Raw genomic sequence first — 57,671 nt, 5'->3', positions numbered from 1 at the left:
CTTTGCCGCCAACAGCTTCTAACACTTGGTCGATCGTTTTTTGTTCCTTCATTTTTCCCACTCCTTTGATCGTCGGTCCACTTGTGGAACCGGTTCTACATTTGTAGATTAACAGAAACCGTTTGCAATTGCAAGCAAAGAAAATAAAAAACAGAACGCCGCAACTGGACGTTCTGTTTTCTCGAAAAATATTTGCTTTATCGCTCCTGCTTGTCAAGCTTGGCAGTCGACTGTTTGACCACTAATCGATTCGGTAATTCGATCACTTCAGGAACCTCTTCCCCTTGTGTCAGTTTTTGGATCGTTAAGACGGCATCGATGCCTAATTGGACATAGGGATATTGGGTCGTTGTGATGGTCGGATAGACATAATCCGTCGAATCATAGCCGCCAAATCCGTTCAAGGAAAAGTCTTGCGGCACTTGGTACCCTAGTTCATGGGCGGCTTTCAATACAGCAACAGCGATATTGTCCGTAGCACAGGCGATGTACGTTGCCGGTTGATCTTTCAAGAACACAAGGGCTTTTTGGTACGTTTCTCTTCTAGAAAAAGACGTTTCGATAAAGTCCACCTTGACGTTGGGGGTTTGTGCCAAGACATCAAGAAATCCTTTTTTTCGCAAGACACCTACCGCATAATCATTCTCGCTGACCCCAACAAATAAATAACGTCGGTGGCCAGCGCTGACTGCATATTCTGCCATGTTTTTGCCCGCTTGATAATCTTCATGGACGATGGAATGAATGCCAGCTAACTGTTGACCTAACAATAAAACCGGCATAGGAACCTCTGCCAGCACCGCTTGCAGCTGCGGCGTGATTTTACGCGCAAAAAGGATCATCCCTGCTACTTTTTGTTTGACCAGCATTTCGATATTTTCTAGTTCCCGCTCATCGCTCTGATCAGAGTTGGTGATCAGCATTTGATAGCCGTTTTCCCGTGCTGTCGTATCAATCCCTTTCAACACATCATTTGTCGATGGCGAATTCAATCGAGGAATGATCACGCCCAACAATTTCGTGTCTTGGGCTTTCAGCGAGCGAGCAAATGTATTAGGACGATAGCCAGTTTCAGCAATGATCTGATCAATTTTTTGGCGCTTTTCTTCACTGATATAGCCATTGTTCAGATAGCGGGAAACCGTACTTTTCGCTACTCCCGCCTTTTCAGCAATGTCCTTGATCGTTGTCATGATTTCCCACCTTTGCGTTTTCTTTTATTATATCAATAACTGAAAGAAAAGCGCAGGTTTTGCGTGAAAATTGTTGGGTTGGGCGATTTTGGAAGGAAGTTTCACTTCAAAGTAATCTTACAATCAATGAATGGTAGAGAAACTAAAACCTCCCTTTACAAGATATGGTGAAGATCGATCAGATCATTGAGTATTTTTTTAAGCAATACAACGCCCTGATCCGTCGGCATATAAACCACGGATAGTAAATCCTTATTCAATTCTGAACATTTTTATAGCAAGCGACATATAATAAAAAACCAGTTAAGCGTGGCTTAGCTGGTTTTTTATTATTTGAAATCCTATACTAAGTTTACATTAAAACGTCTCTCACACATTCAAAATCCACATAAACCCAAGAAAGACAAAGAACAAGCCGTACATGATTGGTGAGACTTCTTTGCCGCGTTTGGCTGCTAACATGGTGATTGGGTAAAAGATGAAGCCCAACGCGATCCCATCGGAGATGCTGTAGGTCAACGGCATGCCTAATAGAATCAAGAAGGCTGGGATTGCGATTTCCATTTCGTGCCATTTGATTTCTCGCAGCGATTGCGCCATCAATACACCTACGACGATCAGTGCTGGTGCGGTCACTTGAGAAGTGACAACGGATAGCAATGGTGAAAAGAACAAGCCGAACAAGAAGAAAATTCCAGTCGTCACGGCAGTCAAGCCAGAACGACCGCCCACGGCGATCCCAGCGGAAGATTCCACGTATGCGCCTACTGGTGAGGTACCTAATAAAGAACCAGCGAGCATGGCGGTGGAATCAGAAGCAAGTGCTTTGCCGACCCGTGGCATTTTGTTGTCTTTCATGAAGCCCGCTTGGTTGGCAAGTCCCACCAAGGTGCCTGCGGTATCAAAGAAAGTGACGAGTAAGAAAGTCAGTACTACGACCCACATTTGCAGAGAATTGATGTCTCCTACATGGTTGAGCGCCACTAAGAATGTGGAAGAAATACTTGGTGCAGCAGAAACGATACTGGATGGTGCTTGGATCAAGCCAGTCAAAAGACCTAAAACAGTTGTTGCGGCCATCCCGATAAAAATTCCGCCAGGAACTCGGCGAACCATCAAGACGGCAGTGATCACTAAACCAAAAATCGTCAGCCACGTCGTACCAACACTCAATGAACCTAGCGCCACAAGGGTCGAATCGTCAGAAACGATGATCCCGCCTTCGCTCAATCCCAAAAAGGCGATGAACAGACCGATCCCGCCAGAGATGGCATATTTTAAATCAGCAGGGATCGCATCAATGATCAGCTCCCGTAATTTGAAGATCGTGATCACGATAAAAATCAGTGATGCCACAAACACACCGGCTAATGCTGTTTGCCATGGAACCCCCATTCCAATACAGACTGAATAAGAAAAGAAAGCGTTGATCCCTAATGCGGGTGCTGTAGCGATCGGGTATTTTGCTAGAACTCCCATCAAGATACAGCCCAATGCACTGGCTAACGCCGTTGCTGTAAAGACGGCACCTTCGTCCATCCCAGATGCCCCAAGGACCGTTGGATTGACGAATAAAATATAGGCCATTGAGATAAAGGTGGTAAATCCAGCTAAGATTTCTCGCTTGACCGTTGTTTGTAGGGCATCCAGCCCAAAAAAGGAATTGATTTGATTCTTCATTTTTACTCCTCCAGCAATCAAGCAAAGGTATCACGATTGCTTGATTTTTTATAATGAAAACGACGAAATCAATCATAAACCAACTTTATCTGCAAGTAAATATTATCCGGTTAAAAAAACCAATAAAACGCTTTTTCCAACATCTTACCTTTAGTTGTTTCTAATCCACGTGTAACGACTTCTCATTCACCAATTGCTCCAGCTGTTCCTTGGTGGTGCGCTTGATGGAAAGCTTTGGCAGCTCGGTCAACGCAAAGTAATCGCTGTTGGAGGTTTCACTGTTTTTGATGAAGTCCCCTGCCAGAACCTCACATTCAAAGACCAACTTATAGTATTGAAACACTTGCGGAATGTCTTGTCTTAGATTCGTATCAAAAATTGCACGTAGCTCTTTGACCTCTACTAGCAAGCCGGTTTCTTCCAGCACTTCTTTTTTGATGTTTTCCCGTGGTGTCAAGCCAATTTCTGCATAGCCTCCTGGCAGTGACCATTCTTTCGTCAGGCTGTCTTCCACCAGCAAGATTTTTTCGTCTTTTTGGATCAATGCTCGTACATCGACTTTGGGCGTAGGATAGCCCTCATTTTTTTCTGTTAAAAGGGTCAACGCAGCTGCGTCTTGATCCACGACGGTACTCATCAAATGCAATGCCAACTCTTTGATTTCTTGATAACGTTCCTTATCGTACACATCTTTGCCATAGTACAAACCTGCTTCAGCGATCGATAACAGGCGTTTGTATTGCGCAAAATAATCTTTCATCCATTCCCCGCCTTTTCCATTTCTCTGTTATGCTTCTTATTCTAGAGGAAATCGGCGGTTTTGCAAAAGATTGGCAACCCAATCCTTGAATTCTCATGGCTGCCAACGCCTATAAACGCAGATTTTTGTAAAATCAGTCGATTTAAGGGACAATGAAAAGAGTAGAATGATTTTTCTCAGAAAGGATGATGAAGGTGAACTTAACACCTGATTTAGTTTCCAAAGAACAATTGATTGGAAAAATTCAAAAAGATATGGACCAAACGATGCTCGTCTATGCACTTTTAGTTTGTGCAACGCTGATTGCTTCGATTGGTTTGAACTACAACTCTACGACAACGATTATCGGGGCGATGTTGATTTCACCACTTTTAAATGGGATCAACGGGATCGGCTTTGGTTTAGGTCTTTCTCATTTACGTTTGGTTAAAAAAGGACTGCTGGTCTTTAGCATCCAAGTCATCATCGTACTTATCATCTCATTTGCCTTTTTCTTACTCACCCCAGTCAAAGATACAACACCTGAAATCATCACCCAAACGTCTGCGACGATTTGGGATATTTGCGTCGCATTGATCGGTGGTTCAGCACTGGCATTTGCCAAAGTCAGAGGCCGCGACAACGATGTCATTATCGGGGTCTCCATCGGGACGTCCCTGATTTTGCCGCTTTGTGTAACGGGTTATGGGCTGTCGATCAAAGACTATTCGATTTCATGGGAATCCGCTCAACTCTTCTTCACTAATTCCTTTTTGATTTGTTTTTCCTTGTTCATTACCATCTGGCTGTTGCAGTATGGGGATTTTCGTCACCAAAAATTGTGGAAGTTTGCCGTGGTTGCCTTACCGATCACGGTCATTGGTAGTTTCTTCGTTTATACGACGATCCAAACGACCATCGTGGAATACCATGCCAAGCGTTTTGTAGAAGCCAAACTGGGGGAACATTATTTGCTGGAGCAAACACTTAATGAGCAGAAACAATCCCTTGAATTAAAACTCGTCGGTGAGCCACTCTCGAAACAAGCGGTCGCGCAACTTGAAGCAAGTCTTGAAAACTATGCTTTGCCCGACTACCAGCTCAAGGTCAATGTCTATTCTGCCAATAAAGAGGGGCAATTTGATGCCAAAGTATTAGCCGAAATCCTACAAGTCCAAAACCAAGGAACTTCGAAATTTTTGGGCTTAGACTAAACATTCAATAAACTGGCACCATGATAATTTTCCGATTCCATCAAAAAAAGCAAGAGCAGCTGCTCTTGCTTATCGATGATGGTGCATACTATTGTGTTTGATCCGTCGTGTCTTCTGGCTTATTTCCCAGCGCTTGCTCCATTTGCTTTACTGCCCAATCCATTAGAAAGATCAACAGCATTGCCAGCACGCTGCCAATCAATGCCCCTGAAAAACGCAATGGGATCAATTTCAGTGGCGTAAAACTAGTACCGATCGTCATTAACAGCAGGACTTGTGGGTTGGTAAAAAAATTAGCAACGGTATAATTGACTGGCATAAAAAACTCCGTCAATATGTTTAGAATGATCAAGACAACTGCGATCGCTTCAAGGGGCATATGCAAGGACATCAATAAGAAACCCAGCAGCAGCCCTACGATTCCTCCCAGTACCCTGCCGATCGTGCGATTTTTGATTTTTTCCATATGTTCCCCTGCCAAGACGGCAGCAGCGGAAATCAAGATCCAATAGCCGTTGCTGTCCCGCAACAGATAGGCAATGTAGGTGGCAATAAACAAGATCAAAGAAAAGTGCAACGCTTTGATGACCATTTCTGGTTGCTGAGATAATGCCAGCGAATATTTCTCGTGCAAGCTCAGTTGTTGAAAGGCCGTTTTTTCTTCTTTCAACGGTAGCTGTTCAGCTAACGAAATCACCAGTCCAGCAAGCAGCGAACCTGCGATGCCATAAAGCAAATAGGAACTGTGGTGCAAGATCTCTCCAAGGTGCGCGGCGTGAAAATTAAAGCCGGTGGCATAAAGCATCAACACGAAGAAATAATCCGGCTTGGGGATCCGCATCACTTTTGACAACAAAAACGCAGTAAACGATAACGCACCGATAATAAAAGGCGCGCTCCAAGGAATCAGTGCTGTCCCAGCGCCTAAAATAAAGGCCAGCAGTATCGCCGCGCCGTGGGTCAAAATGGCGCGCAGATTATAAAAAAGGGACCGATGTTGAAAAGCTAAGTATGAAAAAGCCCCCATCGCCCCCACAGAACTTATCAAAGGGTCCTGAACGAGGATCCCTATAAACAAAGGAACCGCCATCGCAAACCCTGATCCTAACGGACGCAAGACTTTTCGTTTGTCTTTCATGCAATTCCTCCTATCACAAAATATGTACGATGATACAGCCGTTTTATAAGCAACGTCCTAAACTAGTATACGAAGCAAACGATGAATATGCAAATTTTTTTCAGAAACTTTGTGAAATCCTCGCAACGATGTCCTTGATCAACTCAATCGCTCATAGAAAACCGTTCATTCATGAAAAAGCAGCAAAAAGAGAAGCATTCGCTTGGCAACTGATTGCAAGCGAATGCTTCTAGCGATTCCTTCTCTCCCTTTAGACAACCCTTATTTCACTGAAGCGCTGGTGACCGCATCTGCTGCAGGTGCGTCATGAGTACTGGCACTAGTGACCGCATCGGTCGGTTCTTGGTGCACAGAAGCACTGGAAATGGCGTCTTCATTGCCGACAAGTTTTTGACCGGTTTGTTGCAAATACCATTCGATGATTGGCTTGAAATCAAGGATGTATTCGTTGATCCCCGCATATTCGCCGTTTTCATCGTGCATCGCTTGATAATTGTGGACGATGTATTTTTCTGGCACCTGTTTCGGTACATGGACCCGAACCGCGTCGGTCGCTCCACTGCGCAGCTGTTGGATCACCCACTCAACATTTTTGAAGGATTTTTCAGGATGGCATTTTGCTAATGGATTGCCGACTTGTCCTGGCACACGTGCTGCCAGCATATTTTGGGCTTCTTCCCGCAGATTGTAATACAAGAATTGGTTGTTGCTATCGGCAAATGTCAATTCCATCGGCATCGAATCTAAGAAGTAATTGATCTGATCGACTGTCAGCAAGCCGCGATTTAGTTTGACGTAGGTATTGCCAGAAACAGCACCGACTGCTTCAGCGGCTTTTTCCAGCCATTGATCATCATACATATCCACCCCTTCCACGGTGGTTGCGATTTTCCCTGTGGCGTAGAGGTCTTCGGGCGGCAATTGTTTGAGACCCGCTAAGGCAGAAACGACTTTGATAAATTGCAAGAAGCTGTTGATCGTCGCATCTAAAAAAGCAACCGTTCGGGCATCGATCAAATCACCCGCTTCATCGAAAGCTTCTTTGGCTTTGCCCAACAAAAACTCATTTCCTGGCATCACTAAAGCATTGACTCCCGGTGCGTCCAAAATCTGGCGCAGATGCAGCTGGGCCCTTGATGTTCCTTGATCATAGTAAGAGGCACCCACGATCATTACTGGTTTGTTTTCCAGAGGATGGATCTTGAATGAAAGCCATTCTAGCAAGCTTTTCAGTCCTGCCGTCACGGTATGGTTGTGCTCTGGTGTAGCAATGATCACACCGTCTGCCATCAGCAATTGCCGATTCAAACGCTGGATGGCTGGGTTTTGGGTTTGATCTTCCTCTTGATTAAATAGAGGAAAGTCTTTGATCTCTACAAGTTCTAACGTGAATTCCTTTTTGTATTGCTTTTTGATAAAGTTCAGCAGCTGACGATTGGTGGAGACTTCAGCGGCTGATCCGACGATTCCGATCAATTTCATTGTCTTTACGCTCCTATCTTTTGCGATTAGATGGTTTCCCATGAAAATTCAGCAGCTTCTTTTTGATTGGCGGCATGGGCGTGCTGCAACTGGCTGGTAATTTTTACAAATAAAAGAAAATCGTTGAACAGTCCTTGCAGTTTTTGGGTCTGCTCTTCATCGATCAAGTTGCCTTGGTCGTCAAACGCTTGCAGCGAATGACCTAAGAGAAATTCAGAGCTAGGCATGATCCGTGCTTTTAACTCTGGAGAATCCAGAATCTGTCTTAGATGAGCTTGGGCACGAGAAGAACCTAACGTCCCATAAGAAGCACCAGTGATCATCACTGGCTTGTCAACAAAAGGGAAAATTCCATAGGACAACCAGTTCAGGGCATTGATCAACGCTGCGGGTACGGCATGATCGTATTCTGGTGTACTGATGATCACACCGTCTGCTACCGCGATTTTTTCGGCAAGCTGGGTTACTTGTACGGGCAACTCCTTTGATTCTGGTTTGTTGAACAATGGGAGATCTTTGATCTCGACTAGTTCGATTTCTGCCTCATTGGCAAACATTTTTTTCATAAACTGCAACAACGTGCGATTGGTGGAACGAGTGGCATTGGTTCCCACGAATCCGATAAATTTCATCCTGTCTCTTCCTTTCTGGTTGGGCTATCTTAAAAGTCTTGCCTGAATGCCTTTAGAGGCGATGACTTCATTTTCTTTGGTTACGATGATTCCTTCGATTTCTGGCTGCTGCTGAATCTCTTGTAAAACAACTGGAATGGGCTTGCCAAACAATCGCGAAGTCCAGATTTCCCCCAGTAACGATGTCGCTGCAACGATCGTGATGCTCAAATACCCACATTCGATGGGAAAGCCACTCTGAGGATCAATCAAATGATGATACGTTCCTTCAGCGGTGGTCAATACCCGCTCATAGATTCCCGAAGTGACGACGGTTTGGTCCTTGATTGGCAGAATGCCCAAGGTGTCTGCCCGACCGCCTTTGGGATCTCGGATCCCGATCCGCCAATGCCCGTCCGAATGATTTGGTGCAGCGCCGAAACAGACAATATTTCCGCCTAAGTTGATCAATCCATACGCTGCTCCACGGGCTTGGCAAAGGGTGCGTAACTTATCAGCGATGTAGCCTTTTGCTAATGCTCCGAGGTCGATCCTCATTCCAGCTTTTTTCAAAAAAACCTTGCCTGCTGCCAATTGGATCTGTTGCGGGTCTGTTAGCGCAAGCAATTCTTTGACCTGCGTCTTTGATACGATGCGGGCATCTTCAAACCCGATGCGCCATGCTTGGACCAGTGGACCGATGGCAATATTCAGCTGACTGTGGGGAGCACAACTATGATGTTTGCCGATTTCGATCAGCTGGTACAATTCTGGATCAAGCACAAGCCCCTTTTGTCCTGCCAACTGATTCAGCTGATTCAATTCCGATCGCGGATCATTGGCACTAAAGCGATGGTCGTATCCTTTCAGCTGGGTCTCTAGCTCGTCCAGTACACTTTCTGGTTTTGTATGAGCGACTTTTAACTCAATGGACGTGCCCATCCGCTGAATCGTGCGAGTGGCTTCTCTCACTGCTGCCTTCATAAAATCCCTTCTCCTCAAAACGATGCATCTCAAATTATGTTAGCTTTTTCACAATTAAAGAATACTCCCGATATATTTTTTTGTCAACACGATTATATATTTTTTTATATAAAAGGAATTCAAAAAAGCAGTCCCTTCGTCGAAAGGACTGCTAGTTATCAAGCATTTGAGCAACAAAAATTTTTTGTCGAAAATATATTTTTAATCAATCGTTTCTTCGACCGCTTTTAAATGCGCCAGTAATTTTACATTTTTATTGATTTTGGCATACGCTCGTGCATCGTGTAACATTTCCAAAATTGTTTCTTTCGGCTGTTGTTCGCGAATAGCATTTTCGGTCAGTTGGGCTGCCGCGCGAGCCAAGTAGTAAGTCAAATGATTGTCGGAACAAATCGCCAACACATAATTCAACAAGGTATCACTAGTTTCCAAATCATCGACTTTGGCATAAAAGACGCCGCAATGAAAGACGATGTTCAACACCCGCCACGTGTCTTCGATCGTTTTGATCGGATAGGTATAAATTTTCTCAAAGACCTTCGTCACATAAAACTCAGCCTTTGCCCATTCCTCTTCTCTGGCATACACCAAACCGATCCCAGTATACGCTAAGAGATCAAACAATTCCTCCGCCGTTTCATTCATCAATAACTGATCGAATTGAAACAAGACATCGGTAATCGCAGCTTCATTAAAAATCATTTCAAAGCCTTTTAAATAATCATATTGCGCTTTTAATGCTGGTTCATCGATCAACTTCACTTCGATTTGACTTAACAATGCAGCCAACTGTTCATACTCGCTCGTGATCAAGTAGAATTCGGCTTTTGCCAATTCTTCTTTGATTTTGGTCGTTGTGACATTCATGGAAGAAAACAAGTCGACCAATGGCAAGCCGATCCGATTACACAATTTGATCAAAATTTTGAGGGACGGTGCCTGACCGTTGTTTTCAAATTTACTCAAAGTGGCTTGCGTACAAATTCCTTCCGAAAGTTCTTGCTGCGTGAAGCCCGCCTGCTTCCTCACCTCAATAAATCGTTCAACATTCATCGCCTTGCTCCCTCCCCTTGTCGATAAGACACTTGTTTTTTTCAGTAAGCTGTCCTCAACAGCTGGGTCAGCTTGTCACAGATGCTGCGTTTTTCTTGGAAAAATCACCTTTTGCGATGGCTTTGTCCGTACAATAGTGGCCTTTGCCATGGGTCTGACGGACCTCTGCCAATTTTTCTTGGATCATCTCGAGGATCACCATGAGGTTGTCTTCATTGGCAACAAAGTCCAATTGATCCCCATCGATTTGCATTTTCGGACAAACGTCAAAGTTTTCATACCATTCATCATATCGCTGATTCAATTCTTTGTAATAGTCGTACAATGTCGGATCGTTGGCAATTTGTTCATAGGAACGGCCACGTTTATTGATCCGTTCGATCATTGTATCCAAGGAAACTTTGATATGAACCATTAAATCTGGATGTTTCAACGGCGCCGATTCTTCCAATTCCCGCAGCATCGTATTCAACAGATTATCGTATTGTTCGACTTCCATCGGTGCGATGCGACCTAGATCGGCATTTAGATGAAACATCAAACTGTCCTCATAGATGGAGCGGTCAATGACATTGTCATCATTCGACAACGCTTCCCGCATCCCTAAAAAACTTTTGTTTAAGAAAAAAATCTGCAATAAAAAGGCGTATCGTTCTGGATTGGAATAAAACAATGGCAGGACATCGTTGTCCTCCACGTTTTCATAGAAAGGCTTCGACGCCATTTCCTTCGATAAAAAATCAGTCAAACTGCTTTTTCCTGCCCCGATCGTTCCTGCGATTAATAACACATTCATCATCCTTTATTAAATATAGTCACCGACAAATGCTCGGTGCGCCATCGCTTCAAAATCATACGCTATTCGTGCCGCCAAATCAGTCAAATACGCTTGTACCGACTCCGTCAACATCAGATTGACCGCCGAGCTTTTTTCCTGAAAAGCGATCACTGGTTTATTTCGTACGTGTGCTGCGCCGATTTTAAAGGCTGTTCCTGGATCAGGGATTCCACCATGGTAATCCACAACGACAACGACGACGTCGGCTCGTGTCAATTCCGGCATGTCTTTTTCAAAAATTTCTCTCGCCCATTCCGGTGTATTGGGTTCAGATGAACCTTCTTGATACAGGCGCGGCGAATAGATCGCCAAGTGTTGCGAGTTTTCAGCTAAACTGCGTTCTACCTGTTTGAGTCGTGCGACTTGTTCGTTTGAAAAAAATGGTCCAGCTAAATAGACCTGCTTCATCCTGCTAAGCACTCCTTTCCTGACCCCTTCGCCGCCAATCGTTGGATCAACGACTCAACGTCAGATAGGAAAAAGAGCGTTTCCGGCAGTTCAGCCCAAACTTCAAACATTGTTAGCAGCGGCTTCAGTCCATCCTTCAAGCCTTCGTTCATTAACACACCGATCGGCTTGACTGGCAATTTCCCAAGAGTCATAAAAGAGCATACTGATGACAACTCCTCTAGTGTACCAAATCCACCAGGTAATACAAGGTAGGCATCGCTCATTTCCAATAACTGTTGCGTTTGTTCCTCCCTCGTATCCGTATAGAACTCGGTGTATGTGCTTGATCCAGTGATGATTGGCGGCAAATCTTCTGCAAAGGAACCTGATGGATAGATCCCCGTCACTGCGCCTTCTTTTTCAAAGACCCCTTTCACGATCTCCCTCATCAAGCCAGCCAAAGGGCCACAATAAACCAACTCGATGTGATTTTTTGCTAAGGCATTGCCGATGGCACGAGCGGTCTTTGCCAACTTTTCCTCATTTTCTAAACGGGTATCGCAACATACAGTTACTCTCAAAAACAACAGCTCCTTCTTCACTACACCTGCTATTTTACACAATCTCTTAAAAAAGTAAATACTACATATTGTGCTTCATTTAGATAAAAATCGTTCTATTCACTATATATTGTATATAGTCATTTACATCTTTTCGCTTTCCCTTAAACCTTACAAACCTTGAAAATAGCAGCCAAGAACAAACAGAACCAGCTTTCATCGATTGCCTCAGCCCTCTTTCATCCCACATAAAAAAACACGATGCAGCTAGGCTCGTGTTTTTTTATCCATCACTTTTTTCTCTTGTCCAAACAAAATTCAGCAAAAAACTGTATAAAAAAATTATTTTTCGTCGGTGGCTGCTTTCAGCTTTTGCAGATCCTCTTGCTCGACAAAAAAAGTCACTTCTCCTGTTTCTAAATCGACAGATGCTTTGACTTCAACCCCTCGTGGGAAAAACTTGCTGGCATCGGTCTCGATTTTCAAACGCATCGTTCCGTCTTTCAATCCAGCACCATAGGTCATCGTACGAAAGTTCTTTTTCATTCCTGCTCGCTCCTTTTTTAATAGCTCATCGACGCTGCACCCATAAAGGGTACTCAGTTTCAATAAATTCAAACTGTCTGGTACCGTCTTGCCGGTTTCCCAATTTGAGATCGATGTGCGGGTCACTAAAATTTTTGTTGCTACTTCTTCTTGGCTCATTTGCTGTGTGACTCGATGGTTCTTTAATGCTTCCCCAATCGTCATCTTGGCCTCCTTCTTCTACCTTAACGCAGACCTGCTGTGGTTTCTGCTCAAATCCATTGATATTACGGCATTGTCAAACAGTTTTGACAGGATTTTCTTAAACGAACTCTCCGTGATAGTGGTTTTCTTTCTATCATAGATGAAAAAAGAATAAATGACTAGAAAATGATTTTTTTATTTCGACTATATTACGATAAAAAAAGTAGCACGAATAAATCGTACTACTTGAGAAAACATGACCTGTTACTAACGGTGGATCGTCACTTCTTTTTTGACTTCTACGGTGATGCGGCCATTTTTGATGACCATCAAACGTTCAGGAATATCGATCAGCACATCGGCTTTTCTTTGGGTATCTAAAAGAATCAAATCTGCGCGGTTGCCAACAGCGATTCCATAGTCTTTGATATTTAATGCTTTAGCGGTATTGGTCGTGATCATTGGCAAGACCGTCGGCAGGTCATCGGCGCCGCCTAAATGCGCCACTGGCACAGCCAACATAGCAATTTGAATCAAATCACCGTTGCCATATGGTGTAAAGGCGTTACGGATATTGTTGCTGCCTAAACAGATATTCACACCAGCATCACGTAATTTACGAATCGGCGTCACGGCACGGCGAACGTTGTAGGCATCGTTTCTGGCACCTAAGTGCAAGTCGGTCGCAGGCAACGGCATCACATTGATTTGGGCTGTGACCATCAAATCGATGACTTCTGCCAGCTGATCAGGTTCCATGGCATGCAGTGCAGTCAAATGTCCTACTGATACCCGACCTTGATAGCCTTCTGCGATGGTTTTTTCACACAGATAGACGATCGATGTATCGTCTGCTTCGTCGGCAAAATCTTGATGCAAGTCAATGTCTTTGTCAAATCGCTTGGCGATCTCAAAGATCAAGTCGATGTGCTCATTGGCTGGCGCATCATTGTAAGGAATGCCGCCAACGACATCGGCGCCTTTCTCCATCGCTTCGATCATCATTTTATCCGTCCCGGGTGCTTTAAAAATCCCTTCCTGCGGAAAGGCAACGACCTGGATATCGATCAAGTCGCGGTATTCTTCTTTTAAGCGCATGATGGTGTCAAACCCTGTGAAGCCTTGTGCTGGATCAAATTCGGCATGGGTGCGCACAGCAGTCGTGCCGTGTACGATCAGCATTTCTAATGCGCGTTTCGCCCGATCATAAATGTCTTCTTCGGTAAAGGTCGGTTTCAGCTTTGCCGTAACTTGGATCGCTTCTTGCAACGTACCTGAATTATTGGGTTCACGATCGGCGATCAACGCTTTGTCTAAGTGGATATGGCTTTCGATCAATCCAGGGATCACCACTTTGCCTTTCGCCTCAATCGTTGTTGCTGCTGATTCTTCAATGTTGGGTGCAACTGCGGTGATTTTTCCTTCTGAAATTGCAATGTCTACTAATTCTGCATCGTCTTCAAGACGTGCTTGCTTGATCAATAAATCCATGTTTTCCTCCTATCCATCAGCCAAACACTAAGCCGATGACTAATAATAATACGGCTGCTAAACTCAACCACTTCACGTTTCCTTTGACTACATCCAGAATCGGAATTTGGAAACCAGAAGATAAAGCTTGCATCGTAATGTTGACAAAACTCATTTGACTGCCGAGGCCAACCCCCATCGTTACAAAGCCAAGAGCTAAGACTGGGAAGCCTAATGAAACGGCAACTGGTAGCACGAGTGTTAAAACGGAGCCGACATAGGCACCTGCGGGAATCCCAATCAAGACACCCGTCAAGATCGCCACGGGAACGACGATCGCTGCGGGGGCATTTTGTGCTGCACCGGCAATTACAGCAAACGTCCCGGTTTCAGCGATCACGTTGATGAAGGCTAAAAAGATCCCCACTTGGAACAAGCGGGTCAAAATATACGTCGATCCGTCCACCATCGCTTCCACCGATTGATTCATCGAAAAGTCGGTACAAACAAAAATCAACGCCAACGTGACCACCATATAAACTAGCGGCGTAAAGAGGACAAAGCCGATCAGGTCATTGATCAACGGACCAAAGATGACCGCAAAAAGCAAGAAGATTGCAGGCAGTGTCGTTTTGAACAATTCACCATTGCTTTTGTTTTCATACTCTTGATTGGCTGATTCTTTGAAGCCCAGATGACGACGCTTGGTCCCAAAGAATGCCAATAAAATCGCCAAACCAACGAATAACAACCAAAATGGGCGCATTTGATCGACGTAAGAAGCGACACTAAAGCCGCCTAGTTCAGACACGATACTAGATTCCAAAGAGGCAGGAGAAGTCGTAAAGGAGACAGCTGCCGCTAACGACATCGCTGCGATCAATTCGGGTACCACCCCAACTGCCGCAAATGCTAACGGTGCGATCACCATCGCACTCCCGCCGCCGATTCCGGACATATAAGTCGCTGCTGCCAATAAGATAACAATAAAACCAGCCACATATTCCACTTTTCCTTTGGTCCCTCTTTTGGCTAAGGTTAAGGCTGCCGTATAACTACCGGCTTTGAAGACCGCCATCGCTACAGCGGAATTGATGATTGGCACCGTAATACTCAACATCGTCGGAATAGCTTCCAACAGTTGCGAATTGGCTTCAGCTAAACTGATCCCGCCAATAATCATCGCCAAGATCCCAGCAATCAAGCCAGCAATGATCATATCTACTTTTTTAAAGAGCAAAACCAGCACTAACACTAACGGAATCAGTACTAGAAATGCTTTGACTCCTGTTGGTGCGACGATCTCATTGATCGCTTCTGCCGCAAACACTGTTCTTTCTGAAAAGATAAAAAGAATGAGAGCCATAAACAGTGAGACGAACGTTCCCTTTTTTTTCATCACATTTCTCCTAACTTATATGAACCTTCATATAATAAATGTTGTGTTGCTATGTGGTGTTGCCGATTGATTTTTCCGCTGATTTTTCTCTGGTGTTTCCCACCTTCTTTCCTCGAAGAAAGGAATCAAGCAAAAGACACCTGCTTTTTCGACCTTTTTCGCCACTTTTTCTTTCTCTATTATAATTCTTGTTGTTAACGCTTTCTTTGGACATTATTCTAAAATAAATCTACGTTTTTTATCCAATTAGCTAAAAGCGCAGAAAAAAGCGCGGCCTGTGGAGAAAAGAGCCTTCATTTGATCCTCTGGCCTTTTCTCGGAGCCCCGCTTTTTTGATGTATCTTCTGCCTATGATCGTTTTTCACCTCGGTTTGTCCAGCGTTTCAGCCGATAAAAAAGCATCAGTTGTTTGCGCGCCCGCTTGATCCGCTGGTAGCGCTTTGGCTGCTTCTTGTAAAATGCTTGATGGTAGTTTTCCGCTGGCCAAAACTGCGTGGTCTTGCGGATTTCAGTCACGATGGGTTGCTGATAATAACCAGATTGTGCTAGTTCCTTTTTGGCTCGTTGCGCAAGCACTTCCTGCTCAGCAGTCGTATAGAAAATGATTGGGCGATAAAAATTGCCGCGATCTTGAAATTGTCCGAAAGCATCTGTCGGGTCTGTCACTTGCCAATATAACTGCAACAAGTCCTGATAGGTGATGATTTTGGGATCAAAAATGATCTCTACTGCTTCGACATGCCCTGTTGTTCCACTTAGTACTTGATCATACGTCGGATTCGGGACGGTTCCCCCGGTATACCCCGACAAGACGGAAAGAATGCCCGGCTGGTCTTCAAAAGGCTCGACCATACACCAAAAGCAGCCTCCAGCAAAAATAGCCACTTCTTGTGCTTTTCCACCTGTTTCGGTCGGCTCCACAGAAACTTCTGCTGGTTGGGCTTTGCTTGTTTCTTCATTCCTTGCCTTTTTCGGTGCTGACTGGCTGATTGTTTGATAAAACTCTGCGACATTCGGGGTCAGATTGTTTCTCAGTGCCAAAGGACGCAACGACGCTTCTAGTTTTTCCAAAACCCGTCTGGTCTGTTGGTCTTCAAGACTATTTGACGATTCCTTTTCGTGTTTGCCCGCTTTTTGTTTGGTCGCCAGCTGGGTTTCCAGTGTATTTTTTGCTTGCACCAGTTGTTCTCGTTCCCACTGTCTCGTGCCAGGATGCAAGATCAAATTATAGATTTCTGACAGCCACGCCATCGTTGTTTGCTTCATCACCATTGCCCCTTTGCCTCATGAAGGAGCGACTCTCGCTCCTTGTTTGGTTGCACTGTACCATAGTTTCGCCGATTCGCCCAATTTGATGCCCAGCAGCGTACCGACTTCAAACGTCGCCAAGCACAAAGTATTAAAATTGCTAATGCAGACACAAAAGCTCCCCCAGTTGCCTTGTTTATAAAAGTATCGTCCAGGCTCTTGAGAATGGAGCTGATGTCTTAAAGATTGCACGGGCGTATAATCTTACGGATATACTGTTTATAGAATAAAAGAAAACAGCATGGTCGACATCGATAAGATGATCATGCTGTTTTTATTTACTTACTTTTTGAAATACTGTTCTGACTTTCATCAATAACTCATCAACCAAGTGCTCATGCGCTTTTTCCAAAAAAACACATACTCTGGCTTCATAATCTATTGTCGTTAATTGATCTAACAATACTTTTCCTGTTGTCTTCATGCCATAATCTGGATTAATACTTACATATAACGGATAGTTTCTACTTGTACTGGAAATCGGAGCAACGGTGACAACGTTACTATAATCTGCAATCATGTCATGACTTAAAACAATATAGGGTCTTTTTCCTGTTTGTTCATGTCCAGAACGAGGAGCTGTATCCAATAACAAAATATCACCTTGTCTAGGTTTTCTTACCATTTTTCATTCCCTACTGCTTCACCTAAATGTTGAATTTCCACGTGATTTCTCTCAGCAGTGTAATTTTCAAATAACTCTTCAATCGTTAACTCGTTTTCTGAATTTGCCGCTTCGATGATTAGCCGTCTATGCCCGTTTACTTCTTCTTGTATTATCTTCACTTTGTCATCTGTATGAATGCCAAGATACTCCATAATGTGCTTGGGCAATCTAAGACCGTTACTATTGCCCCATTTTTTTATAGGTAACATTTCCATGCGCGACACCTCTTTCTGTATATACATAGTATAACATATATCACGACTAAGTATATACATAATTATCCTTTTGGTCGATTCACCTAAATTCCATTAAAAAGAATTGTTCTTACAAGTTTACACTGCTGTGCTAAGTTAGTATCTTTCTGACCTAACTAATGGAGCTACTAAAGGAATTGTGAAATGAAGAATTAAAAAATTTTATGTTTCTGACCCTATTTTAAGTTATCGCCCATTAATCTATGGATCCGGGCGTTCGTCCATATTTTTTCTTAAAACTTTGGATAAAATGACTCGTATCAGAAAATCCAATTTGTTGAGAAATTTCAGTAACTGTTAGATTCTTATTTTCCAATAAACTCTGACTTCGTTGTAATCGATAATCAATCAAGAATTTATAAGGGGTCATGGATGTGTACTTTTTAAACAATCTGTTCGCCTCTGAATTACTAATGTGACTACTTGAGGAAATATCAGCTAAAGCTATATTTTCGGCATAGTTTCCGTATATAAATTGGATCATTGTCATTATCTGATTTATTTTAGTATTTTTAATGGTAGTCGGTTGCTTTATCTGATCTAACTTCGAGTTGATTAGAATAAGCCAAGCTTTACAAAGATCTATCGATATCAAGTACTCTCGACCAAATCTTGGTTCCATGTAATACAAATCGATAATTTCTTTTAGGATAGATAAGATTTCTCTTGAAGAAATATCCAGGTTGTCCATCGCAATACAAGGATATTTTATACTATTTACATAGGGCTCCACATAGCTAAGGTCCATTCGGCTTCCAGGGAAGAAAGTGAGATTCTCCTTGATAAAATTTATGCTTATATAAGAGCTATTGGGTGTTAGTTGAGTCATTTGATGTAGAACATTAGAGTTGATAAAGATAAAATCACCTTTATTTAATATATAGTCGACTCCATTAATTTTTGCATTAACTACTCCCTTCTCAACAATGGTAAATTGTAATTCATCATGCCAATGGGCATCATCGAATCCTCTACCTGAAGGATTCACTCCATTTTGATTTATATGATAAATTTCAAAAGGAAAACTAGTATCTTGATAGTGATTCTGTTCAAATAATTTTTTCATCAACTTGTCCTTTGGTTATATTTTCATATGTAAGAACCTTTTTTTCATATTATTATATATCATTTGATGATATTATCATATAAAAATATTGGAGTTGAATAATTATGACAATCGAATTTATCCCCTATAATAAGCGTTTTTTAAGCGAAATGACACAAACCTGGAATGATATTTTGATAGATGGCGAAGCATTTCCAGGAGAAGATTTATTTAATACAGAAGATTTTGAATTAATGTTATTAGAACAATCTGCTGCATCCTGTCTTCTTTATAATGGAGTCTATGCAGGATTCTTCATAATTCATCCTAATAATATCGGACGTTGTGCACATACTGCAAATGCGAGCTATTGTATCGATAAAAGGATGAGAGGAAAGGGCTTATTCAAACACGTAGTAAAAAGATCCTTATGGGAAGCAAAACAACTAGGTTTTCAAGGAATGCAATTTAACGCCGTCGTCTCTAATAACAAGGCAGCGATCCATACCTACGAGAAAAATGGGTTTTCCATCATCGGTTCTATCCCTAAAGGATTCCGACTGAAGAATGGAATTTTTACTGACATGTATATTATGCATCGATCGCTATGATAAAAAAATACCAAGGCATTCTCTTCACTATCTTTACAATTCTAATAGTCAGTTCTACAGAGATTACACTAAAGTTACTAGGGGGAACGAGTAGCCACGGGGGGCAATTAAATTTTTGGCGTTTTTTGATTGGCGGTATTTTTCTATTTATTTTAGCTAAGAAAAAAAGTATAAAGGTAGCTTCTTTGCCACTCCTTGTTTTAAATGCGATTTTATTTATCGTATTCAGCATGAATTTCTATCAAATGGCTATCTTTCAATCAAGCGCATTCTTTGTAGCAGTTGTTTTTAGCACAAATCCATTGTTTACACAATTGATAAATACGTTATTAACTCGTCAGTTAAAAGTACCTTCACTTTCGATCATACTTTCAGTACTAGGAATCATAATCATCATTGTTTCAAATTACACAAAAAATGATCTAGGGGTTCTATTTGCTTTGATCTCTTCTATTTTATTTGGATTATATAGTACACTAAACGAAAGAATTATCAAAAAATATACTTTAAGTACAGTGACTTCTACATCATATACCTTTATTTTTGGCGCATTGGAATTGGCGCTATTAAATTTGATTTTTTCGAAATTTAATGATGATTCTCCATTAAAATCGATTTTCACATTTCATTACTTTACCGATTTTAGCCTACAAACATTACCAGGTCTATTCTATTTGAGCATTGTGGTAACCGCCTGCGGCTTTCTGTTTTACCTTATCTGTCAAATAAAATTCAAAAAATTATCACACACTGTTTTTTTCTCTAAGCCTGCGGTTTCTGCAATATTTGGTTTGCTAATCTTAAATGATCCTATTCCTTTTTCTAGTATTGTAGGTATCTCGTTGATATTTTTAGGTAGTATATTAACTTTTCAATAATTTACTAATGTACAATCCTCATGATATTATTTTTTTGTATTTTCGTTGGCTTAAATGTCACTCGATTCCCTCTTCTACTGATCGTTAAATGATTTATAAAGCAAAATAAATAATCGGAACCAAATAAGAAAAAGCCAAAAACGTTTTAAGTTTCTGAAACCTTAAAATAAAGTGACTCCATCAAATAATACCGATATGAATAGACAAGCACTTGTTGATTACTGAGTTCTTTTACGATCTTTTTGAAAAAAGCACAGATCGAAAGGGCGTACCATCAGTTAGGTACGCCCTTTTAAGAAATGTAGAAAGTATAAATGTTACGGAAAATACACTCAGTTATTTTTCAAAGACATTAAGTGATGTTGACGTTTCTTCCTTTTGCAACGTCATGATGACTGGACCTTCTTTGGTGATGGCGATCGAGTGTTCATATTGGGCACAATAACTGCCGTCAATGGTGGTTGCTGTCCAGCCGTTCGGGTCCATCTTCATGCGCCAAGTGCCGGTCGTGATCATCGGTTCGATGGTGATCGTCATGCCCTCTTTCAAACGAATTCCTTTGCCAGGCAAGCCGAAGTGAGGAAAGAATGGTTCTTCATGAATGGTTGGGCCAATGCCGTGAGCAATAAAGTCCCGCACGACACCATACCCTTTTTCTTCAGCGAAGCTTTGGATCGCATAACCAATATCGCCGACCCGGTTGCCGACTTGTGCTTGCTCGATGCCTTTCATTAAGGCTTCTTTCGTTACTTCCATCAGCGCTTGATGTTCTGGCGAAATCTCTCCTACAGCATACGTCCAACAGCTGTCAGAGATTGCTCCTTTGTAATCGACACAAAAATCAACTTTGACGACATCGCCTGATTTTAAAACATATTCTGAAGGGAAACCATGACAAATCTCTTCATTGACACTGATACACGTCGCAAATTCATAGCCTTCAAACCCGATTTGCGCGGCTGTTGCCCCTGCTGCTTCTATCTGTTGATGGACAAAGGCGTTGATTTGGTTCGTGGTGATACCGGGAACGATTTTTTCCCGTAGCTGCTCGTGAATACTTGCCAAAATACGACCAGAAGTTTTCATTTGTTCGATTTCTCGTGGGGATTTTAATGTGATCAATAGATGATCTCCTTTCCTTAAATAGCCATTACCAAGTTTCTTTTAATAATACACCTCATCTAGAAATAAGCCATGAGAAGGCACTGTTTCACCAGCTGCTTGTCGTACTTTCTCGGCTAAAACTTGATCGATCACTTCTGGCGGCAGTGTGCCATCGCCAATGGCAATCAGTGTGCCTGTCAAGATTCGGACCATTTTATGCAAAAAGCCGTTACCTTTGAAGGTAAACCGCAATAGGTCGCCTTCTGGTGTGATGGTGATTTCATCGATCGTCCGCACCGTTGATTTTTTTGATTTTTTCAACGCAGAAAAGCCAATAAAATCATGGGTGCCGATCAACTTCTCAGCCGCTTGCTGCATTTTTTCCAAATCAAGGGGCTGCGGGCAATGAAAACTGGTATTGCGAGCAAAGACTGATGGGATTGCGTTGTTCCAAACATAATAGCTGTATTGCTTGCCTTTGGCATGATAGCGTGCATGAAAGCGTTCAGGGACTTCTTCAATCTTGTTGACGACGATGTCTTGCGGCAAATAGCGGTTAAAGAACTGCTGCATCTCTGGCAAACTCATTTGATGGGCCGTTTTGAAATTCGCCACTTGTCCTCGAGCATGCGTGCCAGCATCGGTTCTGCCAGAACCCACAACCTCAATTTCTTCTCCCGTCAATAATTTGATGACTCCTTCAACTTTTTCTTGGATCGTTTTTTCAGAATCTCCTAGTCGTTGCCACCCTAAGTAGCGCTTGCCGTCATATTCAATCGTTAATTTGATATTTCGCATGGTTGTTGCTCCTTTTTACCGGTAGTACCGGTGGATAATTTTTTCTATTCTATTGCTTGAGATATTTACTTATGATACGGCGCCCCCGTATTGATTCGATACGCGCGATAGATTTGTTCCAATAAGATCAGTTTCATGAGTTGATGCGGGTAGGTCATTTTGCCAAAGGAGATTTTGGCATCACTGCGAGTCATGACTTCTTGGCTTAAGCCTAGGGAACCGCCGATGACGAAGGTCAGTTGGCTTTTTCCTTGGATGCCGAGTTGATCAATTTGTTTGGCGAAGGCTTCGCTGGTGGGATTGGTGCCTTCGATTGCTAAGGCAAAGACATATTCGGTGTCTTTGATTTTGGCTAAAATGCGCTGGCCTTCTTTTTCTTTGATTTGCAGCATTTGAGCTTCGCTCAAGGTTTCTGGTGCTTTTTCATCTGGTACTTCGACAAACTCAAGCTTTGCGTATGCCCCCAATCGTTTGGCGTACTCGTTGATTCCTTGAACGAGGTACTTTTCTTTTAGTTTTCCTACTGTGACGATTTTGATTTTCATAGTTCCCTCCTCGTTATCCCCTTATTTTATGAAAATGTGGACAATGCTATCCACAACCTTTTACACACTTTGACTTTCTTTGAAATTCTTCTATCTTATCTATAAAACTGTGACACTTCAACGATTTCTTCATCCACCCAACCAACCCCATCAAGATTGTCCACACACTGTGGATAAAAAAACCTTTGATTCCCCCCAGATTTCTCTGCTATTTTTATTCAAAAATGACCCGGTTTTGCGAAGAAAATTTCATCGTTTGAAACAGATTCTTACGCAACTTCTTCATATTTTTTTCAAAATCTCTTAGTAGACTAATCTCAGATAGAAGGAATATACTGATTATAACGAATTATTCATTAAGGGGGAAATAGTAATGGCAAGAAAATATGTCACACCAGGTAAGAAAACTTCTCCTGGTTTATTAAAACGATTAGGTATTGGGATTTTAGGCGGTATGGTCGGCGGATTATTGACCTTCGGCGGTCTATATCTGGCAATGGGTTCATCCTTGAGTTCAACACCAGAAACCACGACCAACAGTGGGGTCCAAGATTCTAACGGGCAAACACAAGTATCTAATGTCAAACTTGATGTGACCAGCGATGTCACTGAAGCAGTTGAAAAAGTACAAGATTCCGTCGTTTCCATCATTAATTTACAACAAAGTCAAAGCAACGATTGGAACAGCCTCTTTGGTCAGCAAGGTGGACAAAGTGAAGGCAATAGCCAAAGCGAAGACGACAGCGCCTTAGAAGCTTCTTCTGAAGGTAGTGGGGTCATCTACAAAATTGATGGCGACGATGCCTATGTCGTAACCAACAACCACGTCGTTGAAGGTCAAGATGGTTTGGAAGTTGTCTTAGCAGATGGTACAAAAGTCAAAGCTGAATTGGTGGGTACCGATTCTTACACAGACTTAGCCGTCTTAAAAATCTCTTCTGAAAAAGTTACAACTGCCGCAACATTTGGCGATTCAAGTGCCTTGAAAGTCGGCGAACCAGCCATCGCGATCGGTTCTCCTCTAGGCTCCGACTATGCAAACTCTGTGACACAAGGGATCGTGTCTTCCTTGAATCGTCAAGTTACAAGCCAAAACGAATCTGGTGGTACGATCAGTATCAACGCGATCCAAACGGATGCTGCGATCAACCCAGGGAACTCAGGTGGTCCACTGATCAACGTTGATGGTCAAGTGATTGGGATCAACTCAAGTAAAATCGCCAGCACCTCTGGTTCTGCTTCAGGCGTTAGTGTCGAAGGAATGGGCTTTGCGATCCCAAGTAACGATGTCGTTGAAATCATCAATCAACTAGAAGCAGACGGCAAAGTGGTCCGCCCTGCACTAGGGATCCAAACGATCGATTTAGGTTCCATCACATCACAACAACAAGAACAAATCTTGAAAGTTCCTTCATCCGTAACTTCAGGCGTTGTGATCTACTCAGTCAACAATGCAACTCCAGCAGAACAAGCAGGATTGCAACAATATGACGTTATCACGAAGATCGATGATACAGAAGTCAGCACCACAACTGATCTGCAATCTGCGTTGTACAAACACAAAGTCGGTGACACGATCACTGTAACCTTCTATCGTGGCGATGAAGAAAAAACAGCAGAAGTAAAACTTTCCGTTGATACATCGATCAACGAACAATCAACAGACAGCAGCAACTAATCACCAAAACCAATCAAAACAATCAAAAAATGAACTGCCGCAAAAACAGGAAGCGGCAGTTCATTTTTTTAGGCTTTACCGACCGGAAAAGCTTCACCTACAACGGCATCTTGAGGCAGCTCAAGGATGCCTTTTTTCATTGGTGCACCTTCTAAATGTAGTTCTTTAGCAGAGCAGATCATTCCGAAGCTTTCTACGCCACGAAGCGTCCCCGGCCAAATCATCAAGCCATCTGGCATCATTGCGCCAGGTTTTGCGACAACGACTTTCAAGCCTTTACGGATATTGGCAGCGCCACAGACGATTTGCAAGACTTCCCCATCTCCAACTTCTGTTTCCGTGATAGACAGATGGTCGCTGTCTGGATGTTCCACACAAGACTTCACATAGCCAACGACGATTTTTGGTTCTGTATCTGCTGGCAGTTCTTCGCTGAATCCTGCTTCTTTGATCATGGTGTTTAATTGTTGGATTTGTTCTTTCGTCAACGTCACTTGGCCACGGCCTTCGATCGTCATCACTTCTGAGATCGCAAAAAAGTTCCAGCCGACGATCGTGCCTTCTTCATTTTTGATTTGGGCAACATTGCCTTTGCGTTCGACGGTTTGTTCTAATCCTTTATCATCTGCTGTGATCGCAAGTAGTGTATCACTGACATATTCTTTGTTATAAGCAAAAATCACGTTTTTTCCTCCTTAGGTACTTACACATTCCGCCCATAATCTTAACAAATTTTTCGGCATCCGTCATGGAATTTCTTTGTTTTCCTTGAAATTCTAGTTATTTTCAAAGACAAAAAAGCCTGAAAACCAGCTACTGCTCATTTGCTAAAGACAATGCTTCACTAGCGAGCAAAACCGCTGGTTCTCAGGAACTTCCTTTTGTCACTTGTTACTACCATGCGAACTAAGGAAAAGAACTCGGCAACGACAAGCTTATTTTTTCAAAAATGACCTTACGCTTTGGTTTCTTCAGGGGATACGATCAGCACGTCGCACCGGGCTTCACGGATAACGAAGCTGGCGACACTCCCCATCATGAAGCGTTCCACGGCGTTCAGCCCAGATTGCCCCACCATGATCAAATCGATGTTGTATTGATCAGGTAATTGAGTGGCAAGGGCGTCTTTGATGGAGCCGTAAGCGACGATGCCTTCTACTAGATCAAAATCCACTGATTTTGCGTAAGCTTTGCAATCGTCGATCAGATTTTTCGCCGTATCTTTTTCTTGTTCCAAGATGGAGCTATCCAAAGGTGCATAGCCCATCATGGTCGGCACTTGCTGATCGATGATCGTTGCGGCATAGACCTTCCCTTGATTTCGACGAGCGACTTCCACTGCTTTTTTGAAGGCAGACATCGCTTGATCTGACCCATCGATCCCTACTAAAATGTTTTGATATCTTTGTGCTTCCATCTTTTTCCCCTCCTATGCTGATTGTACGCTGGTTAAAAAGGCTTCGATCTCTTCTTTGGTTTTGCGATCCTTGTTGACTAACCGTCCCAGCTCCTTGCCGTCTTCGATGACGACGAGGCTAGGAATACCAAAAATGTTCCATTCAACCGCTACATCCATGTATTCATCACGGTCGACTTCGATAAATTGAAGATCTGGAAAGTCCGCTTCGATCTCAGGCAATTGCGGTTTGATGTAGCGGCAATCCCCACACCAATCGGCGGTGAAAAAGAAGACATTTTTGCCTTTCTCCACATATGTTGCTAACTCTGCTAAATCTTTTGGAATAATCAAATTCTCACCACTTTCTTTTCTTTAAGTATACACCTTTCTTTCAGGGACTACCAACTGACATGCTGATCTTAGAACCCCTGCAGAAAAAAAGAGACAACGGGTTGCTGTCTCTTTGCTTTCGTTCGTTCTCGCTTATTGTCCTGCCAAAATCGTATCAACGGTTGAACGATCCAAACCTTTCAAGACTTGAATCACCATTTCCCGTGCCGCTTCATAATCAGCGATACTGAATAGGGTTTGGTGGGTATGGATGTATCGTCCAGGAACACCGATAACTGAACTTGGGATCCCTTCATTTGCCATGTGTGCCGCACCAGCGTCGGTACCACCTTTTGAAACAAAGTATTGGTAAGGAATGTTGTTGCTTTCTGCTGTATCCAACAAGAATTCTTTCATCCGCGGCAACATGATCATGCCTGGATCATAGATTCGCATCAAAGTCCCGGCTCCTAGATGACCAAAGGTGCCATTTTTCGTGACTGTGTCATCTGCTGGCGAGCAATCGACCGCAAAGAACAAGTCTGGTTTGAATTTCGTCACAGACGGACGGGAACCCCGTAAGCCGACTTCTTCTTGAACGTTGGCACCAGCAATCAGCGTATGGCCTAACGTTTCCTCTTTCAAGGCTTCAAGTGCTTCTAATACGACCGCACAGCCGTAACGGTTGTCCCAAGCTTTCGAGATGATGTTTTTCCCATTGGCTGTTTTGATGGTTTCCACTTGGGGGACGATCGTATCGCCAGGACGTACACCAAAGCTTTCTGCTTCTTCTTTTGATTCAAACCCAGCATCAAACAAAATATCTGTCACTTCGACATTTTTCTGACCGCTGCTTCCTCGCAACAAATGTGGCGGTACTGAAGAAGAAACGCATGGGTAATCGCCCTTCGCTGTTTTCAATGTAAACCGTTGAGCAGAAACCACATAGGGATTCCATCCGCCTAAAGGAGTGACTTTGAATAAGCCGCGATCGGTGATCGTCGTCAATAAGAAGCCAACTTCGTCCATGTGAGCAGCTAACATCACTCGTGGTGCATCTGCTTCTTGGTGGTGACGCAAACCGAAGATGCCGCCTAAGCCATCTTGTTGGATTTCATCTACCAAGGGGGTCATCGCTTCACGCATATACGCGCGCACGTCGTGTTCAAACCCGCTGGTTCCTTGTAACTCCGTTAGTTCTTTGATACGTTGAAATGTTTTTTCTTCCATGATCATTCGAGAAACACGTATCGGTTGTTTGCTGCCCTAAAGAAACAAAGCTGCTTTTTTTGAAAAAGCAACGCTTGCTGTGGCTGTGTTTTCCAGCAATTTTTGGGTGAAACAACGGATGTGCTCTCTTCCTCCTTATTCCTACTGATATTCTTTATTATAGCGCAAATTTCTATTGTTGGTTATTTTTCTTATAGAATATTTCTAAACTATGGTAAACTATTGTTAAGAGAACCTGTGCTTTCACCGAGATCAAAACATTCGGGAAAACTTACTTTAGGAGGGACATTAGATGGAGAATGAGCATCCATTGCATTATTTTAAAAATGGACTGACCATCGGTTTAGGTCTTGGCTTTGCAGGAGGGATTTTTTCAACGATCTGGTTGAAGAAAAGGCAAGCCATGAATGCCGATGATGTCTTAGACAATATAAAAGCGGCGTTTATCAAAGAAGGACCGATCGAAGGTTCTTGGATCAATTTCGAAAAACAACCTTTGCGCAAATTTGCGATCACTTCCCAGGGATATACTGGCGGCATCACCCGCACCGAAGACGGACAGCTTGTCACCTATGAATTTTTGGCAGATGCTCATACCGGCACCGTCTTAGATATCCAACGAGCAATCGTGGAATAATCACTGCACTTACGACCAGCTTCTTAAGAGGCTGGTCTTTTTTCTTTTTAAGCAGTGCTTTTACTGGAGCAAAGTCGCAAGGTCCAATACCACGACTTCATCGATGCTGCCGCCTTTTTGCCGATACGCCCATGCCCCACTTTCAAACAAGCAGTACAGCTGCCCTTTTTCTACCACGATCTGTTCAAGGTAATGGGGAAACTTGATGCGCCGCAATGCATGTTTGCGGGTCAGCACCGTTGCATCCTTTGGAAAGACCCATAACTCCGCCGACCCTGGTCCAAAAGAACGTGCCAGCAACAAGTATTCAGTGGTAAAGGCGATACTTTGGACTTTCGTGGTGGTGACCCTTCTCTTACGCGGTTTGATGCGAGGAGGCGCTTTGCGACCGCTGGCTGAAAGAACAGATAGCGGATAATTCGCCACCACGCCTCCTTGTTTCAAGGCAAAGGTCCCTGAGACAAGTTCACCGCTATCGGCTGCCAAATAGGAGCTGTGAGTGATGCCTGCCAATTCGATGACTTGCTGATAAGCGATAGGCTGATTGGTTGCCAAGGAATCATCTTCCAGCAGTTTCTGCAGAGAAACACACGCCACGCGCCCCATTCCTTTTCCAGTGATGGTTAGCCACAGCAATTGCGTTGCTCGATCAAAGACTAATCCGCCGACATGGGGGCGTTTTGGCAGAACCACCGTTTTCAGATGCCGCCCGCTCGTTCTTTCTATTATATAAAGCTGTGAGTGATGTTCCTGCTGCGAACAATACGCTGAGATGAACAAATAGGCCTCTGAAACGGCCAACCCTTGTGGGGTCATTGCCTGACACTGATCCGCATGCTTGTGCAGCCTCGTTTCTACTTTCGCCGTTGCCGTCGTTGCCACTGCGGCAGTGGCTTCTTTTAATCCAGGAACCAAAAGGACTGCTTCTCTTTTTGCCCCGGCTGCCAGCCACGCTTGCCGCACCCTGGGATAACGCTTCAGCTGGGCTACCAGCGCTTGATTGTGGCGCGTATGTCGGTGCTTTTTTAGCCAGTACACCACAAAAAGGCCAACCACAAACACGCCCAAAAGCAGCAAGCACTCTGTTTGTCTCATTGATTGGCCTCCTTGATGAATTCCCTCTTGTCGGCTGATTTATCAGCCGCTTATTGTTTGTCTAGCTGCAATAATGCTTAGACTACTTGTACTTCGACATCAATGTTGCCACGAGTTGCCCGAGAATACGGACAAAAATCGTGCGCTTCTTCTGCGATTTTCTCCGCTTCGGCTTTTTCAACGCCTGGTAACGATACTTCTAAAATCACGCCGATTTGGTAACTACCGTCCTCATGCTGATACAAAGACACTCTTGCTTTAACTTCGGATTCGGATTCGATGTTATGCTCTTTCAACATATGCTGTACGGCACCGTTGAAGCATGAAGCATAGCCTGCGGCAAATAATTGTTCTGGGTTAGTCCCTTCACTATGAAGACCCGGTTTGTCAATTTTCAGGTGAAAACTGCCATTTGGTGCTTCGACCTCTCCGACACGACCGCCTCGATTGATCATCGCTGTTTCATATTGCTTTTTCATTGAACCTCTTCCTTTCTTTTTTTGACCTACTTCAAGTGTAACGACAATTTCCCGATATGACAAAAGGATTGCTTGTACTTGTTTCTTGAAAACAAAAAAGGCAAACCCAGAAACTCTGGATTTGCCTGTCTATTCGAGGTAATTGCTACCCGAAATAAATAAATGGAAACAATTGCTGAATGGACTAGCCGTTTGAACGTCCTAAGAAGAATGAAACAACAGCAACGACAATAACCGCACCAATAATTGATGGGATGATTGCCATTCCAGCAAGTGATGGACCCCAAGAACCTAAGATCGCTTGTCCAATAGCTGAACCTACTAAACCTGCAACGATGTTGGCGATCCAACCCATTGATCCACCTTTATTTGTGATAGCTCCGGCGATCAAACCGATAATAGCTCCTACGATTAATACCCATAACCAATGCATATTTTTCTCCTTCTTTCTTTTAAGTAGTTATTACACATATTATGTTACGCTTAATCCCCGTTTTAGACAAAAGATTTGCACTCAATTTGCAAAAAAAATTTTCAAACCTTGTTATATTAACGTTTATCAGCACTTCTTAATTATCGTTGTAAGAGCTTTAATTCGTTTTTTTTAGTATTGGTGCATTTTTTGAAATCGTTTTATTTTGTATTTTGTATCTTATCCGCTAAACTGAGGGAGAACCACTCTTATTTTGTCAGATAATTGGCACTTTTCACTCCTCGATCAGTCCTAGGACTGCTATCTTTTCAGAACTTCAGCTATTTTTCATTGGGGGACGTTTCGATCGTTTTCGATTGGAAACGTTTTTTTGAACAAAAATCATTCAATAAAGGAGAGGAACAAAATGAACAAAAAAATAGGGTATTCAATTTTGTCTTTAGCGGCAGTGATGTTGGGGGTCGCTGGATGCGGCAGTGGTGACAGTGCCAGCGACAGCAAACAGATCCGTATGTTCGTTTCTGGAGATACCAGTGAAGGCGGCGCTTATTCGAAAATGGCGGAAAAATACAAGGAAGAAACTGGTGTGACTGTCGAAGTCACCGATGTGCCTTATGCGGACTTGCTGACAAAGATCACCAAAGCTGTTCAAGCAGATGATGCGCCAGAGGTCGTGCGGGTTTCTACCGTTCAACCTGACTGGAATGACTATCTGATGGATCTATCAGACATCGCCAGTGAGGCAAAAACATTGGAATCGATGACGATCAAAGATGAAGCAGATGTCGTCAAAGCGCTCCCTTCCGATGTCACTGCCACTGGGTTGTTTATCAATACGGATTTGTTTGACGAAGCTGGTGTGACCTACCCCACTTCGGAAGAAGACATTTGGACTTGGGATGAATTTTTAACTGCGATCAATGAAGTCGTTGAAAAAACCGATGCCAAATACGGCATGGTCATGGACGCGTCGGATCACCGTTTACGGGCTTTCACCTATCAATACGGGGGACAAGATTTCTTTTTAGATGACAGCGGTGATTCTTATACGACCGATGATGCTACGAAAGCGGCTTTGCAAAAATTTGTGGATTTGAACAATGACGAAGTGATGCCAAAATCGGTTTGGACCTCTGGAGAAGATGCTTCTGCTATGTTCAAGAGCGGCCGTGTTCCAGCTTACTTTTCTGGCAGCTGGCAGATCGTTGATTTTTCTACCAACATCAGCAACTTTAACTGGCAATCCACCTATTCTCCTTATGAAGAGACCCGCGCGGTAAATATGGGCGGCAACTTCATCACTGGCTTCAACAATAGTAAAAACAGTGAAGAAGGCGAAAAATTCATCAAATGGTTGTACGAAGAAGAAAATTACAAACAGCTTTGTACCTATGCTGGCTACTTACCTGCGGTGGAAGATTTGACGGTCGATTATGAACAAGGTCAGGATGCTTATGAAATCTACAACCAAGAGATCGCAGCCGCTGCTCATCCAATCAGCAGCAAGCAAACCACCGATCAAGTGACGATGAGTATGAAAGGCTACACTGGATTGACAGGGGCTTACCGTGATGCCATCGTGCAAGTATTAAATGATGAAATTACATTAGATGAGGCAATCGACAAGACGATCAAGGATTACAATGATGGGTTTTTGAAGAAATAAACAGACGTTCAACCACAAAGAACCCATAGTCTGGCTTTTTGCAGACTGCGGGTTCTTTGTTGCTGATACGATCGTCGGAGGAGGAATTTTCTATGAGCACTTTACAAAAAAACAAATGGCCGTTGTTTTTCACTGGCGCAAGCATCATTTTGTTCATTATCTTCTTTTTGATTCCAGCACTCTTAGGACTTTATTACTCGTTGACGGACTATAAAGGCTTTGCGACAGCCAATTTTATCGGCTTGGCAAACTACCAAGAATTGTTTCAAGACGCCAGCTTTTATAAAGCACTATTCCGCACATTTCGTTATGTGATCATTCTGGTCCCAAGTATCTATGTCGTTTCTCTCGCCGTCGCTTTGATGTTGAATAGTCAGTTGGCGAAAGGCAAATTTTTCGCAAAGATCATTTTTTTCTTACCATGGACCATCTCTGGGATCATCGCTGGGGTTATCTGGAAATGGCTGTTTGGTGAAAACTTTGGCTTTATCAACTTTATTCTAGAGCAAGCGGGACAACAAACTGTCCCGTGGTTTACCGACTCGAATGCTGCCTTTTCTGTCATTATTTTGGCTGCCATCTGGGGCGGCACTGCCTTTAACATGCTGCAATTTACTGCAGCTTTGAAAAATATCCCCCGCTCGTTGTATGAAGCTGCCGAGATCGACGGCGCTAGCTTTGGGCACAAATTGCGCTACATCACATTGCCTATGCTGCGGCCAACTTCCTTTATGGTCATCTTATTGGCTTCGATCGGCGCTATGAAAGAGTTCGCCCTCGTGCAATCGTTGACTAATGGTGGTCCAGGAACCGACAACATGTTGATCGTGCAATATATCTATACGACTGGGTTTGACAAAATGCGGGTCGGCTATGCCAGTGCTGCCTCCATGGTTCTTTTCGTGATTCTTTTACTGTTAGGCTTAGCACAAATGAAGATTGGAGGCGGCAAGAATGACATCTAAGACCATCAAAACCAAACGACCTGTCACAAGAAAGTCAGCGATGTTTTTTTTAACGCTGGCATTGATCATCACTTCCCTACTGTACCTTTTTCCACTGCTTTGGTTCTTATTGAGTGCCTTCAAACCAGGGACTGAACTATTTGCTTATCCCTTGAAAATCATTCCTGAAAATCCAACCATTCAAAACTTTATTGATGCTTGGACGACATTGGATTTCTTTCGTTACTTCAATAATACGTTGATTTCAGCGGTCGTCACCACTTTATTGACGATCCTAGTCAGCGCCGCCTGTGGCTATGCCTTTGCAAAATACGATGCCAAATGGCTGCGTTTTTTCTTCATATGTATCATCGCCACCACCATGCTGCCGACGGAAGTTATCATGAATCCGACGTTTTCCGTCATTCGTTCGCTAGGCTTATATGATAACTTGCTGGGGATCATCATTCCTTCCATCAATACAGCAACCGGTATCTTTATGTTTCGGACCTTTTTCGTCTCCGTTCCTGACGATTTGATTGAATCAGCCCGCATCGATGGCGCCTCGGATGGGATGATCTTTTTGAAAATCATGCTGCCGATTGCCCGACCAATCATTATGACACTGGGGATCTTTTCGTTCCAGTGGCGGTGGAATGATTATATCTGGCCCTTGATCGTCTTGAATGATCCGAAAAAATATACCTTGCAAGTGGCGATCCGCAGCTTGGTGGGCGCGGAAAATATCAATTGGACGATTTTGATCGCTGCCTCAGTAATTTCCATTTTGCCTTTGCTGCTGGTCTTCCTCGCCTTTCAGCGCTGGATTCTCGACAGCAATTTAGATAGCGGGCTAAAATAAAAAAGTGCCGACTGCTTCGTCGCACCTTTCTCCTTTTATGGATGAACGGTGCTACAGAGCAGCGGCGCTTTTTATTTTGAAAAGTCTTTTCGTGACAAGTAGACGGCGGTTAAAATACCGACTAAAATAGCCAAGCCGAAGACGACGATCGTACCGATCGCATTGTCTTTTCCTGGCAGTCCCCCGGTGTTGATCCCCCATAGCCCCGCGATCAAGGATGGCACAGCCACCACTAATGCCGCAGAATCTAAGTATTTCATCAGATGGTTTAGATTGTTGTCCATCATATCGGAGAACAAGCCACCGATAGTTTCTAACAAGTCGCGATAGATGGTGACCATTTTCATGGCAAATTTCTGCCGTAGCTTGATGTCATAAACAAGTGCTTCATTATCCAAACGATCCAAAAATTCTTTGCGATCCATCAATCGATCGACAGTATGGTTTTGGTCCCGCAAGGTGTGATCAAGATAGACCATGTCTCGCTCGGTATCGGCTAAATTGAACAATTCCTTGTTTTCCGTCGTTTTACGGGCTGCTTGATCCAAATCATCGATTTGCTTCTTCATTCCCTGCAGACCTTTGATGTAATGGGTGTAGATCATCAACGTCGAGTAAGCAACAATATCTTCATACCGTTGAATATCTTGCTCATGCTTTTCAATCAGGCGTTTAATCAGTGTAGATTGATGAGAGACATAAGAGATTAAAAGATCTTTGGTATAAATAAAAGTCACCGGTTCTAAACGATCTTCGATGCGGTCTTGTGTCACTTCTGACAAATCGATCAAGGTATAAAGAATCGGATGATTTAACTTAGTATTACGTAAGTATTCCAAACGTGAGACTTCTTCTGGTTCATTGGCGCCAATAAAAATATCTTCGGGCAGTTGATACTTATCTAACAAGTGGCGTTGTTCCTCTGGATCTGTCCCAGAAACCACCAGCCAATTGTAATCTTCCTCCGAGGATTCCCTTATTTTTCGGTCGTCCATTTTGTAATACTGAAACATGGTGACTCGCTCCTTTTCTAATTCTCTCTTAATTTAACTATCTAACGCTTCTCGCTTTTTGTCAAAGTAAATGGCTTTTCTTTTTGGAGGTTTTTTCATTTTGAACTAAGTGCATTTTATTAGACGAACCTTTCGATTCATGAGAAACTTTTTATGGGCCCAATAAAAAATTTTAGGAGGAATAGTATGTTTCGTCATCAAAAAGAACTACAGTTTGAAGCTAAACCAGAAAAACCAAATCCGTTAGTTGCGAAATACCTTCAAGAATTAATCGGTGGACAATATGGAGAGATGAGTGTTGCCATGCAATACTTATTCCAAGGATGGAGCTGCCGTGGGGAAGAAAAATACAAAGATATGTTGATGGATATCGCTACTGAAGAGCTTGGACACGTTGAAATGTTAGCAACGATGGTTGCACGTCTACTGGAAGGTGCACCTGTGGAAGATCAAGAAGCGGCTATGAAAAAAGACCCAACGATCGGTGCGATCATTTCTGGAATGAATCCGCAACATGCCATCGTTGCAGGCTTAGGACCACGTCCTGCTGATAGTGTCGGCAATCCATGGTCAGGTGCGTATATCATTGCTAGTGGCAACTTACTTGCTGATTTTCGTGCCAACTTAAATGCGGAATCACAAGGTCGTCTGCAAGTAGCACGCATCTATGAGATGATCGATGACCGTGGGGTCAAAGACTTACTTTCGGTCTTATTAGCGCGTGATAGCTACCACCAAAATCTCTGGGCAGCTGCCGTGAAAGAATTGGAAGAAAACGAAGGCTCAATTTTAGTGCCAAGTACCTTTGACCGCAAAAACGAACGCTTAGATATCGCTTATGATTTCTATAACTTCTCAGAAGGCGACCAAAGCAAAGAAGGCTCTTGGGCGAAAGGCAAAGCCCTTGACGGTGAAGGCGAATACCAATGGCTAGACGAACCAAAAGTCGAAGGAAAAGCGCCAAAACTCGATCAAGTCACACCAAAAATGTATGGCACACCGCCTGAAAAATAATTTAATCAAAAAGAGCAATTGTTTCTGAAACAGAAACCGTTGCTCTTTTTTCTTTGTTTGAGCAAGTTGGTTACGTTCCTGGCAAAAAAGCGTTAGAGTAGAATGTAAAGAAAAGGAGGAATCATTTTATGAAAGCACCTTTACTGACATTAAACGACGGCAATTTACGCCCCGCAGTGGGCATCGGTACCTATCAGATCCGCGGTGGCGAAGGATTGAGCCAGCTGCAAGCAGCGATCGCCGACGGGTATCGCTTGATCGATTCTTCAACCAATTATGACAATGAAGGCATTGTCGGCAAAGCGATCCGTCGCTCGGGTATCCCACGTTCAGAATTTTATATCACCTCAAAATTACCAGGAAAATACCATGGCTATGATGATGCCCTAACCAGCATTCAAGAATCCCTTGCTCGCATGGGACTCGACTACTTCGATGCCTTTTTGATCCACTGGCCATTACCAAAACGCGGCAAATATGTCGAAGCTTGGCAAGCCTTAGTGACCGCCCAAAAATTAGGCTTGATCCGTTCCATCGGCGTTTCCAATTTTGAACCAGAACATTTGGATGCCATCATTGAAGCAACTGGTGTGACCCCTGCGCTAAATCAAATTGAGATTCATCCTTACTGGGTTCAAGAACGAATGGTCGCAGAAAACAAAAAACGCGGCATCGTAACGGAAGCTTGGAGCCCATTAGGTCGTGGCAGCGATGCCCTGAAAGAACCACTGATCACTGAATTAGCTGAGAAATACCAAAAGTCAGCTGGTCAAATCATCTTGCGCTGGCATGTGGATCGTGGCATTTTGCCCCTTCCAAAATCAAGAAACCTCGCCCATCAACGAGAAAATCTTGCAATCTTCGACTTTGAACTGACTGAAGATGAAATCAATCAAATCAATCAGTTAAACAAGGAAGACGGCCGTATTGATGGTCAAGATCCAAATGAGTATGAAGAGTTTGAATAAACAAAACCAGCAGCTTCTCCGCTATAAATGGAGAATCTGCTGGTTTTAGTTTATCTCAACTCAAAATGAAATGTCTTTATTTCAAAGGGTGACAAGGTAAATGAGACTTTATCTTTCCACTGCTCATTATTTAAAGGTATCTCCATCAAATCTGTTTCTTGCCAAAAACTGTGTGGCAACTGCAATGTAACCTCCCTAGTTCCTCCCGTGTGATCATGTAAACGTAAAATCCACCCTTTGCCGGTTTCTGCTTGCTTGATGGTGTCGATGGTAACTGAGGTTTCACAGTCTATTTGCAACGGAAGCAACCAAGAATGTTCTCCGTTAATAACCGTTAATGGCGAGTTGAGGGACCATGCTTCTTCCATAGTTCCCCCATCGATGGCATCGTGCTCGTGGGCATAAAAACTGTAAGTAAATTCGTGATCACCATCGTCAGCCAGTGGATCAGGATAAATAGCGCCTTTAAGCAAGGTCAAGCTTAATTGATTTTCCTTAACAGCATAACCATATTTACAGTCATTCAATAAACTTATCCCACAATATTTTTCTGAAAGATCTGCCCACTGGTGGCCTACTGTTTCAAACTGAGCCAATTGCCAACTGGTATTAGCATGGGTAGCTCGTTTTACATTTCCGTACTGAATATCAAATACTGCTTCAGTTGATCGAATTGCTGCATCAAAGTTTACCTTCAACAGTTGTTGGCGTTCATGCCATGAAACGTTTGTTAAAAAATCGATTCGTTGTGTATGAGCATAGACCTGCATTTCCTGATGTATCTGCGAATTACCAAACGTATACTCAAATACAACGGAAGCGTAAAGCGCATTATTTGAATGCAATCGAATTTGATCGGCTTGAAGCACTGTTGCTTTTTCTTGATAAAAACTATCGATGTCCCATGCATCATAATTTAAAGGTTTGTCTTCAAATAGCTGAAAAACATTCCCTTTTCCTTCCAACATTTCTCTACCCAGTTTCTTATCAAAAATGCTAATTAAATTTCCCGATGTTTCCCATAAAATTCGCAAACGATTGGTCTCAATCGCCCCCTCTGTGAACACAGCGAGCGGTTTGATGTCTTTATTTCCTGCTATCGGTTGAAACTCTATGACCACCTGACTCATCCGCGGAACATTTGCCACAAGAACAGACTGTTTTTTTCCGTCAAAATAAGCCGGAAGTTCTTTTCCTTGTGAATCAATAAAGCGGCCTTCTTGTAAAAGCGGAAGTTCAACCAATTCATTCCGTGACCAGCCAGCTGTATTGATGACTGTATACTTTTGACTAGCAGGTCCATCTAATTGTTCAAATAACTGTTGAATGGTCTGAGTCACGACGGCAAACTCTGCTCTATGGTCTTGATAAACTTCTTTGATCGAAGAACCAGGAATAATATCGTGGAATTGATTACGAAGAACCGTCTCCCATGTTTCAAAAAGCGGCTCCTTAGGATACTCGTCTTCTTTGCTGGCTGCTAAACATGTATAGAGAATCTCAAGTTCCCGTAGAGCAATTTCAGCTTTTCGATTCATTTTTTTGACAAACGCTTGCGAGGTATAGGTTCCTCGATGATATTCCAAGTACAATTCGCCATCCCAACGAGAGACCAGCGACTTATTTCGTTCTACTGTCTGATGCAGTCGTTCAAAAAAGGCTTTCGCTTTTCCTGTTTTGACTTGCGGCAATCCTGGAATCTGGTCAAGGCGTCGTCGATTTTCCAGCATCTCTCTAGTGACACCGCCTCCGCCGTCCCCATGACCGTAAGACAGCAGAAATTCTTGATTCAAACGCTTGTCTTGATATCCGTCGTAAATTCCTTGAACGGTCTCAGGAGAAAGCGTTCCATTGTAGGTATAAAACCATTCTTCTGCCCATTCATCCGTTTTACCATCAACTGGCGTGGTGATAAAATGCGTCAAAATGTCTGTCCCATCGATCCCCCGCCAATAAAAGGTATCATGAGGCATCCGGTTATACTGATTCCAGCTGATTTTGGTCGTCATAAACGTCTCAATACCTGATTTTTTCAAAATTTGAGGCAATGCCCAAGAATAGCCGAACACATCCGGAAGCCACAAGAAATGCATTTCTTTGTCAAATTCTTCCTTCACAAATTTTTTCCCATGGAGTATCTGACGGACCAATGATTCACCTGACGGTATATTGCAATCGGCTTCCAGCCACATGGCTCCGTCCACTTCCCAGCGGCCTTCTTTGATTCTCTTTTTGATTTTCTCATAAAGAGCTGGATAGCTTTCTTTGACATATTTGTATAGCTGAGGTTGGGTTTGCAAGAAAATATATTCTGGGTATTGTTCCATCAAACGTAAAACCGTTGAAAAACTGCGGACAGCTTTTTCCCCTGTATGCTTCAGCCGCCACAGCCAAGCAACATCGATATGTGTATGGCCGATAGCTGTCACAGTGATCTCCGAAAGTTTAGGTATTTTTTGCAGTTCTTGATTTAAATAATGATCAGCTTCCTCAACGCTATGGTAAAAAGAGATAGATCCGGGTACCTGCCACTGAATCAAACGAAAGGCATCATCTAAAAGATTCAACAGCTTGTGTCGTATCGGTTCATTTTCCGGTAACCCATCGATAGTTTTCGCCATCATATCAGCGAGAAAGAAACAGTCGTCAGCAGCTAAGTGTCGTTTTGCCAAACAAGCTTGCCGAAACTCATGCCGTTGAATGACTTCAGCCCCACCGCCTTCCAAGCCCGACCATAGTTTTAAATCAAGTCGGATGGTTTTCCCCCGGTAATGATCCGCCAGAAAAATCTCTGTATGATTCGAATCGACACCCTGATAAGGTTCACCATCGATTAACAGCAAGGACTCAAAACCTGAATTATAGCCACCACCTGTACGACCAAAATCAATCAGTAACCATAAGTCTTCCTCGTCTGGAACCGTCAATTCATAATGAGCCCAAATGTAACGGTCTCTCCCTTTCCAGAAATCGCCAACTGAAAGTGTAAAGTCCCACTCTTCTGGTGGGTGTTTTTCCGTTTTTGACTTATCTTCTTTTGCCGACCACATTTTCAGGTCTTGTACTTTTTGAAAACGATACGCTTTTAGTTCAGCGATTCGTTTCGTTAATTTTTTTGTCGTATGAAATGGATCTTTCATCCTTTCGTCGCTCCTCCCATGCTAAATCCTTTAGACATATACGTTTGGGACAAAGCATATAAAATAACGACTGGTAAGGTATACAGCACCGAAAAAGCGGCTAAACGACCATAATTGACCATACCAAAGTTGCCGAAAAACTGAAAGATCGAGACTGATGCCGGCATTTTTTCGGGTGACTGAATCAAAATATAAGGAACAAAGAAGTTGCCCCAGCTTCCAGTAAAAGTAAAAATACCAACCGTACAAATACCTGGAACCATCAGCGGCGCTACGACTTTTCGTACCCCTTGCCATGTTGAAGCCCCATCGACCCAAGCGGACTCTTCTAAGTCGATTGGTACCGAATCCATAAAGTTCTTCATCATCCAAATCCCATAAGGCAGTGAGGACGCCGTCAAGAAGAACGATACCGCCAGTAATGAATCTTGAAACTTCAAAAAGATAAACAGTTGGTAGACCGGCACGATGACAGCAGTCATCGGTAGTGAGGTCATGAACAGTACCGCCATCAAAAAACTTTTTTTATATCTTAACTGATACCTCGACAAGGGATATGCTGCCAAAACACATAAGACAACAACTAAAATTGATTGACAGCCGGACAAAAGCAAGCCGATTCCAAATGACCGAATGATGGTTTGATCAGAAAGGATCGAAGCAAAATTTTCAAATGATACTGCTTCAGGTAATTTCAAAGTTTGAATAGCGCCCGGATCAATAGAGGCAATCAGCATCCACAACAGTGGGAGCAAAAACAATAAGGCTAATACTGCCAAAAGCAGATAATGAATCAGGGTCTCCAATTTTTCACTGCGTTTTACCATCTTTTTCACCTACACTTTCACTTTCAGCATTTTCATATAAATCAAGCTTGCGGCAGCACCAATCAGTAGCAAGACTAGCGAAATCGCTGTTCCGTATCCTAGCTGATAGCTCACAAAAGCTTGTTTGTACATGAAGACCGGCAGGGTTGCAGTCTGATTGCCGGGACCACCACCAGTCATAGTATAAATTAATGTAAAGACACCCAATGTCTGCAAAGTGACGAGCATCAAATTCGTTGCAATGGTACCTTTGACCATCGGAATCGTAATTTTTTGAATCACTTGCCAGCGGCTGGCGCCATCCATAACTGCAGCTTCCTCTACTTCCTTAGGGATCTCATCTAAAGCGGATTGAAACACCATCATTGAAAAAGCGGTTCCTCGCCAAATATTGGCAATCACAACGCTGATCATAGGAAACGCAAACAGCCAAGCAACTGGCTCAAATCCCATCAGTCCCATCAACCAGTTGGCTGTTCCACTGTCCCCTAAAAAAGCAACCCAGCAAAAGGAAACAACGACTTCCGGCGTAACCCATGCGGCAATGATGATCAGACCGACGACTCGCCGAAAGGCACGATTCTTCTCCCGCATCATAAATGCAATCAAAAAACCTAAGAAACATTGACCAATCACTGCAGAAAAAATGACGAAAATCAAGGTTCGCACGACACTGGTTTGAAAAGCCGGATCATTGAACATGCGCACAAAATTTTCAAAGCCGATGAACCGCAATTGACTTGCTTCAGCACCAGTCAAAGCCAAGTTCGTGAAGGAAAAGATAAAAGTTAAGATAACTGGACCAACAAAAAATATCAGCAGCAAGAGCCAACTGGGAAATAAAAAGATCAACGCTTTTTTACTATTGGACATTTGCTGCTCTCGTTTTAGCGAATGTTCCATTCTTTTCTCCTTTCTTAGTAAAAAGAGAAGGAACGTTAGACCCTAGTCGGATCGTTTTCAACGAGTCCTTCTCCTATTTATTTACTTAATCAATGGCATCCTCACCGACAATCCTCGTCACGTTGGCTGCGTAATCTCGAGCAGCTTCTTCCGGTGTCTTGCTGCCAGTGGCAACTGCTTCAACCATTGTTTGGATTTCTACTGAAACATTTGGATATTTGTCATCTGCCGGACGGAAATGGGCATATTGTAAGAAAGAGGTTGCTTGCTCAATAAAAGGTTGCTCCTTATATTCAGCTATTTCTGCTGAATCGTCTCGGACGGTTAAATTCCCTTCAGCAATTGCACGAGCAGCTTGCTGTTCTTTTCCGCCAAGGGCCTGAACCACGCGCCAAGAAGCTTCTTTATTTTGTGCTTTTTCGGGAATGGCCCATGTCCAGCCCCCTGACATCGTCGTAAATGGCGGTTCACCACCATTTTGTGTCGGCATGGCTGCGAATCCAAAACGTTCTGTCATATTCTCAACAGGAGTTGCCCCATTTTCTGTCCAGTTACCGGCACTCCAAAAGCCATCCAATAGCATACCAACTTCATCATTAGGAAATTTGTCTTGGAACATCACGGATCCGTAATTACTGTTAATAGCAACAGATAAAGAAGGGCCTAATTGTTTCTGGTTATACACTTCATCAATAAAAGTTAAAGAGTCAATGATCCCTTGTGTATTCACTTGCCACTTTCGCGTTTCATTATCAAATAGTGTGTCTTGAGTACCGTATAAAAGCATCTGGAAAGTCTGCATAGAAACCGACTCGCCATTGGCTTTAGCTACGCCCAAGCCTAAAGGAATCACATTTTCATCGGAGGCTTTGATAGCTTCAGCCGCTTCGATAATCTCCGCCCAAGTTGTTGGTTGCCAGTCTTCAGGCAGACCCGCTTTCTTAAAGACATTTTTGTTGTACCAAATCCCACGAGAATCAGAAGTGCCAGGAATAGCATACGTACTGCCGTCCTGCGCAATGACACCGGCTTTTAAATTCTCCGTATAATTCCCCCACTGATCCCAGTCTGCAACATAGTCATCCAGATTGGTTAAGTAACCAGCATTTGCATCAGAATTCAACATAAAGGAATCTTCTGCCACTACATCGGGTGCTGTGCTTTCTGACTGCATGGAAAGAGCAACTTTTGAAAAATAATCCCCTTCGCTTGCCGTAATCGGAGAAAGCACGATTTTAATGTCCTCATTTTCTTTCTCAAATTCTGGAATAAATGTTTCTTCCAAGTATTGGGTCATTTTATCGTTTTCCCCCGTATTGCGCCAAGTGATCTTGATCTCGGTTTTCCCTTCTGAACCTTCCCCGCTTGAAGAGCCATCGCTGTTCCCACAAGCAGCAAGAACCATAGGCAGCGTCAGGATGGTCAGGAGTGATGCAGCTTTTCTTTTCATTGACATAATCGTTCCTCCTAAATCATTTTTCATTTTCTCTCGCTTAAAGTAAGCGCTTTAAATATAGCGTATTTAGCCATTGTTGAATATCAACATTATTCGTTGGAATATACACTTTTTAACCTTAATATCAAGTTTTGTAGACAACTGCAAATAATGATGATTTGACTCAAGCTGATTTATCTCTATAATCAATGTAAACGTTACCAAAAAAAGAAAGGAGCACTTATGAAATCAAAAACCTATCGAAAAATATTCTTAACCTTTTTAACGGTAATCATTGTGTATACTATTTTTATTATGGTGATTGTTATCAATAATGAAGTCAATCAGCGAAAAGCTGAGCAAACTACCCAAAGTATTATGACGCTAGAAAACAGTGCGTTTCGCATTGATCAACAACTTCGATTTGCCCTCAATTCAATGAAATCTTTAGCAACAAAAGAAAGTATTATAGTGTTTTCCCAAAGTACTGAATCTGATTACGCGTTGTTTTCAGCGATGTATGATGAAATTCGTGAAAACTATTTGTTAATGAATCAGTTTGAATACTCTATTGGAATCTTGAATCCAGAGAATCATATCATCGTCAGTTCTGACGGCTATTTTGTTTACAATGATTTCTTTTCCTTTTTGAATATAGAAACAAAAGCCGGTCTTCTTTCCGAAATGCTCGCAGATGCCAGCTTCAGTTCTTCCATCTTCGAAACCCTGGATCAGCGGCTGATTTTGCTTCATAAAGAGCAAGTGGAGAATCAGACCCTTTATTTCTTTGCCTATTGGAAAAAAAATGAACTACTGTCTCCAATGAATCAAGGACTACAAGTTATCGACCAACAATATTTTTCTAGTGAGACCAATTCACCGATACTTACTGATTTTACACAAAATACCATTCAGCAAGAGACGAAATCAGATGATGTCGTTTTCATAAAAAATTCAGAGGTACTCCCTTTTGCCAATTATCAATTGACACCCGCGATTCAAAGCAGTTTTCCTTTCTCTACGATTTCTTCCTTTCTCCTTCCATTAATGGTTTTGATCGTACTAGGTGCTTTGATCGTCGTTTTCTTGAGTAAGCGGATGTACAAACCTTATTTAGAAATCTTGGATGAAATCAAAAAGAGTAATGGGGATATTTTAACAGTTGATGATATCAACTTAGCGTTGCATCAAATGATCGAGTCGTCTAGTTCGATCAACCAGCTCCAGTCCCCCGTCTCAGATGAAGTTAAGGAACTTTTCTTAAAAAATCTGCTATACGGAAAATATACCTACAGTATGAGCAAGAGTTTACTGCCTACTTTTCATCTTGAAGGCATAGAAAAAGGCGGGAGTTTTGCTTTTCTAACCTTCTCAGGTGAGATGGCAGAAGAAGCCACTTTTAATGGAACAGAGATCATTCATGTACGCAAACAGTTGATCAAGAAAAATCTTCATATCGAGCGTTATGATATCATCAGTTTTTCCGAAAAACACCTTGTCATTCTTTTTTACGATCAGGAATATTCACAAATCATGAAAGAGATCGATCAATTGAAACTAACAATCGAAGACAGTTTGAACTTAAGAATGACTTATCTACTTTCCAAACCTTTTCATTCTCTCGAACATTTTATCGAAGTCTTTCATGAAACCTGTCAGTGGTCAGATGAATGCAACGGCAATAATCAGTTCCATCAAATACCGGTTCCAACATCCAATGCTTTTCATAAAATCAATTATACCGTTGATGAAGAACAGTTACTGATCCAATATTTCAAAGTAGGTGATTTTGTCCATGCTAGAGAATTATTGCAACAAATCGTGGAGATCAATATTTCTAGCAACCGTTCCCTAGGCTTCCTCCAAGAATTTTCAACCGCTCTGAACTTAACAATAAAACGAATCACTGTGATCAAAGAGATTTCCTACCCTGAATTCTACGAACAAAATAAGAAACAATTTCTTTACTTAAAAAAAGGTTTTTCAGATCCCGATGTGAAAAAAACGATTTTTTTCCTTTTTGACACGCTGATCACTCAGATCGAAACCACGGAAAATAATAATGGATCCAAAACAGATGAAATCATTCAATTTATTAATAGCAACTATTGCAACGACCTCAGTTTAACAGATATTGCCCAGCAGTTTCATCTAAGTGAAGCCTATTTAAGCCGGTTGATTAAAGAACGACTATCAATGTCCTTTAAACCATACGTCAATCAACTACGTGTGGAAAAAGCCAAACGTCTAATGAGTGAACAAGAAAGTTCAATCAATGAAATTGCTAGCAAAGTCGGCTTTAAAAATACCAATTCCTTTATTCGGGTATTCAAACAATTTGAAGGGTCGACACCTGGTACTTATCGTACCAATAAAATTCATTAAGCTTTAAAATTCTAATACACAAAAAACGATCTGAACGAGATTTGACCACTACAATTACGAATTGATTCCCCCAAGAAAATTCGTTCTATTAGTAGTTTTCAAATTTTTCGTTCTGATCGTTCTAATAAAAAGATAAGTTACTTATGCAGTCACAGCTGATAATGGATCGCTTCTTGGTACTTTTCAAACAGGGACTGGTTCAATTCATCCCCGCCGTCTAGGTTCGCTGAGTAAAAAATCGGCGGATAGTCGACGCCAGCTTCTTTTAGTTTTTGGCAAACTTCAACGATGATTGCATTTAAAATCGTTGCGCCGACTACGGTGGATGTAGGTCCGACTTTTTGTTCTACGTCTGGGATCGTACACGCAGCATCGCCAATCTCCCCATGATTGTCGATGACGATATCCGCCGTTTCAAATAAACGCAAGCCTGATGTATGACGGCTGCTGACTGTTTTCGAATAGGTAAGGTTCGTTAATGCGATGATCTTGACCCCTTTTTCTTTAGCATGAAGCGCCATATCGATGATAACTGGGTTTCGCCCAGAAACCGAATGCAAGATCAGCACATCGCCTGCTGTAAAGGGCTGGGTCGCCGCCAAGGCCCTACCGTAGCCTTCTAAGCGCTCCATTTTACTAGTGAAGGTGATTGGGCTGCGATCAAGCATCAGTTCTCTTCCAAAGATCGCGTTGATGGTCATCATGCCACCTGCTCGATAATACATCTCTTCGGCTAAGATCCCAGCGTGACTTGCGCCAAAAATGTAGATGGCTTTTTTGGTCAAGTTGGCTTTCGTCAACAATTCAATGGCTTGCTCAATCGCTGGTGCTTCTTTTTCTTCTACAATAGACAATAGTTCTTTTGCTTTTTCAAAGTATTGAAACATTTAAAACCCTCCAAACAGCTTGCCGATCAATTCACCAAGGATGCCCCATAGAGATAAATCGTTCCCACCGAAAATCAAGATCCAGTTTTGAATCGTCGTTGAGAACAACGCTGCAGAGATCCCAACGAGTGCTACCATAACAACAGAAGCTGTGATCGTACCAATAATGGCCCCTCGCAAGCCCCCTTGTCCTTCGCCGATCACCGCAGCACCCCCACATTCAAAGAAGCTGGTGATGACTAAAGGAACGATCAAAATGCCAAAGACGTTGGTGGTATTGGCAATCACCACTAAAATCGTTGAGGTGATCATCGCCACGATAAAGCCGATGATTACAGCATTTGGACGATAGTTGAACAAGATTGGCACATCAAAAGCTGGTTTTGCTCCAGGAACGACTTTTTCTGCGATCCCTTGAAAGGCTGGAATGATTTGGTTGATCAATAGACGTACGCCATACAACATGATCAATAGTCCTGCACCGAAGTTCAAGCCAGCATCAACCGCAAACATCACCAAGTTGCCCCCTTCAGGAACTAATACGGGCGCAATCAAACCAATAACGATATTCATCAAAAACATCACTAATGCGCCAGTAATCGATATTTCACGGAAAAACGAGAGATTTTCTGGCACTTTCAAATCTTCCGTCGATTTTTCTTTGTTTCCGACCCGTTTTGCAACAAAGCCTGAAACCAATGACAAGATCCCCGTTGGATGACCGATCAAAAATGAATCATCGCCTGTGGCATCCCATACATATTTCCGCATGATCCATGGCATGAATGACCAGTAACAAGCCGATAGAACCGCCCCTAAGATCAACAGTGGGATTCCGGTAAGTCCGCCTTCAACGCCCCCAGCGACGATGACAAATGGGAACCACCACAACATGTGACCGGTGAGGAAAATCGTCTTCACAGGTGTAAAGCGAGCAATCAATAAATGAATGACAAGTCCGAAAAACATCGCTAAACCTACTGTTCCGCCGTATTCTGCCGTAAAGGTGATGTCAGAGAGTCCATCTGACACAGCAACGCCTAATTGGGTTTGAACCGCAGCATTGATCGGTGCGATCGTTCCCACCAACATGTTTACCCCAGCCGTCAATGCCACCATCCCGAAAGAAGCTGTTAAGGTTCCTTTGACGACTTCTGCAAAAGGTTTTCTTTGTACCAATAACCCAATCATGGCAATGATCCCCAGTAGGACTGGCGGATTTTTTAAAATATAATCCGTAACAAAATTCATGCTTATCCCTCTCTTTCAGCTAAAAATTTTTCCATTTGCTGTTTGACTTCTTCTTTATCCATATACTTTTTGATTGGATAAACGGGTGCTTTCACGGATGCTTTTAACTCATTCAATAATTCATTACTCGTAAAATAAACATCTGCTGGTGTCGCTTTTGCTGTTGATAAATCAGTATTCTCGGCAGTTGCCGTCAATCCTAACTCTTTGATCACCTTATCGATCGTCATCTTCAATACCATTGAGCTTCCTACACCAAATCCACATACTGCTAAAATTTTCATATCCTTTTCCTCCTATTGGAATAATTGACAAATTTGTTCCCGATCGCCGTTTAATATCACGTTGTATTTTTCTTCATCCATAAAGATCGCCATGATCTCTTTCAAGCTTTCTAGATGGCTTTCACTATCTGCGGCGGCTAAGACAAGAAATATCCGCACCGGTTTCCCCTCAAGATCGATGGGCTGTTTCGTTACTAAAAGGCTCATACTTTGCTCCAAAACCCCTTCTCCAGGACGGGCATGCATCAGCGCAAAGTAATCCGCCAACACCATGTAAGGACCATTTTCTTCCACGCTTTGAATCATCGCTTCGATGTAAGCTGACGTGATCAGCGCTTCATCCAGCAAGGGCTGGCTGGCTAATTTTACGGCTAAGCGCCAATCTGCCACTGTCTCATCCGTTTGTATATGCTTTTCAGGCAAATAATCCTTCACTTTCATTCTGATTTAACCTCCAACATTTTTGATAGGAACCATTCTTTGTTTTCGATTCCTTGCATGATCAATTTCATCATTGGTTCCACCTTTTGCGTCTCATCCTCTCGGATCATCAATAAAATAATGATGTCGGCTTTTTGGTTGCCCCATTCTACTGGCTGATCCAAAAGCAAAATCGAGATCGCTGTTTTTTCGACATAATTCGGATTGCCATGAGGGATGGCAAAGCCATTATCTAAATAGGTTGATTGTAGCTGCTCTCTTTCAATGACGGATTGCCGAAACTGCGCTTTTCGTTTTTCATCACTAAAAGGGATTTGTTCGATCAAAAAATTGATGGCTTCTGTTTTGCTGGCAAATCGCTCGAAAAAGACGGTTGGCTGGATCATCGATTGGGCTTGAAGAAGTAAACCATTTTGATCGACCACCGCCTCATTATCGATGACTAAATCGATGTAGTGATTCATGATCCGCTTCATGTCGCGATTGGTCACCATAGGCGAGATCCGCACCACAGGTTTTTGAATCCCTACGAGATCGATGGTTGAAATAATAAAATCGATCGCCGAAATGTCCATCTGCTTTAATTTTTCTACTGAAACGGTTTCGATACTGTCGATCTCTGGCAGAATGCGACGAATTTTCGCAGAGACAAATGAGCTAGTGCCGACGCCATTGGGACAGACAAAAATGATTTTGTTCATGCGGCGCATTCGCTCGATTGCTGCTTGAAAATGGATCGTGACAAATCCAATCTCATCATCAGAGATCCCCACTTGATACGCTTTCAAGAAATCATGAAGCGAGAACCAGACCACGCCATACAAAGCAGGATAGTTTTGTTTGATTTCTTCTAACAAAGGGTTGATGACTGTGGTTTGCGCTTCGATCCGCAGCAGTAGTTGATACAGATGGATCGTCACATCTTCTTCCAATCGATTGTCTTGGGTCAAGTCGGTACCTAAGCCTTCGCTGATTTTTTGAATCAAGTTACGCACTTTTCCCCGAAAGACGAAAGGAACTTTTTCACTTTTCATAAAAAATTTCAAGCCGCTACCGACGATCAGGTAGGTTAGATATTGCACTTCTTTTGGTGAAAATTGATAAATGTGTTGTTCTTCGATTTCTTTCAGTAGCTCATAGACTAACGGATATTTGTCGAACTCCAAAAACAGCTTCCCCACTTGGCGGTTTTCTTCAATCACTAAGTTTTCCGCATGACTCGCCCGCTCGATCAGCAGCACGATGGAAAGGACGATACTTTGAATATAGCTGTCGGGCATTTCCACTTGTTTTTCCACTAACGCTCGACGAAAGGCCTGATTTACTTCCTGGTATTTCGCAGGTTCCACCAACAAGGAAAACGCCGCTGGTTGATCCAGCATCATTAAGCAAAAGCGTTTGAGCACCCGATGGATCTGGGATTCACTTGCTTTAAAAAATGTACCTGAATTATCAAATCTCAGACGTAAGCTTTCTTTTTGAAACAGCTCTTTTAAATAAGAAATATCTTTGGCAATACTGCTGCGGGAAACGAAATAATCCTCTGCTAACTGCTGATAGCTGAGATGATCGCCAGCAATCAACCGTTTAAAAATCAAAATCCTTCGTTCCGATGTCCCCGAATAATTCATTTTCATACGCTCACCCTCTACATCTATTTTATTGCTACTGTACCAAATTAGAAGGCTAATTGTTAGATTAAAGAATGATTAAAAGGAGTGTACACTTTGATTTTTAAGGCTCCTGAAGGCATTTTATAACAATTTCAAGGCGCTTTTTTTCACAATCTGCCGCCTTTCTCTTATAATTAAGCTAGGATTTATATAGGAGGAGATAACATGAAATGGCGTGGGGGTAGACAAAGCAGAAATGTCGATGATCGAACGGGGCGATCATCTGGCTCAGGTGGGATGTTGGCTGCTGGTGGCGGGATCGGTACGGTGATCATCGCTGTTTTATTTTTCCTGTTTAGCGGTGGTGATTTAAGTTCGCTGCCGGATGTCTTGGGTGGCAGCGGTCAAGCAGCCAATTACCAGACAGAAAATGTGGGCACCAGTGAGTACACGGAGGAAAAAGAATTTTCCGCAGTCGTGTTCGGCTATTTAGAAGATTATTGGCAAGACGTTTTTCAAGAGCGGCAAGAAACCTATCAAGACCCGACACTCGTATTATTTACGGGAAGCGTCCAGTCGGCATGCGGCTATGCCACGTCACAGGTTGGTCCGTTTTATTGCCCAGCAGATGAGAATGTGTACCTTGATCTGAGTTTTGCCAATGAGCTTTCTGATAAATATGGCGCAAGCGGCGACTTTGCAATGGCCTATGTCATCGCCCATGAAGTCGGTCATCATGTGCAAAATGAGCTGGGGATCACCCAACAATTGGACAAAATCCGCCAGCAAGTTTCAGAAAAGGAATACAATCAGTACAGCGTTCGTTTGGAACTGCAAGCTGACTACTTAGCTGGTACTTTTGCAAAGTATCTACAAGGTGAAACCTATCAAGGACAGCCGATTTTAGAAGCTGGCGATATTCAAGAAGCGATCACGGCTGCCAATGCCATCGGGGATGATACGCTGCAAAAAGAATACCAAGGCTATGTTGTTCCAGATAGTTTTACGCACGGCACATCGCAGCAGCGCGTGGACTGGTTTAACCGTGGCTATCGTTATGGTGACTTAGCACATGGCGACACCTTTAATGTCGATAGCCTTGATTTGAGCAAGTAGCTTCAACTAAAAAAACACTCCGTAACAGCATGAACCGCCTGCTGCTTCGGAGTGTTTTTAGGTTCTGGGTGTCCCTTCAAGCCTTTTGGTGAAGGGACGCTTTACGCTTTCTTAACTTTCGCAATGATTTTTTCGCAAAAACGTGCCTGCTTCGTCATACTTTTTTCACATTTCGAGACTATTATATAAGCATACCAACAAACAACCCTAACACTTTTTCATTTTTACTCCTTTGCCTGTCAGTCCCCGCTGACAGGCTCTTTTTTGTCTTTTGATTGATATATTCAGACCTGCAAGTCTTTGCGCTCATAACGGGAAAAGGTGCCAAAGAAACAGATGATACCGATCAGCAGTACCCATAGGACTGATGTGGCGCCGTTATCAATGAGTTGGACGGGTAGTGCCATCCGCACAGGTGAAAGTCCTGCCAGCCATTCCAATTTATCGTAGAGTTCCCCCACGATGCCGAGCAAATACAGACCGAACACGCAGCCTAAGCCGACGCTGGCAGTTTGTTTGCTGGAACGCAAGATCGTGGATAAAAAGAAACCTAGACAGAGGAAAAAGACTAAGACACCATACTCGGCAACGAAGATTTTGCTGATTTCTTCTATAAAAGCGGACAGGTCATCTCCTGGTAGTTTGAATAGAGCAAAAGAGGCCAGACTACTGCCATAGGCAATGAGCCAAAAGCCAGTCAGCAACAACAATCGAGCGAGGAACTTCCACCTAACGATTTCTCTGCGGCTAATAGGCTGAGCATATAAATACTCAATCGTTCCTTCTGATTCTTCAGTGATCAGACTGTTCAAGCCTAAAAGCATCCCATAAATACACGCGGCGATAAATAAGTATTGAAAGTAATACCCGAAAAAGCCTGTCGGTGAAACCAAGCTTGAAGGTCCTGTCAGTTGGAGGTTAAAGATGCCTAGTAATTCTGGGCTGAAAGAGCCCAACATCTGGTCTAAGGACGTTTTCATTTCTGGCGTGATCATTTGAGGATAGATAGCCGTAAATCCAAAAATGATTGCTGCAAAAAGGATCGTCCAGACCAGCCAGCCTTTGAAGGTATTTTTAAGGTCGATTTTCATTAAAGTCATTTTTGAGAACCTCCTTCATAGAGCAGCATAAATTGCTGTTCAAGGGTTGGGTGTTCGATCGTGAACTCTTTAATGGCAGGATTGGTTAGAAAATGTGCCAGCTGATTCATGTCCCCTTGATAGAAAAAACGCAAGGTGTGTGATTCCTGAGCAAGAACTTGTACGTTTTCCAAGCCGACTAATGAGATACTGTCCTCATTCGTGAGCGTTACAACTTTGCCGAAATTTTCTTCCTCACTCAGTTCTTTCACGGTGATGATCTGTCCTTCACGAATAAAGGCGGTCCGATGGGCATAGGTCTGAATTTCATGCAAATCATGGCTAGATAGAAAAATCGTCATCCCCTGTTTATTTCTTCTAAGGAGCTCTTCAAACAGCCGTTTTTGAATCAAGGGATCTAAGCCATTGGTCGGTTCATCTAAAATCAACATTCTCGGTTGTGCAATCAAGGCGCTCGCAAGCCCGACTTTTTTCTTGTTGCCCAAAGAAAGTTCTGCGATCGATTTGTTTGGATCAATTTGAAAAAGCTCCATCAAATTCTGAATCTCTTTTTTTGGCTGCTTGACTTGATGAAAATCTGCCGTAAATGCCAGCAATTCTGCTGTCGTCATTTTTGAATAAAACCGTACATCACTGGAAACATACCCAGTAAACGTTTTGATCTCTTTGGCTGCTTGTTGGCAATCTCGTCCAAAAATCGCCGCCTGTCCTGCATCTGGTTTGATAAAATTCAACAATACTTTGATGGTCGTTGATTTTCCCGCACCATTTGGTCCGATAAAGCCAAAAATCTCTCCTTCTGCCACTTGCAATGATACATTCTCGATGGCGTACTTCTTGTTGTATTGTTTGCTTAGTCCGTTGATCGTAATGGCATCCATCCTGTCCCCTCCTTGTACTGCTTTGATGCCATCAGTGTAGCCTTATTTCGTGTTTCCGTCAATCAAAGATCTAAAAGGCTTCCGCTGGAATTTTTTACGAAAATCATCAACAGATTGACACACTTCTATTGCTTTCTCTTCCTATTTTTTTCACATTTTCCCGCTATTATTAATACATACCAACAAACAACCCTAACACTTTTTCATTTTTACTCCTATCCCGCCAGTCCCCGCTGGCGGGCTCCTTTTTTATCGGCAAAAAAACGCAGACCTAGCAGCAACTGGCACTAGCAAATATAGCATTCGCTGGCGATAATTGACTGATTATCCTGCGTTTTTTGGCTCAATCATTTCTGGGACGGATGAATCCATTCTGATTCATCCGTCCCACTTTCATTATTGACAAAGAGCCCGTTTTTTTAAGTTTCCATGGGTTGATTTGTTAAAGAAACGGATTGTAGAAGCGTCCGCCATTAAGGACCATCAAGGACAATCCGAGCGCCACGATCAAGCAAACAACAGCAATCGCCAAGAGATCTTTGCCTTGGATCGGCTTAGCTTTCAGCCAGGTACGCTGCTTATGCTTGCCAAACCTTCTTAGCTCCATGGCAGCAGAAATATGGTCGATCCGTTCCAAGCTGGAAAAAATCAAAGGAATCGCGATCGCGACATTGCCTGCCACGCGTTTGCGCAAAGGTGCTTTTTTAGAAAGCTCCACGCCCCGTGCTTGCTGGGCTTTGGCAATGGTCCGAAAATCCTCTTGAATATCAGGGATGTAACGCAAAGCCAGTGCGACTGCATAGGCGATTTTGTAGGAGATCCCGATGCGGTTGATACTGGACGCCAACTCGCTTGGATTGGTGGTAAACAGGAAAATCAACCCTGGCGGAATCGTGACAAAATATTTGATCAACAGATTCAGCTCATAAAACACTTGCTCTTGGGTCAATGTATACCGACCGATCCCTTCAAAAATCACGTGGCGCGTACCGTAGATCTCCACCCCATATTCTGGTGCGAAAAGATAGACCGCCACCAAATTCAAAAGCGAAAAGAAGATGATAAATTTCAATACAAAAGCGATGTCTCGGTAGCGAATTCCAGCACTGGCAAATAGAAAGACCGAAAACAATGCCAGTCCAATGAGAAAGCGCGTATCATAAGAGATCATCCCGATGACGGATAGCAGCAAAAAACAAATCAGTTTTGCGGCACCGCTTAATTGGTGAATCCACGTTTTGCGGTCAAGATAGCCGATTAGATTACTTTCCATCGTGTTCCTCCTTCTCGCTGGCAATGAAGGCGGCAGTAAAAGCGGCGGGATCTGTCAGCTGGTTAAGGGTCGCCAGTGTATACAAGCTGGTTTCTTTGAGGTTCGCGGCACTCACCACTTGTTTGTCTGCTAAAACAACTTCTGGCGGTGCGTCCAGCAAAATCGTTCCTTGCGTCAAAACGATCGTCCGCTGTGTATACTCCAACATCAGGTGCATATCGTGGGTGATCATAACGATCGTTAATCCCCGCTGGTTCAACTCCTGTAAGAATTGCATCATTTCGGTGTAATGGCGATAGTCTTGTCCTGCTGTTGGCTCATCCAATAAAATGAGTTCAGGATCTAAGACGAGGATCGCTGCAATGGCGGCTCGGCGTTTTTGCCCATGACTTAGTGCCGACAATGGCCATGAGCGAAACGGATAAAGACCACAAATTTTCAAGGTCTGATGAACTTTTTCTGTGATTTCAGCCTCTGGGACATTTCGGTTGCGCAAGCCTAAGGCAACTTCGTCAAACAGGAAGTTTTTTGACAGCATTTGATTGCTGTTTTGCAAAACATACCCGATTTTTTGCGCTCGTTCTTTGATGGAATCATTGCCCATGTCTGTTCCTTGCCAAAGCAACTTGCCAGAAGTCGGTGTCAAAAAGCCGGTAATCAAATGGGACAAGGTCGATTTTCCTGCGCCATTATGCCCGACCAAACTAATCATTTCTCCTTGATGGATGGTAAAATCCAGTGCCTGCAAAATGGGTTTACCGACTTGGTAAGAAAACGATAGATTCTTCGCTTCCAACAACGGCGGCTGGTGGCTAGGAAGTGCCGTTTTCGGAAATTTTTCTTGAAACTGAGTCAGTTTTTCGGCAATCTCAGATGATGCAAATGCTTCTACCGCGACCAAATCAGCAGCATCGGTCACGGGAACGCCCGCTTTTTTTAAGGCGGCTAAATACAGTGGTTCACGAATGCCGACTTGCTGCAGCATATCCGTTTTTAATAGTTCATTCGGTGTACTGTCGGCAAGGATGCGGCCTTCTTCCATCACGATGATGCGATCGACAGCGGCGGCTAACACTTCTTCTAAGCGGTGTTCGATGATGATGGTGGTAAAACGCTTCTCTTGATACAGTTGGTCGATCATTTTGATGGCTTCCACACCTGTTTGCGGATCCAAGTTGGCTAGGGGCTCATCAAACAGTAGAATCGGTGTTTCATCGATCAAAACACCTGCCATTGAAACACGCTGCTTTTGGCCACCCGATAATTCCTGCGGTTTTTTCGCCAAATGATCCATTAAGTCGGTCTTTTCAGCCCAAACGCGCAGCGCCTCCTGCATCACAGCTTGACTACGCTGATCGTTTTCCAATGAAAACACGATATCTTCTGCTACGGTCAAGCCTACAAATTGGCTATCGGTGTCTTGCAGCACCGTGCCGATGGTCAAAGACAGCTCGTAGATGGAAGCTTGCCCAAAGGCATTGGTACCGATCGTCAATGCTCCAGTACTACTGCCTTTGTCGTTTTGCGGGATCAAACCGTTCAAACATTTTCCTAATGTACTTTTGCCAGAACCGCTGGCACCGACGATCAGGACTTTTTCTCCTTCATAGATCGTTAGATCGATGTTTTTCAAGGTCGGTTCCGCTTGTGCATCATATTGGAAAGAAAAATTCGTAAATTGAATGATTTTTTGTTTCATTTTTAGCCTTCACACATTTCTTTGGTTAGGATTCCTTGCTCAAGCTGCCTTTTTTGGTTTTGGTTTGGGCATAGGCTTTTAGCAGGATCACTCCGATTATCCCAGTTACGACTGCATTGGTCAATCCCGCAATGACTCCTTGTGTAAAGACTTTGTTCGCTGGTTCGCCATAGATCAAAATATCTCCGATCGGGGCAATGATCACCCAGACAACCAAATTTGCGATCGTTTCACCGATCAAGAAGGTCCGAATTTCTTTAGCGCCAAAGGTTCCTTGCTGGATTGGAATCCAACGAGTCAAAAGTCCGAAGAACACCCCTAAGATCCCAGAGGCGGCGATCCAAGACCACCATGGACCATAAGTCGTCAAATCTCCTAGGGCATGCCCGATAAAGCCCGCTAAACCAGCAACGATTGGACCGTAGACAACGCCTAATAGCGCCAAGAAAGGATAGGCTGTGGCGATATCCGTATTTGGAAAACCAGTCGGGATCGTGACGAAACGTTTTAAGACGAAAAAGACGGCAGCACCGATACCGATTGCAACAATGTGTTTTACTGTAAATTTTGATTGATTCATTTTTCATTTCTCCTTTTTTTGAGGGTAATTTTCCAATTCGTGCCAGTCCCGATTTTATAGGTTTCAGCAAATGAAGCCAAGTTGAGCCCTAAACCAATATTCAATAGGGAATTGACATATAAGACAGGTTCATTTTCCGACACTTGCGCAAAGGAGCGTCCGAAACGCACTTCTTCTTGATAACGCAGTGTATCTTGGTAGTAGATACTGACGAGCAGCGGCTCATTGTATTGGACCTGCCATTGCTTAAAGAACGTATGGGGAATATTCGTCCACAACGAACCAAAACGGATATCGAGAATATCGATCGTACCAGTAATCGTTTCTGCTGTTTGGCTTGGCTTTTCAATGGCAAAGACTTGGATCGCTTCTTTAGGTTCGGGTGTTCCTAGCTCATCAAAGCTGATGGCGCCACTGGCGAGACGCGCGGCGTTATACATATAAACATCCCGACCATGAAACGTATGGCTTTCGGCTGATCCGGCCAACCGCTCAGTTGCCTCATTGATCACCCGTAGTTCAGCGATTCCGATATAAGTCGCTAAATAGGTTAGGGTGCCATTATCTGGCGTCAAAACCAACTGTCCGGTCGCCAACTTGGCAACCACGCTTCGTCGATCAGACCCTACGCCGGGATCGACCACTGAAACAAAGACCGTTCCCGCTGGCCAATAGGTGACGCTTTGCAGCAGACGATAGCTGGCATCATGAATGTTGTATGGCTCGATCTCATGAGTCAAATCAGCAATGACCAGCTCCGGTGCCACTTGATAAGCTACCCCGTACATCGCATTGACCGCTCCATCTTGCAAACCAAAATCGGTTTGAACCACTAATTTGTGCATTTTTCTCTCCTCCCAACAACCTTTCTCCTTTTTAACAAAACCTGCGCTTGAAACAGCTGACCGTGCAGACACAAAAAAAGCCCTTAGCGAAAGCTAAGGGCATCACCTGCGGTACCACCTTAATCTGCAAAACCTTCACAGGCTTCACCTCATTCAGTACCCGAAAACACTCGGAGACTGTCGCTTGTTAACGGGGCAACCGTATTTTCCTAATTAGTCAGAAAATCCGCTCCAAAGTCATTTTCAAATCATTCGTTGTCGTTCCTTCTCACCTACCGGAACTCTCTGCTAGACAACTACCTTGATTCTACTTTCTTTTTCATCGCGTTTGCATTTTGTTTCATTTAAATTATCAAAGCTTGTGCCTTTTGTCAATTCTCTTTTAAGAAAAAATTCAAACAGAAGGCATAATTTGTCAAAAGATTCACGCAATTCCTGAATTTCGCTCGAAAATTCTTCACATTTTCCCGCTATTATAAATGCATACCAACAAACAACCCTAACACTTTTTCATTTTTACTCCTTCCCGCCAGTCCCCGCTGGCGGGCTCCTTTTTGTCTTCTGACTGTTTTA

General features: G+C 43.1%; 57 protein-coding genes and 1 other annotated feature (1 of these 58 only partly in view). Of the genes, 12 read left to right on the top strand and 45 right to left on the bottom strand.

The genetic code is table 11. From position 1 onward, the window contains the following. The 4 genes from A5870_RS04950 to A5870_RS04935 form a co-directional block, all read right to left on the bottom strand. Positions 1-52, bottom strand: partial view of a PTS transporter subunit EIIC gene (locus A5870_RS04950; protein WP_086291998.1) — the start only. The gene continues 1,325 nt to the left of window position 1, outside the view; the window shows 52 of its 1,377 coding nt (coding positions 1-52); its start codon is at positions 50-52; its stop codon lies off the left edge, out of view. A gap of 145 nt (positions 53-197) precedes the next feature. Further along, the gene (locus A5870_RS04945) at positions 198-1,193 is read right to left on the bottom strand and encodes a LacI family DNA-binding transcriptional regulator (protein WP_086291997.1); all 996 of its coding nucleotides are present in this window, start codon (positions 1,191-1,193) and stop codon (positions 198-200) included. A 369-nt stretch (positions 1,194-1,562) separates the two neighbouring features. Continuing rightward, positions 1,563-2,873: an NCS2 family permease gene (locus A5870_RS04940; protein ID WP_081116571.1), complete on the bottom strand. Its 1,311-nt coding sequence runs from the start codon at positions 2,871-2,873 to the stop codon at positions 1,563-1,565. Between the two features lie 160 nt (positions 2,874-3,033). Further along, positions 3,034-3,633, bottom strand: a complete 600-nt coding sequence (locus tag A5870_RS04935) for an NUDIX hydrolase N-terminal domain-containing protein (protein WP_086291996.1) — start codon at positions 3,631-3,633, stop codon at positions 3,034-3,036. A 188-nt stretch (positions 3,634-3,821) separates the two neighbouring features. Between A5870_RS04935 and A5870_RS04930 the strand changes: the two genes are divergently transcribed. After that, positions 3,822-4,826, top strand: a complete 1,005-nt coding sequence (locus A5870_RS04930; RefSeq protein WP_242595984.1) for a DUF389 domain-containing protein — start codon at positions 3,822-3,824, stop codon at positions 4,824-4,826. An 88-nt stretch (positions 4,827-4,914) separates the two neighbouring features. On the opposite strand, the gene A5870_RS04925 is transcribed toward A5870_RS04930, so the two are convergent. From A5870_RS04925 to A5870_RS04850, 15 genes are all read right to left on the bottom strand, one after another. Then, complete coding sequence (locus A5870_RS04925; protein ID WP_086291994.1) at positions 4,915-5,964, bottom strand: FUSC family protein; 1,050 nt, start codon at positions 5,962-5,964, stop codon at positions 4,915-4,917. Between the two features lie 261 nt (positions 5,965-6,225). Further along, positions 6,226-7,446 carry an NAD(P)H-dependent oxidoreductase gene (locus A5870_RS04915; RefSeq protein WP_170924031.1) on the bottom strand — a complete coding sequence of 407 codons (1,221 nt, stop codon included), beginning with the start codon at positions 7,444-7,446 and terminating at the stop codon, positions 6,226-6,228. A 26-nt stretch (positions 7,447-7,472) separates the two neighbouring features. Continuing rightward, positions 7,473-8,078 carry an NADPH-dependent FMN reductase gene (locus A5870_RS04910; RefSeq protein ID WP_086291991.1) on the bottom strand — a complete coding sequence of 202 codons (606 nt, stop codon included), beginning with the start codon at positions 8,076-8,078 and terminating at the stop codon, positions 7,473-7,475. Between the two features lie 24 nt (positions 8,079-8,102). After that, a complete protein-coding gene (locus tag A5870_RS04905; protein ID WP_086291990.1) occupies positions 8,103-9,041 on the bottom strand; it encodes an FAD:protein FMN transferase in 939 nt (312 codons plus the stop codon). A 201-nt stretch (positions 9,042-9,242) separates the two neighbouring features. Next, entirely contained in the window at positions 9,243-10,094 is an 852-nt protein-coding gene (locus A5870_RS04900) for a helix-turn-helix domain-containing protein (protein WP_086291989.1), read from the bottom strand. Positions 10,095-10,161: 67 nt separating this feature from the next. Continuing rightward, on the bottom strand, positions 10,162-10,884 hold the full coding sequence (locus tag A5870_RS04895) for a deoxynucleoside kinase (protein WP_005225447.1): 723 nt from the start codon (positions 10,882-10,884) through the stop codon (positions 10,162-10,164). 15 nt (positions 10,885-10,899) lie between these two features. Further along, positions 10,900-11,340 (bottom strand): nucleoside 2-deoxyribosyltransferase, encoded by a 441-nt coding sequence (locus A5870_RS04890; RefSeq protein ID WP_086291988.1) that lies wholly within the window; start codon positions 11,338-11,340, stop codon positions 10,900-10,902. Further along, entirely contained in the window at positions 11,337-11,903 is a 567-nt protein-coding gene (locus A5870_RS04885) for an LOG family protein (RefSeq protein ID WP_086291987.1), read from the bottom strand. The genes A5870_RS04890 and A5870_RS04885 overlap by 4 nt, the downstream gene beginning before the upstream one ends. A 321-nt stretch (positions 11,904-12,224) precedes the next feature. After that, complete coding sequence (locus A5870_RS04880; RefSeq protein WP_086291986.1) at positions 12,225-12,632, bottom strand: helix-turn-helix domain-containing protein; 408 nt, start codon at positions 12,630-12,632, stop codon at positions 12,225-12,227. 246 nt (positions 12,633-12,878) lie between these two features. Then, the gene (locus tag A5870_RS04875) at positions 12,879-14,102 is read right to left on the bottom strand and encodes an amidohydrolase family protein (protein WP_086291985.1); all 1,224 of its coding nucleotides are present in this window, start codon (positions 14,100-14,102) and stop codon (positions 12,879-12,881) included. A 16-nt stretch (positions 14,103-14,118) separates the two neighbouring features. Continuing rightward, complete coding sequence (locus A5870_RS04870; RefSeq protein ID WP_005225442.1) at positions 14,119-15,480, bottom strand: hypothetical protein; 1,362 nt, start codon at positions 15,478-15,480, stop codon at positions 14,119-14,121. A gap of 348 nt (positions 15,481-15,828) precedes the next feature. Beyond that, positions 15,829-16,752 (bottom strand): peptide-methionine (S)-S-oxide reductase MsrA, encoded by a 924-nt coding sequence (gene msrA, locus A5870_RS04865; RefSeq protein ID WP_086291984.1) that lies wholly within the window; start codon positions 16,750-16,752, stop codon positions 15,829-15,831. A gap of 310 nt (positions 16,753-17,062) precedes the next feature. Next, positions 17,063-17,413 carry a type II toxin-antitoxin system PemK/MazF family toxin gene (locus tag A5870_RS04860; RefSeq protein WP_086291983.1) on the bottom strand — a complete coding sequence of 117 codons (351 nt, stop codon included), beginning with the start codon at positions 17,411-17,413 and terminating at the stop codon, positions 17,063-17,065. Then, the gene (locus tag A5870_RS04855; RefSeq protein WP_086293387.1) at positions 17,407-17,697 is read right to left on the bottom strand and encodes an AbrB/MazE/SpoVT family DNA-binding domain-containing protein; all 291 of its coding nucleotides are present in this window, start codon (positions 17,695-17,697) and stop codon (positions 17,407-17,409) included. The genes A5870_RS04860 and A5870_RS04855 overlap by 7 nt, the downstream gene beginning before the upstream one ends. A 208-nt stretch (positions 17,698-17,905) precedes the next feature. Then, positions 17,906-18,775 (bottom strand): AraC family transcriptional regulator, encoded by an 870-nt coding sequence (locus A5870_RS04850; protein WP_086291982.1) that lies wholly within the window; start codon positions 18,773-18,775, stop codon positions 17,906-17,908. A 104-nt stretch (positions 18,776-18,879) separates the two neighbouring features. Between A5870_RS04850 and A5870_RS04845 the strand changes: the two genes are divergently transcribed. Together A5870_RS04845 and A5870_RS04840 are read left to right on the top strand one after the other, a co-directional pair. Beyond that, positions 18,880-19,365 carry a GNAT family N-acetyltransferase gene (locus A5870_RS04845; protein ID WP_077452813.1) on the top strand — a complete coding sequence of 162 codons (486 nt, stop codon included), beginning with the start codon at positions 18,880-18,882 and terminating at the stop codon, positions 19,363-19,365. After that, positions 19,362-20,243 carry a DMT family transporter gene (locus A5870_RS04840; RefSeq protein WP_086291981.1) on the top strand — a complete coding sequence of 294 codons (882 nt, stop codon included), beginning with the start codon at positions 19,362-19,364 and terminating at the stop codon, positions 20,241-20,243. Before A5870_RS04845 ends, A5870_RS04840 begins: the two co-directional genes overlap by 4 nt. A gap of 336 nt (positions 20,244-20,579) precedes the next feature. Here the strand turns inward: A5870_RS04840 and map are convergent, their stop codons facing one another. The 3 genes from map to rlmH form a co-directional block, all read right to left on the bottom strand. Beyond that, on the bottom strand, positions 20,580-21,365 hold the full coding sequence (gene map, locus A5870_RS04835; protein WP_086291980.1) for a type I methionyl aminopeptidase: 786 nt from the start codon (positions 21,363-21,365) through the stop codon (positions 20,580-20,582). A gap of 42 nt (positions 21,366-21,407) precedes the next feature. Next, the gene (gene truA, locus A5870_RS04830; RefSeq protein ID WP_086291979.1) at positions 21,408-22,145 is read right to left on the bottom strand and encodes a tRNA pseudouridine(38-40) synthase TruA; all 738 of its coding nucleotides are present in this window, start codon (positions 22,143-22,145) and stop codon (positions 21,408-21,410) included. 65 nt (positions 22,146-22,210) lie between these two features. Further along, entirely contained in the window at positions 22,211-22,690 is a 480-nt protein-coding gene (gene rlmH, locus A5870_RS04825; protein WP_008379108.1) for a 23S rRNA (pseudouridine(1915)-N(3))-methyltransferase RlmH, read from the bottom strand. A gap of 373 nt (positions 22,691-23,063) precedes the next feature. Between rlmH and A5870_RS04820 the strand changes: the two genes are divergently transcribed. Continuing rightward, positions 23,064-24,368: a S1C family serine protease gene (locus A5870_RS04820; protein ID WP_086291978.1), complete on the top strand. Its 1,305-nt coding sequence runs from the start codon at positions 23,064-23,066 to the stop codon at positions 24,366-24,368. Between the two features lie 68 nt (positions 24,369-24,436). On the opposite strand, the gene ytpR is transcribed toward A5870_RS04820, so the two are convergent. From ytpR to pepA, 4 genes are all read right to left on the bottom strand, one after another. Beyond that, positions 24,437-25,051 (bottom strand): YtpR family tRNA-binding protein, encoded by a 615-nt coding sequence (gene ytpR / locus A5870_RS04815; protein ID WP_005225431.1) that lies wholly within the window; start codon positions 25,049-25,051, stop codon positions 24,437-24,439. 272 nt (positions 25,052-25,323) lie between these two features. Then, on the bottom strand, positions 25,324-25,785 hold the full coding sequence (locus tag A5870_RS04810; RefSeq protein WP_016610011.1) for a universal stress protein: 462 nt from the start codon (positions 25,783-25,785) through the stop codon (positions 25,324-25,326). Between the two features lie 12 nt (positions 25,786-25,797). Further along, positions 25,798-26,118 carry a thioredoxin family protein gene (locus A5870_RS04805; protein ID WP_026008043.1) on the bottom strand — a complete coding sequence of 107 codons (321 nt, stop codon included), beginning with the start codon at positions 26,116-26,118 and terminating at the stop codon, positions 25,798-25,800. Positions 26,119-26,250: 132 nt separating this feature from the next. After that, positions 26,251-27,327 carry a glutamyl aminopeptidase gene (gene pepA, locus A5870_RS04800; RefSeq protein ID WP_034878843.1) on the bottom strand — a complete coding sequence of 359 codons (1,077 nt, stop codon included), beginning with the start codon at positions 27,325-27,327 and terminating at the stop codon, positions 26,251-26,253. A 292-nt stretch (positions 27,328-27,619) separates the two neighbouring features. Here pepA and A5870_RS04790 point away from each other — a divergent pair, with 292 nt between their 5' ends. Next, a complete protein-coding gene (locus A5870_RS04790; protein WP_005234590.1) occupies positions 27,620-27,964 on the top strand; it encodes a peptidase in 345 nt (114 codons plus the stop codon). Positions 27,965-28,024: 60 nt separating this feature from the next. Here A5870_RS04790 and A5870_RS04785 read toward each other — a convergent pair whose 3' ends face one another. The 3 genes from A5870_RS04785 to A5870_RS04775 form a co-directional block, all read right to left on the bottom strand. Next, on the bottom strand, positions 28,025-29,059 hold the full coding sequence (locus A5870_RS04785) for a hypothetical protein (protein ID WP_086291977.1): 1,035 nt from the start codon (positions 29,057-29,059) through the stop codon (positions 28,025-28,027). Positions 29,060-29,136: 77 nt separating this feature from the next. Then, positions 29,137-29,538, bottom strand: coding sequence for an Ohr family peroxiredoxin (locus tag A5870_RS04780; protein WP_005225423.1), 402 nt, complete (start codon positions 29,536-29,538; stop codon positions 29,137-29,139). A 184-nt stretch (positions 29,539-29,722) separates the two neighbouring features. After that, positions 29,723-29,971 carry a GlsB/YeaQ/YmgE family stress response membrane protein gene (locus A5870_RS04775; protein WP_077452821.1) on the bottom strand — a complete coding sequence of 83 codons (249 nt, stop codon included), beginning with the start codon at positions 29,969-29,971 and terminating at the stop codon, positions 29,723-29,725. 406 nt (positions 29,972-30,377) lie between these two features. On the opposite strand from A5870_RS04775, the gene A5870_RS04770 reads away from it, so the two are divergent. From A5870_RS04770 to A5870_RS04760, 3 genes are all read left to right on the top strand, one after another. Next, on the top strand, positions 30,378-31,637 hold the full coding sequence (locus A5870_RS04770) for an ABC transporter substrate-binding protein (protein ID WP_086291976.1): 1,260 nt from the start codon (positions 30,378-30,380) through the stop codon (positions 31,635-31,637). Between the two features lie 92 nt (positions 31,638-31,729). After that, positions 31,730-32,602 carry a carbohydrate ABC transporter permease gene (locus A5870_RS04765; protein ID WP_086291975.1) on the top strand — a complete coding sequence of 291 codons (873 nt, stop codon included), beginning with the start codon at positions 31,730-31,732 and terminating at the stop codon, positions 32,600-32,602. Further along, positions 32,592-33,443: a carbohydrate ABC transporter permease gene (locus A5870_RS04760; protein ID WP_010747711.1), complete on the top strand. Its 852-nt coding sequence runs from the start codon at positions 32,592-32,594 to the stop codon at positions 33,441-33,443. The genes A5870_RS04765 and A5870_RS04760 overlap by 11 nt, the downstream gene beginning before the upstream one ends. Positions 33,444-33,514: 71 nt before the next feature. Here A5870_RS04760 and A5870_RS04755 read toward each other — a convergent pair whose 3' ends face one another. Next, positions 33,515-34,456: a magnesium transporter CorA family protein gene (locus A5870_RS04755; protein ID WP_086291974.1), complete on the bottom strand. Its 942-nt coding sequence runs from the start codon at positions 34,454-34,456 to the stop codon at positions 33,515-33,517. Between the two features lie 186 nt (positions 34,457-34,642). Between A5870_RS04755 and A5870_RS04750 the strand changes: the two genes are divergently transcribed. Both A5870_RS04750 and A5870_RS04745 read left to right on the top strand, forming a co-directional pair. After that, entirely contained in the window at positions 34,643-35,470 is an 828-nt protein-coding gene (locus A5870_RS04750) for a manganese catalase family protein (protein ID WP_034857733.1), read from the top strand. A gap of 128 nt (positions 35,471-35,598) precedes the next feature. Then, positions 35,599-36,438: an aldo/keto reductase gene (locus A5870_RS04745; RefSeq protein ID WP_077452825.1), complete on the top strand. Its 840-nt coding sequence runs from the start codon at positions 35,599-35,601 to the stop codon at positions 36,436-36,438. 50 nt (positions 36,439-36,488) lie between these two features. Here A5870_RS04745 and A5870_RS04740 read toward each other — a convergent pair whose 3' ends face one another. The 4 genes from A5870_RS04740 to A5870_RS04725 form a co-directional block, all read right to left on the bottom strand. Beyond that, positions 36,489-39,578 (bottom strand): alpha-mannosidase, encoded by a 3,090-nt coding sequence (locus tag A5870_RS04740; protein ID WP_086291973.1) that lies wholly within the window; start codon positions 39,576-39,578, stop codon positions 36,489-36,491. Further along, complete coding sequence (locus tag A5870_RS04735) at positions 39,575-40,405, bottom strand: carbohydrate ABC transporter permease (RefSeq protein ID WP_086291972.1); 831 nt, start codon at positions 40,403-40,405, stop codon at positions 39,575-39,577. The genes A5870_RS04740 and A5870_RS04735 overlap by 4 nt, the downstream gene beginning before the upstream one ends. 9 nt (positions 40,406-40,414) lie before the next feature. Beyond that, positions 40,415-41,308: a carbohydrate ABC transporter permease gene (locus A5870_RS04730; protein ID WP_086291971.1), complete on the bottom strand. Its 894-nt coding sequence runs from the start codon at positions 41,306-41,308 to the stop codon at positions 40,415-40,417. A gap of 85 nt (positions 41,309-41,393) precedes the next feature. After that, entirely contained in the window at positions 41,394-42,764 is a 1,371-nt protein-coding gene (locus A5870_RS04725) for an extracellular solute-binding protein (protein ID WP_086291970.1), read from the bottom strand. A gap of 222 nt (positions 42,765-42,986) precedes the next feature. Here A5870_RS04725 and A5870_RS04720 point away from each other — a divergent pair, with 222 nt between their 5' ends. After that, on the top strand, positions 42,987-45,128 hold the full coding sequence (locus tag A5870_RS04720) for a helix-turn-helix transcriptional regulator (RefSeq protein ID WP_086291969.1): 2,142 nt from the start codon (positions 42,987-42,989) through the stop codon (positions 45,126-45,128). A 149-nt stretch (positions 45,129-45,277) separates the two neighbouring features. Here A5870_RS04720 and A5870_RS04715 read toward each other — a convergent pair whose 3' ends face one another. From A5870_RS04715 to A5870_RS04695, 5 genes are read right to left on the bottom strand one after another with little or no spacing between them, the layout of a single operon-like run. After that, entirely contained in the window at positions 45,278-46,015 is a 738-nt protein-coding gene (locus tag A5870_RS04715) for an SIS domain-containing protein (RefSeq protein ID WP_086291968.1), read from the bottom strand. Next, a complete protein-coding gene (locus tag A5870_RS04710) occupies positions 46,016-47,266 on the bottom strand; it encodes a PTS ascorbate transporter subunit IIC (RefSeq protein ID WP_015509221.1) in 1,251 nt (416 codons plus the stop codon). Between the two features lie 2 nt (positions 47,267-47,268). After that, on the bottom strand, positions 47,269-47,550 hold the full coding sequence (locus A5870_RS04705; RefSeq protein ID WP_005225413.1) for a PTS sugar transporter subunit IIB: 282 nt from the start codon (positions 47,548-47,550) through the stop codon (positions 47,269-47,271). A gap of 12 nt (positions 47,551-47,562) precedes the next feature. Further along, positions 47,563-47,991: a PTS sugar transporter subunit IIA gene (locus A5870_RS04700; protein WP_086291967.1), complete on the bottom strand. Its 429-nt coding sequence runs from the start codon at positions 47,989-47,991 to the stop codon at positions 47,563-47,565. Further along, positions 47,988-49,628: a BglG family transcription antiterminator gene (locus A5870_RS04695; RefSeq protein ID WP_086291966.1), complete on the bottom strand. Its 1,641-nt coding sequence runs from the start codon at positions 49,626-49,628 to the stop codon at positions 47,988-47,990. The genes A5870_RS04700 and A5870_RS04695 overlap by 4 nt, the downstream gene beginning before the upstream one ends. A 201-nt stretch (positions 49,629-49,829) precedes the next feature. Here A5870_RS04695 and ypfJ point away from each other — a divergent pair, with 201 nt between their 5' ends. Then, the gene (ypfJ, locus tag A5870_RS04690) at positions 49,830-50,720 is read left to right on the top strand and encodes a KPN_02809 family neutral zinc metallopeptidase (protein WP_086291965.1); all 891 of its coding nucleotides are present in this window, start codon (positions 49,830-49,832) and stop codon (positions 50,718-50,720) included. 284 nt (positions 50,721-51,004) lie between these two features. Here the strand turns inward: ypfJ and A5870_RS04685 are convergent, their stop codons facing one another. The 6 genes from A5870_RS04685 to A5870_RS04660 all read right to left on the bottom strand — a co-directional run bounded on the left by A5870_RS04685 (position 51,005) and on the right by A5870_RS04660 (position 57,098). After that, the gene (locus A5870_RS04685; protein WP_086291964.1) at positions 51,005-51,820 is read right to left on the bottom strand and encodes an ABC transporter permease subunit; all 816 of its coding nucleotides are present in this window, start codon (positions 51,818-51,820) and stop codon (positions 51,005-51,007) included. Beyond that, positions 51,817-52,701 (bottom strand): ABC transporter ATP-binding protein, encoded by an 885-nt coding sequence (locus tag A5870_RS04680; RefSeq protein WP_086291963.1) that lies wholly within the window; start codon positions 52,699-52,701, stop codon positions 51,817-51,819. Before A5870_RS04680 ends, A5870_RS04685 begins: the two co-directional genes overlap by 4 nt. 442 nt (positions 52,702-53,143) lie before the next feature. Further along, a complete protein-coding gene (locus tag A5870_RS04675; protein WP_077452837.1) occupies positions 53,144-53,974 on the bottom strand; it encodes an energy-coupling factor transporter transmembrane component T family protein in 831 nt (276 codons plus the stop codon). Continuing rightward, positions 53,964-55,673 carry an ABC transporter ATP-binding protein gene (locus A5870_RS04670; protein WP_086291962.1) on the bottom strand — a complete coding sequence of 570 codons (1,710 nt, stop codon included), beginning with the start codon at positions 55,671-55,673 and terminating at the stop codon, positions 53,964-53,966. The genes A5870_RS04675 and A5870_RS04670 overlap by 11 nt, the downstream gene beginning before the upstream one ends. A 25-nt stretch (positions 55,674-55,698) precedes the next feature. Then, positions 55,699-56,253, bottom strand: a complete 555-nt coding sequence (locus A5870_RS04665; RefSeq protein ID WP_005225401.1) for an ECF-type riboflavin transporter substrate-binding protein — start codon at positions 56,251-56,253, stop codon at positions 55,699-55,701. Beyond that, positions 56,250-57,098, bottom strand: a complete 849-nt coding sequence (locus A5870_RS04660; RefSeq protein ID WP_077452839.1) for an SAM hydrolase/SAM-dependent halogenase family protein — start codon at positions 57,096-57,098, stop codon at positions 56,250-56,252. Before A5870_RS04660 ends, A5870_RS04665 begins: the two co-directional genes overlap by 4 nt. A gap of 92 nt (positions 57,099-57,190) precedes the next feature. Further along, positions 57,191-57,430 (bottom strand) — a binding site (T-box leader). Positions 57,431-57,671 lie beyond the last annotated feature (241 nt).

Source organism: Enterococcus sp. 2G9_DIV0600 (assembly GCF_002140615.1).
GTDB classification, from domain to species: Bacteria; Bacillota; Bacilli; order Lactobacillales; family Enterococcaceae; genus Enterococcus_D; species Enterococcus_D innesii.
This window is presented reverse-complemented; position numbering and strand designations above follow the sequence as displayed.

What these genes read in the sequence shown, in the direction of transcription:
- A5870_RS04685 (WP_086291964.1), bottom strand. Translation starts at nt 51,820, where the DNA reads ATGACTTTAATGAAAATCGACCTTAAAAATACCTTCAAAGGCTGGCTG.
- A5870_RS04725 (WP_086291970.1), bottom strand. Translation starts at nt 42,764, where the DNA reads ATGTCAATGAAAAGAAAAGCTGCATCACTCCTGACCATCCTGACGCTG.
- A5870_RS04935 (WP_086291996.1), bottom strand. Translation starts at nt 3,633, where the DNA reads ATGAAAGATTATTTTGCGCAATACAAACGCCTGTTATCGATCGCTGAA.
- A5870_RS04910 (WP_086291991.1), bottom strand. Translation starts at nt 8,078, where the DNA reads ATGAAATTTATCGGATTCGTGGGAACCAATGCCACTCGTTCCACCAAT.
- A5870_RS04880 (WP_086291986.1), bottom strand. Translation starts at nt 12,632, where the DNA reads ATGACGATTGGGGAAGCATTAAAGAACCATCGAGTCACACAGCAAATG.
- A5870_RS04755 (WP_086291974.1), bottom strand. Translation starts at nt 34,456, where the DNA reads ATGTTTCAGTATTACAAAATGGACGACCGAAAAATAAGGGAATCCTCG.
- A5870_RS04720 (WP_086291969.1), top strand. Translation starts at nt 42,987, where the DNA reads ATGAAATCAAAAACCTATCGAAAAATATTCTTAACCTTTTTAACGGTA.
- msrA (WP_086291984.1), bottom strand. Translation starts at nt 16,752, where the DNA reads ATGGTGATGAAGCAAACAACGATGGCGTGGCTGTCAGAAATCTATAAT.
- A5870_RS04810 (WP_016610011.1), bottom strand. Translation starts at nt 25,785, where the DNA reads ATGGAAGCACAAAGATATCAAAACATTTTAGTAGGGATCGATGGGTCA.
- A5870_RS04930 (WP_242595984.1), top strand. Translation starts at nt 3,822, where the DNA reads ATGAAGGTGAACTTAACACCTGATTTAGTTTCCAAAGAACAATTGATT.
- A5870_RS04775 (WP_077452821.1), bottom strand. Translation starts at nt 29,971, where the DNA reads ATGCATTGGTTATGGGTATTAATCGTAGGAGCTATTATCGGTTTGATC.
- A5870_RS04765 (WP_086291975.1), top strand. Translation starts at nt 31,730, where the DNA reads ATGAGCACTTTACAAAAAAACAAATGGCCGTTGTTTTTCACTGGCGCA.
- A5870_RS04710 (WP_015509221.1), bottom strand. Translation starts at nt 47,266, where the DNA reads ATGAATTTTGTTACGGATTATATTTTAAAAAATCCGCCAGTCCTACTG.
- ypfJ (WP_086291965.1), top strand. Translation starts at nt 49,830, where the DNA reads ATGAAATGGCGTGGGGGTAGACAAAGCAGAAATGTCGATGATCGAACG.
- A5870_RS04715 (WP_086291968.1), bottom strand. Translation starts at nt 46,015, where the DNA reads ATGTTTCAATACTTTGAAAAAGCAAAAGAACTATTGTCTATTGTAGAA.
- A5870_RS04780 (WP_005225423.1), bottom strand. Translation starts at nt 29,538, where the DNA reads ATGAAAAAGCAATATGAAACAGCGATGATCAATCGAGGCGGTCGTGTC.
- truA (WP_086291979.1), bottom strand. Translation starts at nt 22,145, where the DNA reads ATGCGAAATATCAAATTAACGATTGAATATGACGGCAAGCGCTACTTA.
- A5870_RS04870 (WP_005225442.1), bottom strand. Translation starts at nt 15,480, where the DNA reads ATGAAAAAAAAGGGAACGTTCGTCTCACTGTTTATGGCTCTCATTCTT.
- A5870_RS04750 (WP_034857733.1), top strand. Translation starts at nt 34,643, where the DNA reads ATGTTTCGTCATCAAAAAGAACTACAGTTTGAAGCTAAACCAGAAAAA.
- A5870_RS04770 (WP_086291976.1), top strand. Translation starts at nt 30,378, where the DNA reads ATGAACAAAAAAATAGGGTATTCAATTTTGTCTTTAGCGGCAGTGATG.
- A5870_RS04735 (WP_086291972.1), bottom strand. Translation starts at nt 40,405, where the DNA reads ATGGTAAAACGCAGTGAAAAATTGGAGACCCTGATTCATTATCTGCTT.
- A5870_RS04940 (WP_081116571.1), bottom strand. Translation starts at nt 2,873, where the DNA reads ATGAAGAATCAAATCAATTCCTTTTTTGGGCTGGATGCCCTACAAACA.
- A5870_RS04705 (WP_005225413.1), bottom strand. Translation starts at nt 47,550, where the DNA reads ATGAAAATTTTAGCAGTATGTGGATTTGGTGTAGGAAGCTCAATGGTA.
- A5870_RS04875 (WP_086291985.1), bottom strand. Translation starts at nt 14,102, where the DNA reads ATGGATTTATTGATCAAGCAAGCACGTCTTGAAGACGATGCAGAATTA.
- A5870_RS04915 (WP_170924031.1), bottom strand. Translation starts at nt 7,446, where the DNA reads ATGAAATTGATCGGAATCGTCGGATCAGCCGCTGAAGTCTCCACCAAT.
- rlmH (WP_008379108.1), bottom strand. Translation starts at nt 22,690, where the DNA reads ATGAAAATCAAAATCGTCACAGTAGGAAAACTAAAAGAAAAGTACCTC.
- A5870_RS04730 (WP_086291971.1), bottom strand. Translation starts at nt 41,308, where the DNA reads ATGGAACATTCGCTAAAACGAGAGCAGCAAATGTCCAATAGTAAAAAA.
- A5870_RS04855 (WP_086293387.1), bottom strand. Translation starts at nt 17,697, where the DNA reads ATGTATATACAGAAAGAGGTGTCGCGCATGGAAATGTTACCTATAAAA.
- A5870_RS04925 (WP_086291994.1), bottom strand. Translation starts at nt 5,964, where the DNA reads ATGAAAGACAAACGAAAAGTCTTGCGTCCGTTAGGATCAGGGTTTGCG.
- A5870_RS04850 (WP_086291982.1), bottom strand. Translation starts at nt 18,775, where the DNA reads ATGAAAAAATTATTTGAACAGAATCACTATCAAGATACTAGTTTTCCT.
- A5870_RS04695 (WP_086291966.1), bottom strand. Translation starts at nt 49,628, where the DNA reads ATGAAAATGAATTATTCGGGGACATCGGAACGAAGGATTTTGATTTTT.
- A5870_RS04790 (WP_005234590.1), top strand. Translation starts at nt 27,620, where the DNA reads ATGGAGAATGAGCATCCATTGCATTATTTTAAAAATGGACTGACCATC.
- A5870_RS04945 (WP_086291997.1), bottom strand. Translation starts at nt 1,193, where the DNA reads ATGACAACGATCAAGGACATTGCTGAAAAGGCGGGAGTAGCGAAAAGT.
- A5870_RS04840 (WP_086291981.1), top strand. Translation starts at nt 19,362, where the DNA reads ATGATAAAAAAATACCAAGGCATTCTCTTCACTATCTTTACAATTCTA.
- pepA (WP_034878843.1), bottom strand. Translation starts at nt 27,327, where the DNA reads ATGGAAGAAAAAACATTTCAACGTATCAAAGAACTAACGGAGTTACAA.
- A5870_RS04785 (WP_086291977.1), bottom strand. Translation starts at nt 29,059, where the DNA reads ATGAGACAAACAGAGTGCTTGCTGCTTTTGGGCGTGTTTGTGGTTGGC.
- A5870_RS04860 (WP_086291983.1), bottom strand. Translation starts at nt 17,413, where the DNA reads ATGGTAAGAAAACCTAGACAAGGTGATATTTTGTTATTGGATACAGCT.
- A5870_RS04680 (WP_086291963.1), bottom strand. Translation starts at nt 52,701, where the DNA reads ATGGATGCCATTACGATCAACGGACTAAGCAAACAATACAACAAGAAG.
- A5870_RS04845 (WP_077452813.1), top strand. Translation starts at nt 18,880, where the DNA reads ATGACAATCGAATTTATCCCCTATAATAAGCGTTTTTTAAGCGAAATG.
- A5870_RS04740 (WP_086291973.1), bottom strand. Translation starts at nt 39,578, where the DNA reads ATGAAAGATCCATTTCATACGACAAAAAAATTAACGAAACGAATCGCT.
- A5870_RS04745 (WP_077452825.1), top strand. Translation starts at nt 35,599, where the DNA reads ATGAAAGCACCTTTACTGACATTAAACGACGGCAATTTACGCCCCGCA.
- A5870_RS04675 (WP_077452837.1), bottom strand. Translation starts at nt 53,974, where the DNA reads ATGGAAAGTAATCTAATCGGCTATCTTGACCGCAAAACGTGGATTCAC.
- A5870_RS04890 (WP_086291988.1), bottom strand. Translation starts at nt 11,340, where the DNA reads ATGAAGCAGGTCTATTTAGCTGGACCATTTTTTTCAAACGAACAAGTC.
- A5870_RS04660 (WP_077452839.1), bottom strand. Translation starts at nt 57,098, where the DNA reads ATGCACAAATTAGTGGTTCAAACCGATTTTGGTTTGCAAGATGGAGCG.
- A5870_RS04820 (WP_086291978.1), top strand. Translation starts at nt 23,064, where the DNA reads ATGGCAAGAAAATATGTCACACCAGGTAAGAAAACTTCTCCTGGTTTA.
- A5870_RS04760 (WP_010747711.1), top strand. Translation starts at nt 32,592, where the DNA reads ATGACATCTAAGACCATCAAAACCAAACGACCTGTCACAAGAAAGTCA.
- A5870_RS04670 (WP_086291962.1), bottom strand. Translation starts at nt 55,673, where the DNA reads ATGAAACAAAAAATCATTCAATTTACGAATTTTTCTTTCCAATATGAT.
- A5870_RS04900 (WP_086291989.1), bottom strand. Translation starts at nt 10,094, where the DNA reads ATGAATGTTGAACGATTTATTGAGGTGAGGAAGCAGGCGGGCTTCACG.
- A5870_RS04905 (WP_086291990.1), bottom strand. Translation starts at nt 9,041, where the DNA reads ATGAAGGCAGCAGTGAGAGAAGCCACTCGCACGATTCAGCGGATGGGC.
- A5870_RS04665 (WP_005225401.1), bottom strand. Translation starts at nt 56,253, where the DNA reads ATGAATCAATCAAAATTTACAGTAAAACACATTGTTGCAATCGGTATC.
- A5870_RS04700 (WP_086291967.1), bottom strand. Translation starts at nt 47,991, where the DNA reads ATGAAAGTGAAGGATTATTTGCCTGAAAAGCATATACAAACGGATGAG.